51 protein-coding genes and 2 tRNA genes (2 of these 53 only partly in view) are annotated in these 56,099 nt (G+C 60.0%); 31 read left to right on the top strand and 22 right to left on the bottom strand.

From position 1 onward, the window contains the following. Window positions 1-198, bottom strand: the 5' portion of a protein-coding gene (locus ACQRAG_RS01315) for a hypothetical protein (protein WP_204626058.1). Its footprint begins 72 nt before the window's first position; only the first 198 of its 270 coding nucleotides appear in the window; it begins with the start codon at window positions 196-198; the stop codon falls past the left edge of the window. A gap of 163 nt (window positions 199-361) precedes the next feature. On the opposite strand from ACQRAG_RS01315, the gene hslU reads away from it, so the two are divergent. The 3 genes from hslU to ACQRAG_RS01300 all read left to right on the top strand — a co-directional run bounded on the left by hslU (window position 362) and on the right by ACQRAG_RS01300 (window position 2,880). Continuing rightward, a complete protein-coding gene (gene hslU, locus ACQRAG_RS01310) occupies window positions 362-1,672 on the top strand; it encodes an ATP-dependent protease ATPase subunit HslU (protein WP_168935931.1) in 1,311 nt (436 codons plus the stop codon). Between the two features lie 228 nt (window positions 1,673-1,900). Next, window positions 1,901-2,701 (top strand): endonuclease, encoded by an 801-nt coding sequence (locus tag ACQRAG_RS01305; RefSeq protein ID WP_168935930.1) that lies wholly within the window; start codon window positions 1,901-1,903, stop codon window positions 2,699-2,701. A gap of 92 nt (window positions 2,702-2,793) precedes the next feature. After that, window positions 2,794-2,880, top strand: a tRNA-Leu gene (locus ACQRAG_RS01300). Window positions 2,881-3,919: 1,039 nt separating this feature from the next. On the opposite strand, the gene ACQRAG_RS01295 is transcribed toward ACQRAG_RS01300, so the two are convergent. Further along, on the bottom strand, window positions 3,920-4,402 hold the full coding sequence (locus tag ACQRAG_RS01295; RefSeq protein ID WP_427803748.1) for a hypothetical protein: 483 nt from the start codon (window positions 4,400-4,402) through the stop codon (window positions 3,920-3,922). Between the two features lie 599 nt (window positions 4,403-5,001). Here ACQRAG_RS01295 and fdnG point away from each other — a divergent pair. From fdnG to ACQRAG_RS01250, 9 genes are all read left to right on the top strand, one after another. Next, on the top strand, window positions 5,002-8,043 hold the full coding sequence (gene fdnG, locus ACQRAG_RS01290; RefSeq protein ID WP_168936422.1) for a formate dehydrogenase-N subunit alpha: 3,042 nt from the start codon (window positions 5,002-5,004) through the stop codon (window positions 8,041-8,043). Between the two features lie 48 nt (window positions 8,044-8,091). Next, window positions 8,092-8,751: a 4Fe-4S dicluster domain-containing protein gene (locus tag ACQRAG_RS01285; RefSeq protein WP_168936421.1), complete on the top strand. Its 660-nt coding sequence runs from the start codon at window positions 8,092-8,094 to the stop codon at window positions 8,749-8,751. A 68-nt stretch (window positions 8,752-8,819) separates the two neighbouring features. Then, window positions 8,820-9,779 (top strand): formate dehydrogenase accessory protein FdhE, encoded by a 960-nt coding sequence (locus ACQRAG_RS01280; protein ID WP_427803747.1) that lies wholly within the window; start codon window positions 8,820-8,822, stop codon window positions 9,777-9,779. A gap of 77 nt (window positions 9,780-9,856) precedes the next feature. Continuing rightward, entirely contained in the window at window positions 9,857-10,237 is a 381-nt protein-coding gene (locus ACQRAG_RS01275) for a cytochrome c3 family protein (protein ID WP_168936419.1), read from the top strand. Window positions 10,238-10,551: 314 nt separating this feature from the next. After that, window positions 10,552-11,127 carry an FmdE family protein gene (locus tag ACQRAG_RS01270; RefSeq protein ID WP_239465054.1) on the top strand — a complete coding sequence of 192 codons (576 nt, stop codon included), beginning with the start codon at window positions 10,552-10,554 and terminating at the stop codon, window positions 11,125-11,127. Window positions 11,128-11,192: 65 nt separating this feature from the next. Then, entirely contained in the window at window positions 11,193-12,530 is a 1,338-nt protein-coding gene (locus ACQRAG_RS01265; RefSeq protein WP_300645715.1) for a glycerate kinase type-2 family protein, read from the top strand. A 76-nt stretch (window positions 12,531-12,606) separates the two neighbouring features. Then, window positions 12,607-13,008, top strand: coding sequence for a Fur family transcriptional regulator (locus ACQRAG_RS01260; protein WP_040369377.1), 402 nt, complete (start codon window positions 12,607-12,609; stop codon window positions 13,006-13,008). A 54-nt stretch (window positions 13,009-13,062) separates the two neighbouring features. Continuing rightward, window positions 13,063-13,251 (top strand): rubredoxin, encoded by a 189-nt coding sequence (locus tag ACQRAG_RS01255; protein WP_168936417.1) that lies wholly within the window; start codon window positions 13,063-13,065, stop codon window positions 13,249-13,251. A gap of 415 nt (window positions 13,252-13,666) precedes the next feature. Next, window positions 13,667-15,379 carry a potassium channel family protein gene (locus ACQRAG_RS01250; protein WP_289616056.1) on the top strand — a complete coding sequence of 571 codons (1,713 nt, stop codon included), beginning with the start codon at window positions 13,667-13,669 and terminating at the stop codon, window positions 15,377-15,379. A gap of 229 nt (window positions 15,380-15,608) precedes the next feature. On the opposite strand, the gene ACQRAG_RS01245 is transcribed toward ACQRAG_RS01250, so the two are convergent. Continuing rightward, the gene (locus ACQRAG_RS01245) at window positions 15,609-16,049 is read right to left on the bottom strand and encodes an acyl-CoA thioesterase (protein ID WP_168936290.1); all 441 of its coding nucleotides are present in this window, start codon (window positions 16,047-16,049) and stop codon (window positions 15,609-15,611) included. A gap of 185 nt (window positions 16,050-16,234) precedes the next feature. Here ACQRAG_RS01245 and ACQRAG_RS01240 point away from each other — a divergent pair, with 185 nt between their 5' ends. Next, entirely contained in the window at window positions 16,235-17,311 is a 1,077-nt protein-coding gene (locus ACQRAG_RS01240; protein WP_304025678.1) for a CapA family protein, read from the top strand. Between the two features lie 266 nt (window positions 17,312-17,577). Here the strand turns inward: ACQRAG_RS01240 and ACQRAG_RS01235 are convergent, their stop codons facing one another. The 6 genes from ACQRAG_RS01235 to ACQRAG_RS01210 form a co-directional block, all read right to left on the bottom strand. Continuing rightward, window positions 17,578-19,299 (bottom strand): FAD-binding protein, encoded by a 1,722-nt coding sequence (locus ACQRAG_RS01235; RefSeq protein ID WP_427803746.1) that lies wholly within the window; start codon window positions 19,297-19,299, stop codon window positions 17,578-17,580. A gap of 1 nt (window position 19,300) precedes the next feature. Then, window positions 19,301-19,543, bottom strand: coding sequence for a 4Fe-4S dicluster domain-containing protein (locus ACQRAG_RS01230; protein WP_301965009.1), 243 nt, complete (start codon window positions 19,541-19,543; stop codon window positions 19,301-19,303). Between the two features lie 59 nt (window positions 19,544-19,602). Beyond that, a complete protein-coding gene (locus ACQRAG_RS01225) occupies window positions 19,603-21,174 on the bottom strand; it encodes an outer membrane homotrimeric porin (RefSeq protein ID WP_427803745.1) in 1,572 nt (523 codons plus the stop codon). 70 nt (window positions 21,175-21,244) lie between these two features. Next, window positions 21,245-22,858, bottom strand: coding sequence for a carboxylesterase/lipase family protein (locus tag ACQRAG_RS01220; RefSeq protein ID WP_427803744.1), 1,614 nt, complete (start codon window positions 22,856-22,858; stop codon window positions 21,245-21,247). 164 nt (window positions 22,859-23,022) lie between these two features. Then, window positions 23,023-24,723 carry an FAD-dependent oxidoreductase gene (locus tag ACQRAG_RS01215; protein WP_427803743.1) on the bottom strand — a complete coding sequence of 567 codons (1,701 nt, stop codon included), beginning with the start codon at window positions 24,721-24,723 and terminating at the stop codon, window positions 23,023-23,025. A gap of 42 nt (window positions 24,724-24,765) precedes the next feature. Continuing rightward, a complete protein-coding gene (locus tag ACQRAG_RS01210; protein ID WP_204674949.1) occupies window positions 24,766-26,439 on the bottom strand; it encodes an FAD-binding protein in 1,674 nt (557 codons plus the stop codon). Window positions 26,440-26,606: 167 nt separating this feature from the next. On the opposite strand from ACQRAG_RS01210, the gene ACQRAG_RS01205 reads away from it, so the two are divergent. Next, on the top strand, window positions 26,607-27,635 hold the full coding sequence (locus tag ACQRAG_RS01205; RefSeq protein WP_204674947.1) for a LysR family transcriptional regulator: 1,029 nt from the start codon (window positions 26,607-26,609) through the stop codon (window positions 27,633-27,635). Here the strand turns inward: ACQRAG_RS01205 and ACQRAG_RS01200 are convergent. Then, the gene (locus tag ACQRAG_RS01200; RefSeq protein ID WP_304038374.1) at window positions 27,632-29,095 is read right to left on the bottom strand and encodes an SLC13 family permease; all 1,464 of its coding nucleotides are present in this window, start codon (window positions 29,093-29,095) and stop codon (window positions 27,632-27,634) included. The genes ACQRAG_RS01205 and ACQRAG_RS01200 overlap by 4 nt on opposite strands. 551 nt (window positions 29,096-29,646) lie before the next feature. Between ACQRAG_RS01200 and ACQRAG_RS01195 the strand changes: the two genes are divergently transcribed. Beyond that, the gene (locus ACQRAG_RS01195) at window positions 29,647-29,850 is read left to right on the top strand and encodes a dual CXXC motif small (seleno)protein (protein ID WP_168935769.1); all 204 of its coding nucleotides are present in this window, start codon (window positions 29,647-29,649) and stop codon (window positions 29,848-29,850) included. 215 nt (window positions 29,851-30,065) lie between these two features. Here ACQRAG_RS01195 and ACQRAG_RS01190 read toward each other — a convergent pair whose 3' ends face one another. Genes ACQRAG_RS01190 through ACQRAG_RS01180 form a run of 3 tightly spaced genes read right to left on the bottom strand, consistent with a single transcriptional unit; the run spans window position 30,066 to window position 32,625 of the window. Beyond that, window positions 30,066-31,616, bottom strand: a complete 1,551-nt coding sequence (locus tag ACQRAG_RS01190) for a polysaccharide biosynthesis/export family protein (RefSeq protein ID WP_204625553.1) — start codon at window positions 31,614-31,616, stop codon at window positions 30,066-30,068. A 15-nt stretch (window positions 31,617-31,631) separates the two neighbouring features. Further along, window positions 31,632-32,015, bottom strand: a complete 384-nt coding sequence (locus ACQRAG_RS01185; RefSeq protein WP_168935771.1) for a DVU3141 family protein — start codon at window positions 32,013-32,015, stop codon at window positions 31,632-31,634. 43 nt (window positions 32,016-32,058) lie between these two features. After that, entirely contained in the window at window positions 32,059-32,625 is a 567-nt protein-coding gene (locus ACQRAG_RS01180) for a hypothetical protein (protein WP_303877591.1), read from the bottom strand. A 187-nt stretch (window positions 32,626-32,812) separates the two neighbouring features. Between ACQRAG_RS01180 and ACQRAG_RS01175 the strand changes: the two genes are divergently transcribed. Continuing rightward, window positions 32,813-32,899 (top strand) — tRNA-Leu (locus ACQRAG_RS01175). A gap of 294 nt (window positions 32,900-33,193) precedes the next feature. Here the strand turns inward: ACQRAG_RS01175 and ACQRAG_RS01170 are convergent. The 8 genes from ACQRAG_RS01170 to ACQRAG_RS01135 all read right to left on the bottom strand — a co-directional run bounded on the left by ACQRAG_RS01170 (window position 33,194) and on the right by ACQRAG_RS01135 (window position 41,411). Next, a complete protein-coding gene (locus tag ACQRAG_RS01170) occupies window positions 33,194-34,312 on the bottom strand; it encodes a hypothetical protein (RefSeq protein ID WP_289616067.1) in 1,119 nt (372 codons plus the stop codon). 294 nt (window positions 34,313-34,606) lie between these two features. Beyond that, a complete protein-coding gene (locus tag ACQRAG_RS01165; protein WP_168935774.1) occupies window positions 34,607-35,404 on the bottom strand; it encodes a MetQ/NlpA family ABC transporter substrate-binding protein in 798 nt (265 codons plus the stop codon). 38 nt (window positions 35,405-35,442) lie between these two features. After that, window positions 35,443-36,105: a methionine ABC transporter permease gene (locus tag ACQRAG_RS01160; RefSeq protein WP_168935775.1), complete on the bottom strand. Its 663-nt coding sequence runs from the start codon at window positions 36,103-36,105 to the stop codon at window positions 35,443-35,445. Further along, on the bottom strand, window positions 36,098-37,102 hold the full coding sequence (locus ACQRAG_RS01155) for a methionine ABC transporter ATP-binding protein (RefSeq protein WP_168935776.1): 1,005 nt from the start codon (window positions 37,100-37,102) through the stop codon (window positions 36,098-36,100). The genes ACQRAG_RS01160 and ACQRAG_RS01155 overlap by 8 nt, the downstream gene beginning before the upstream one ends. A gap of 247 nt (window positions 37,103-37,349) precedes the next feature. Next, on the bottom strand, window positions 37,350-38,492 hold the full coding sequence (locus ACQRAG_RS01150) for a pyridoxal phosphate-dependent aminotransferase (RefSeq protein WP_302261612.1): 1,143 nt from the start codon (window positions 38,490-38,492) through the stop codon (window positions 37,350-37,352). Window positions 38,493-38,653: 161 nt separating this feature from the next. Continuing rightward, window positions 38,654-39,385, bottom strand: coding sequence for an SDR family NAD(P)-dependent oxidoreductase (locus ACQRAG_RS01145; RefSeq protein WP_427803742.1), 732 nt, complete (start codon window positions 39,383-39,385; stop codon window positions 38,654-38,656). A 146-nt stretch (window positions 39,386-39,531) separates the two neighbouring features. Continuing rightward, window positions 39,532-39,948, bottom strand: a complete 417-nt coding sequence (gene ndk, locus ACQRAG_RS01140; RefSeq protein ID WP_204625559.1) for a nucleoside-diphosphate kinase — start codon at window positions 39,946-39,948, stop codon at window positions 39,532-39,534. A 146-nt stretch (window positions 39,949-40,094) separates the two neighbouring features. Then, window positions 40,095-41,411, bottom strand: coding sequence for a M23 family metallopeptidase (locus tag ACQRAG_RS01135; RefSeq protein ID WP_289616069.1), 1,317 nt, complete (start codon window positions 41,409-41,411; stop codon window positions 40,095-40,097). Window positions 41,412-41,548: 137 nt separating this feature from the next. On the opposite strand from ACQRAG_RS01135, the gene ACQRAG_RS01130 reads away from it, so the two are divergent. The 13 genes from ACQRAG_RS01130 to ACQRAG_RS01070 all read left to right on the top strand — a co-directional run bounded on the left by ACQRAG_RS01130 (window position 41,549) and on the right by ACQRAG_RS01070 (window position 52,660). Further along, window positions 41,549-42,205, top strand: coding sequence for a protein-L-isoaspartate(D-aspartate) O-methyltransferase (locus tag ACQRAG_RS01130; RefSeq protein ID WP_239465002.1), 657 nt, complete (start codon window positions 41,549-41,551; stop codon window positions 42,203-42,205). 35 nt (window positions 42,206-42,240) lie between these two features. Then, window positions 42,241-43,149, top strand: coding sequence for an Mrp/NBP35 family ATP-binding protein (locus ACQRAG_RS01125; protein WP_040369252.1), 909 nt, complete (start codon window positions 42,241-42,243; stop codon window positions 43,147-43,149). 119 nt (window positions 43,150-43,268) lie between these two features. Further along, window positions 43,269-43,823, top strand: a complete 555-nt coding sequence (gene pgsA / locus ACQRAG_RS01120; protein ID WP_168935781.1) for a CDP-diacylglycerol--glycerol-3-phosphate 3-phosphatidyltransferase — start codon at window positions 43,269-43,271, stop codon at window positions 43,821-43,823. A gap of 1 nt (window position 43,824) precedes the next feature. Continuing rightward, window positions 43,825-44,079: a hypothetical protein gene (locus ACQRAG_RS01115; RefSeq protein ID WP_006005367.1), complete on the top strand. Its 255-nt coding sequence runs from the start codon at window positions 43,825-43,827 to the stop codon at window positions 44,077-44,079. Window position 44,080: 1 nt separating this feature from the next. Next, a complete protein-coding gene (locus tag ACQRAG_RS01110; RefSeq protein WP_006005369.1) occupies window positions 44,081-44,410 on the top strand; it encodes an FtsB family cell division protein in 330 nt (109 codons plus the stop codon). After that, on the top strand, window positions 44,394-45,290 hold the full coding sequence (locus ACQRAG_RS01105; protein WP_300645674.1) for a tetratricopeptide repeat protein: 897 nt from the start codon (window positions 44,394-44,396) through the stop codon (window positions 45,288-45,290). Before ACQRAG_RS01110 ends, ACQRAG_RS01105 begins: the two co-directional genes overlap by 17 nt. 16 nt (window positions 45,291-45,306) lie before the next feature. Continuing rightward, window positions 45,307-46,767, top strand: coding sequence for a hypothetical protein (locus ACQRAG_RS01100; RefSeq protein WP_303876579.1), 1,461 nt, complete (start codon window positions 45,307-45,309; stop codon window positions 46,765-46,767). A 76-nt stretch (window positions 46,768-46,843) separates the two neighbouring features. Further along, window positions 46,844-47,848 (top strand): class 1 fructose-bisphosphatase, encoded by a 1,005-nt coding sequence (fbp, locus tag ACQRAG_RS01095; RefSeq protein WP_168935783.1) that lies wholly within the window; start codon window positions 46,844-46,846, stop codon window positions 47,846-47,848. An 18-nt stretch (window positions 47,849-47,866) separates the two neighbouring features. Then, complete coding sequence (gene tsaD, locus ACQRAG_RS01090; RefSeq protein ID WP_304043969.1) at window positions 47,867-48,928, top strand: tRNA (adenosine(37)-N6)-threonylcarbamoyltransferase complex transferase subunit TsaD; 1,062 nt, start codon at window positions 47,867-47,869, stop codon at window positions 48,926-48,928. 142 nt (window positions 48,929-49,070) lie between these two features. Then, entirely contained in the window at window positions 49,071-49,394 is a 324-nt protein-coding gene (gene trxA, locus ACQRAG_RS01085) for a thioredoxin (protein ID WP_006005379.1), read from the top strand. Continuing rightward, window positions 49,391-50,317: a thioredoxin-disulfide reductase gene (gene trxB / locus ACQRAG_RS01080; protein ID WP_168935785.1), complete on the top strand. Its 927-nt coding sequence runs from the start codon at window positions 49,391-49,393 to the stop codon at window positions 50,315-50,317. The genes trxA and trxB overlap by 4 nt, the downstream gene beginning before the upstream one ends. Further along, on the top strand, window positions 50,310-51,041 hold the full coding sequence (locus ACQRAG_RS01075) for an outer membrane protein assembly factor BamD (RefSeq protein ID WP_168935786.1): 732 nt from the start codon (window positions 50,310-50,312) through the stop codon (window positions 51,039-51,041). The genes trxB and ACQRAG_RS01075 overlap by 8 nt, the downstream gene beginning before the upstream one ends. 170 nt (window positions 51,042-51,211) lie before the next feature. Beyond that, window positions 51,212-52,660, top strand: coding sequence for a cation diffusion facilitator family transporter (locus ACQRAG_RS01070; protein WP_427803741.1), 1,449 nt, complete (start codon window positions 51,212-51,214; stop codon window positions 52,658-52,660). A gap of 186 nt (window positions 52,661-52,846) precedes the next feature. Here ACQRAG_RS01070 and yihA read toward each other — a convergent pair whose 3' ends face one another. Beyond that, on the bottom strand, window positions 52,847-53,515 hold the full coding sequence (gene yihA, locus ACQRAG_RS01065; RefSeq protein ID WP_204673726.1) for a ribosome biogenesis GTP-binding protein YihA/YsxC: 669 nt from the start codon (window positions 53,513-53,515) through the stop codon (window positions 52,847-52,849). Between the two features lie 138 nt (window positions 53,516-53,653). Between yihA and efp the strand changes: the two genes are divergently transcribed. Both efp and ACQRAG_RS01055 read left to right on the top strand, forming a co-directional pair. Beyond that, the gene (gene efp, locus ACQRAG_RS01060) at window positions 53,654-54,211 is read left to right on the top strand and encodes an elongation factor P (RefSeq protein WP_072333111.1); all 558 of its coding nucleotides are present in this window, start codon (window positions 53,654-53,656) and stop codon (window positions 54,209-54,211) included. A gap of 94 nt (window positions 54,212-54,305) precedes the next feature. Beyond that, window positions 54,306-56,099, top strand: partial view of a DNA translocase FtsK gene (locus ACQRAG_RS01055; RefSeq protein ID WP_414437667.1) — the 5' portion only. Its footprint extends 681 nt past the window's final position; the window shows 1,794 of its 2,475 coding nt (coding positions 1-1,794); it begins with the start codon at window positions 54,306-54,308; the stop codon falls past the right edge of the window.

The following is a 56,099-nucleotide window of genomic DNA, read 5'->3' as shown; positions in this document are numbered from 1 at the left end:
CAGGGCGAACAAGGTCAGGTCCCGGTGAGGGAAGGCTGCCAGCGCCAGAAGTATCAGGATGCCCAGCAGGCATAACCGGCAGGCGCCGCGCACCGCCATGCGCAGGAGCAGGAGGAGGGCGGCTATGCCCAGCAGGGGCGGCAGCCAGTCCAGCTCCGGAGGTAAGGGAGGAAGATGGAAGATATGGGGAAGGTGCATGGGCCACGATAGGAAAAAAGCAGGTTCTCGACAATGGGGCCATTGTCAGAGGAAAAATCATGCTCATATATAAGGAGGCATGACTGCCGGAAAAAATCGTCGGACCGCCTGCACTGGCTGGCCGGCTGGAAAATAGAGCGTCGAAGGACGCGCAGGAGATGCAATGAGCACACTCACCCCGCGTGAAATCGTGGCAGAACTGGATAAATTTGTGGTGGGACAGGAACAGGCCAAGCGCATGGTCGCTGTTGCTGTCCGTAACCGCTGGCGTCGTCAGCATCTTCCTGAGGAGCTGCGTGATGAGGTCGCTCCCAAGAACATCATCATGATGGGCCCCACCGGTGTGGGCAAAACCGAGATAGCCCGCCGTCTGGCAAAGCTGAGCGGAGCTCCCTTCATCAAGGTCGAGGCCACCAAGTTCACGGAAGTGGGCTATGTGGGCCGCGATGTGGAATCCATGGTGCGCGATCTTATGGAGATCGGCATCAACCTTGTGCGGGAAGAGGAAAATGCCCGGGTCCGGGCCGCTGCCGAAGCTGCCGCGGAGTCCCGTCTGCTGGATCTGCTGCTGCCCAATTCCTTTGGCGGGGACCGCAACGATACCCGCGAAAAACTGCGCCAGCAGTTCCGCCTTGGCTTCATGGACGACCGCGAAGTGGAAGTCGAAGTGACCGAGCAGCCTGCCCAGGGCATGGACATGTTCGCCATCCCCGGCATGGAACAGATGGGCAACCAGGTGCGGGACATGTTCAGCAAGGCCTTCCCGCCGCGCCGCAACCGTCGCAAGATGAAGGTCCGCGAGGCCTATAACGTGCTGATCCAGGAAGAATCCGGCAAACTGGTGGATCAGGAAGCTCTGGTGGACAAGGCTCGCGAGCGCGTGGAGCAGATGGGCATCATCTTCATCGACGAGATCGACAAGATCGCCAGCTCTTCCCAGAACCGCACGTCCGACATTTCGCGCGAAGGCGTGCAGCGTGACCTGCTGCCCATCGTGGAAGGCTCGGCGGTCAACACCAAGTACGGCATGGTGCGTACGGATCATATCCTGTTCATCGCGGCCGGGGCTTTCCATTTCAGCAAGCCTTCCGACATGATCCCCGAACTGCAGGGACGTTTCCCCCTGCGAGTGGAACTCAATGCCCTGGGCAAGGATGAATTCCTGCGCATCCTGACGGAACCCCATAATGCCCTGACGCGGCAGTATGCGGCCCTGCTGGGGACAGAGCAGATTCGCCTGCAGTTCTCGGAAGACGGCATCGAAGAGATCGCCGCTTTTGCGGAAGAGATCAATGCCACCAGCGAGAACATCGGTGCCCGCCGCCTGTACACCATCATGGAAAAGATCCTGGCGGACATCTCTTTTGACGCGCCGGACATGCCCGGTGCGCAGATCGTGGTCAACCGGGCCTATGTGCAGGAACACCTGCGCGATGTCCGGGAAGATCAGGATCTGAGCCAGTATATCTTGTAACTATCTGATCCCGTTGCCCCGCAGGGGCAGGACAGGGAAGGGCCCGTCGCTCGCGATGGGCCCTTTTTTATTGATATTTTGCCGGGGTCTTTTTTTACGAGGAGGGTGTCTTGAAAAATAGATATAGATAATCTTATATAGCCTCAAAAAACTGTCTGCAGATTTCACCTTCTGGAAGGGACGTGCCCCATAGGCAGGCCATATGCGGACATTTTGCGAGGTATCGCCATGAAGAGGATCGTGTGGTTGCTGTGGGCATTGCTGCTGGTACTGCCTGCTCAGGGCTGGGCAGCGGGCAATATGCAAAACGAGAGTTTTGCCAAAGCCAAACGGCTGCTGGAGCAGAAAGTTTACTATGATCACCGTCAGACGCTCTATTGCGGGGCTGCTTTCGATGAACACAAGCAGATCCGGCTGCCGCGGGGATTCACGGCAGACAAGCACCGGAAGCGCTCCTCACGGGTAGAGTGGGAGCACGTTGTCCCTGCCGAAAATTTCGGCAGGGCATTCCCGGAGTGGCGGGAAGGTCATGCCCTTTGCGTGGATCGTAAGGGCAAAGCCTTCAAAGGACGGGCGTGCGCGGAAAAGGTCAATGCCGATTACCGTCGCATGCAGGCCGACATGTATAACCTGTACCCTGCCATAGGTTCGGTCAATGCGGTACGCTCCAACAAAAATTTCCAGATGCTGGGGCCTGACGTCCCTTCGGCCTTTGGTTCCTGCCCCATGAAGATCAGCGGCAACAAGGTGGAGCCGCCGGAGCGGGCACGCGGGCAGATCGCACGCTCCAGCCTGTATATGGCTGACAGTTATGGCGAGCATTATCGTCTGAGCCGTCAGCAACAGCAGCTCATGCAGGCCTGGGCGCGACAATATCCCGTGGACGCCTGGGAGTGCCGTCGGGCAAGCCGCATCGAGCGCCTGCAGGGCAATGAGAACAGGTTCGTCAAGGAGTCCTGCTTGTCTGCGGGCCTTTGGCCGGAGCAGGAGACAGCGTTTTTTCTGGAAGACGCTGAAGGCATTTTTTGAAGAAATGCAGGCAACAGGACGCAAAAAACTTGACGAAGGCACCTATCGCCTGTAATCTCTAAACGCTTTGTGGGCTTCTGGCCTGCGGCTATGCCGGGATGGTGGAATTGGTAAACGCAACGGACTCAAAATCCGTCGGTGGCAACACCTTGCGAGTTCGAGTCTCGCTCCCGGTACCATAAAAAAGATCAAGGGTTTACGGTTCGTCCGTGAACCCTTTTTTTTGTGCCAAAATTCCAGGCCTAAGTCCGTGCGCATACATTTGCGGGAATGGATGGGCCGGGCACCCTGCGGCGCACGGAGTGCAAGATGAAGGAGACGTTCAACTAGACCTCCTTCCGTCTGGGCGGTTTTGACCTCTCGCCAGCCAGTCACCTGCAAGAGCGGCTTCAGGTAGGCCCAAGCTCGTGTCAGACGCAAAAAGCCCCCGTTCCGTAGTGGAGCGGGGGCTTTTGTATGCCGCTTGTAAACTCCAGCTTAGGAGGCGGTCTGCAATTCCGTTTCGGATGACTGGCACCGGCATGACGGACTCAACGTCCCGTCATTGCACACGACGCGCCCCTGATAGCACTGCCCGGATACGCCTCCATGCCACGAGCAGCAGCCACGCTGCGCACTCAGGATCCCTGCCAGCGGGTCGTCATCTCTGTACGAGAGATCGGAGCCACATTGCGCGGGCTGGGTTTGGGGCATGTCCCCTGCTTCTTCCGCCCATGCCGGCAGAGCAAAGAGCATCCCTGACAGGGCTACTGCACCCAGGATCTTCCAATACATCGTTTTCATCTCCCCCTCCTTTTGCCGCCCCGTCTGCTGGCAGGACTGCCTTTGTGAAAGTTGATGAGCAGCTTTTAAATATAGATTATTAGATATATTGTCACGCAAGCTTTGGTGGAACAACGAGGCTGGGGGAGGGAGAAGGGCAATGAGGCAGGAAAAAGAGAAAGAGGGGAGCCCTTTCCATTTTGGGCAGGGCTCGATGGAGAAAAATTGAAAGGACGCAGGATGCCCGCATACCGCAGAAACGATATGCAGATATTCTTATCTATGTGATATAAAACTATTTTTATACGGACTCAAAATCCGCCTGTGGAACACCTTAACCAAGGCGAAAGAAAGCCCGCTTTTTTTGAACATCTGGTATGTGTTCAAACATAAATAACGGCCCTCGTCCTGTCGGGACGAGGGCCGTTGTTTGTGCAAAGCTGGGGAGTGCAGCGGCTAGAAATCAGTGGGGAAGAGCTTGCTGTCGGCAGGCTTGAGATTGTCCTTCAGCATCTTCTTACCGGCATCGAGGGAAGCGCCCATGATGGTGATGACGCTGCCGAGCTTGCCGTTGGCACTGAAATAGCTGACGCCCTTGACCTGCTCTTTGGAGAATTCTCCCACATAGGAATCGCCGGAAGCCACAGGTTCGGAGGTCGTGAAACCGGCAGCCTTCATATTGGCAATGGTCTGGATCGCGAGATCTTTGGCGGAAAGCGGGACAGGCGTGACAGCCACAGTGATGACGGTCTGTTCGGCGGCGTTCTGGAGGATGGCCATGGTCGCGCCCTGGGCAGACTGCACAGGCTGGGGTTGCGTCCAGCCGGAGGGAAGGTTCAGCGTAAAGTGGTCGGTCGTTACTTCATCAGCCAGTGCTGCGGATGCGCAGAGAAGGATACCCAGGAGACAGGTTGCCGTGAGCGTCAGGACTTTCTGCATATGATCCTCCCTAAGAGTTTGAAAAAGGCTAAACGTTTCTTGGTAGATAGGCAACAGGCAGAAGAGAGTCTCCGGGGGCGTTTTTGGGGAGCAGGCTGTCCGGATGAATATGACATCTAAAATAGGCGAGACCTTGCTGGTCGCCCGCTGGGGACGTGCCCTCACGCTCTGGTACGGGTCTTACAGAGAACATGCCTGGACCGCTTACTTGTTTCTGCATGCGGGACGGGCAGCCTATCCGTGGGAGACCACAAGAGGGCTCACCTCATGCTTTTTTAAGGAAAGATGGCAGGTCCGCGCGAAGTCGGCCTTGCCGGTTGTTTCTGTTTGTCGCGCAAATTCGCAACGAAGGAAGGATCTTATCCGGGCAGACTTCCGGGGTGAGCGGATACTCTTGTCCCGTTTTGAACAACGTTGTTTATTTGTCGTATCCCCTTGCTAAGTTTTTGTTTCGGTGCTACGGTTTCATAAAATATTTTTTGTGGGGCGCCTTGTTTCAGGAACGCTTCACAGAAAAAACGTGCCGGAGCTCGCAGCCGTCAGGCAAGCACTCCCTCCGGCATGTTCCCTGTTTCATCCTGACCCAGGAGAGGAAGCCTATGAGCTACACACGAAGGGGATTCCTGAAACTGGCAGGCGTGAGTGCACTCTGTCTCTCGCTCAGCCAGTTCGGTTTCAACCTCGGCGAGGCCCAGGCCTATGCCGGGAGTCTCAAGATAGAAGGCGCGAAGGAAGTCATCACGATTTGTCCGTTCTGCGCCGTCTGCTGTCAGGTCATCGCTTACGTGCGCGACGGCAAGCTCGTCAGTACGGAAGGCGACCCTGACTTCCCTGTCAACGAAGGTGCCTTGTGTGCCAAGGGCGCAGCCCTGTTCTCCATGTACACGAACCCGCACCGCCTCACCAAGCCTTTGTACCGGGCGCCCTACAGTGAAAAGTGGGAAGAGAAGGACTGGGGATGGATGCTGGAAAAGATCGCCCGTCGCGTGAAGGATACGCGTGACAAGGATCTTATCCTCAAAAACAGCAAAGGCCAGACGGTCAACCGTCTGGAAAGCATTTTCATGATGGGCACCTCGCATGCCTCCAACGAGGAATGCGCCGTTATCCATCAAGCCATGCGCGGCCTGGGTGTTGTCCAGATGGACCACCAGGCCCGGGTCTGACACAGCCCCACTGTTGCGGCTCTGGCAGAGTCGTTCGGACGCGGTGCTATGACCAACCACTGGATCGACATCAAGAATGCCGACGTGGTTCTTATTATCGGCAGCAATGCCGCTGAACATCATCCTGTTTCGTTCAAATGGATCATGCGGGCCAAGGACAACGGTGCGGCGCTTATCCACGTCGACCCCAAGTTCTCCCGTACGTCCGCCCGTTGCGATTATCATGTGCCGCTGCGCTCCGGTACGGATATCGCGTTCCTGGGCGGTATGGTCAACTATATCCTGGAATCGAACAGCTATTTCCACGATTACGTCGTCAACTATACCAACGCCTCGTTCATCGTCGGCAAGGGCTATGACTTCAAGGATGGCCTTTTCAGCGGCTATGACGCCAAGGCGCGCAAGTATGACCAGAGCAAGTGGGGCTTTGAAAAGGGCCCGGACGGCGCTCCGCTGCGTGACGCCACGCTGAAGCACGAACGCTGCGTCTTCAACCTGATGAAGAAGCACTATTCGCGTTACACCCTGAAGAACGTCTCCGACATCACGGGTGTTTCCGAAGAGAACCTGCTCAAGGTCTACAAGCAGTTCTGTGCCACCGGCAAGCCCGACAAGGCCGGCACCATCCTGTATGCCCTGGGCTGGACCCAGCATACCGTGGGTGTGCAGAACATCCGCTGCTCCACGCTGGTGCAGCTGCTGCTGGGCAACATCGGTGTGGCCGGCGGCGGCATCAACGCCCTGCGTGGCGAGCCCAACGTGCAGGGCTCCACGGACCATGCCCTGCTGTACCATGTGCTGCCCGGCTATATCGGCCTGCCGCTGGCTCCCTGGCAGACCCTGGCCCAGTTCAACAAGGCCAATACCCCGGTCACCAAGATCCCCAACAGTGCCAACTGGTGGGGCAACCGGCCCAAGTACTTCGCCAGCCTGCTCAAGGGCTGGTACGGTGAAGAGGCGAAACCGGAAAATGACTTCTGCTACGGCCTGCTGCCCAAGGGCGAGCCCGGAGCGGACTACTCGTACATGTATGTCATGGACAAGATGTATCAGGGCAAGATCAAGGGTGGTTTTGTCTTCGGCGTCAACCCCATGAACAGCTTCCCCAACACCAACAAGATGCGCAAGGCTCTGGACAATCTGGACTGGATGGTCTGCGCCGAGCTGCACAATTCCGAAACCACGGACAACTGGCACCGTCCCGGCGTCGACCCCAAGAAGATGAAGACCGAAGTCTTCCTGCTGCCGTCGGCGCATCGTGTGGAAAAGGCCGGTACCATCAGCAACAGCGGCCGCTGGCTGCTGTGGTTCGACAAGGCCGTGGAACCCGCCGGTGAAGCCCGCAACTTCGCCGACATGTTCGTGCCGCTGATCAACAAGCTGCGCGAGCTGTACAAGGCCGAGGGCGGCAAGCTGCCCGAAGCCCTGCTGAAGATGAACTGGCCCGAAAAGTACGACCCCGAAGAATGGACCCGCCGCATCAACGGCTTCTTCTGGGCCGATACCAAGATCGGCAACCGCCTGTACAAGAAGGGCGACCTGGTCCCGGCGTTCGGCAACCTGCAGGCCGACGGCTCCACCTCGTCCCTCAACTGGCTGTACACCGGCAGCTATACGGAGGATGAAGGCAACAAGTCCAAGCGGCGCGACCCGACCCAGACGCCCATGCAGGCCGCCATCGGCCTGTATCCCAACTGGTCGTGGTGCTGGCCGGTCAACCGGCGCATCCTGTACAACCGCGCTTCCGTGGACCTGAACGGCAAGCCCTACAACCCCAAGAAGGCCGTTATCGAATGGGACGGCAAGAAGTGGGTGGGCGACGTGCCGGACGGCCCCTGGGCGCCGCAGGCCGATACCAAGAACGGCAAGCTGGCCTACATCATGACGACGGACGGTTACGCCCAGCTGTACGGCCCCGGCCGTCTGGACGGCCCGTTCCCCGAGCATTACGAACCGGCGGAAACGCCCGTGGCGCAGCATCCCTTCTCCAAGCAGCTGAGCAGCCCGGTCTACAAGTTCCATACCAGTGATATGGACAAACTGGCCAAGGCTGCCGATCCCAAGTATCCCATCGTGCTGACGACCTACAGCATGACGGAACACTGGTGTGGCGGCGGTGAGACCCGCAACGTGCCCAACCTGCTTGAAGCCGAGCCCCAGCTCTACGTGGAGATGAGCCCCGAGCTGGCCAAGGAAAAGGGTATCGCCAACGGTGACGGCGTGATCGTGGAAAGCGCCCGCGGCAGGGTGGAAGCCATTGCCATGGTGACGGTCCGCATCCGTCCGTTCAAGGTCATGGGCAAGACAGTCCATCTGATCGGTATGCCCTTTGCTTATGGCTGGACGACGCCGAAATGCGGCGACTCCACCAACCGTCTGACCATTGTGGCCTGTGACCCCAACACGACCATCCCCGAAGCGAAGGCCTGTTGTGTGAACATCCGCAAGGCGGACAAGTTGACGGAAATTGCTTAACCAGCACCGGGCGTGCCCTTCGGGGCACGCCCCCCAAGGAGCAAAGATATGCCGAAAGCATTTTTAGTCGATACCACACGCTGCACGGCATGCCGCGGCTGTCAGCTTGCCTGCAAGGAATGGCACGATCTGCCCGCCAACGAGACCAAGCAGCGGGGGAGCCATCAGAATCCGCCGGATCTGAACCCCAACAACTACAAGATCGTTCGTTTCCACGAGCATCTGGACAAGCAGGGCAATGTGGTCTGGAACTTCTTCCCGGACCAGTGCCGCCACTGCGTCACGCCCATCTGCGTGGACGTGGCCGACATGGCCGTGCCCGGCGCCATGATCAAGGATCCCAAGACCGGTGCCGTGCTGGTGACCGACAAGATCAAGAAGCTCAGCGAGCAGGACATGGCAGACGTCATCCATGCCTGTCCGTACAATATCCCCAGGTATGACAAGGTCAAAAAGACCCTTGCCAAGTGCGACATGTGCGCCGACCGCGTCGCTGCCGGGATGCTGCCCGCCTGCGTCAAGACCTGCCCCACCGGGGCCATGGCCTTTGGCGAACGGGACGAGATCCTGGCCCTTGCCAAAAAGCGGCTGGAGGTCGTCAAAAAGACTCATCCCAAGGCATTCCTGGCAGATCCTGACGAAGTCAGCGTGATCTACCTGCTTGCGGAGGAAGCCGAGTTTTATCACGAATACGCGACCTTCGGCTAAATGTCGTTGCCTTCTCCCCGTTCCCACCCTCTCTCCGAAGCCCGCAGGCTTCGTTAGCCGGAGTATCCATGGCCGCATCCTGTCAAAGAGTGGAAGAAACCGTCAGCGGTATCCTTGCCCGCCGTCCTGTCCTGTCCCCTGTCCTGCAAGCCTTTGCCCCGCTGCTGGCTGCCCGGGCCGCGCTGCCCGAACAGCTCAAGCCCCTGCTGGAATCTGCCGGCATCCGTCTGCCCGAGATGCAGCGTGAGCGGGCCGCACAGGGCTATCCGCTGCTGGCGGAGATGTCGCTTGCCGGTATCGGGACAGCCCTCAGGGCCGCGGCCGAGACCCTGATCCCGCTGCTTGCGGCCCAGGATGTGGTCAGGCCGCATGAGGCGAAGCTGCGGGCGTTCTTCCTGGATGCTGCACAGGGGCCTGAGGCTCCGGTGGCCCTGGCGGAAGCCGTGCTCAATGAGACGGCCGAGAGTGCCGAAAGCGTGGGAAAGATAGCGGCGCATCTGGATATCCCTGTGCAGGTGCTGCTGTTCGCGTTCAGCTTTATGCTGGGGCCTGTCCTGCGGGCCCTGGTGGAGCTGTCGCCGCACGGGAACGGGAAGGAGGCTCCCTGGAACGTGGAAGGTGCCTGGCGGCAGGGCTATTGCCCTGTCTGCGGATCCGGGCCTTCCATAGCGTATCTGGACCGGCCTGTTTTTGATGAGAAAAACGCGTTCCTGGCGGGCGGTGGCGGCAAAAAGCACCTTCACTGTTCGCTGTGCGGCACGGACTGGACCTTCCGCCGAGGGGCTTGCCCCTTCTGCGGCGAAGAAGGGGCAGGTGTCATGGAGATCCTGAAAGAAGCGGGGAATGCCCTGGGCGAGCGCCTGGACTGGTGCACCCGCTGCAAGACCTACTGCCCGGCGGTGGACTTGCGTGAGCGCGATACGACGCCCGATCTGGACGTCCTGGCGCTGGGGATGCTCCATATGGATATGGTCGCGGCCAAAAAAGGCCTGCAGCCCATCCATCCCGCTTTCTGGAACACGTTTTAGCACGAGCTGCCGTGGCTGCCTTGCGGCCAGCGGTCACTACGAGGTAACGCATGAAACGAGCGCTCATTGCGATATGTATGCTGTCATTGATCGGCGGCGCGGCCACCTGGGCCGTGGCTGGCGACGCCAAGGCTCCGGACAAGCCCATCGAGCTCAAGAGCTCGGAGCATAAAAAGATGTGGGTGAAGTTCAACCACGCTACCCATGAGAGCGTGGAGTGCGACGTCTGTCATCACGCGGCCCCCTCTGATGCCAAGGATGCCTATGTGTCCTGTGGCGCAAGCGAGGAATGCCACTCCCTGAAGGGGACGCGGGAGCGTGATCCCCAGAGCCTGTTCTGGGCGTATCATACCAAGAATTCCGAGCGTTCCTGCTATGGCTGCCATACGGCCATGCTGGGACCGGGCTGCCGTCCGTGCCACATGCCTCCCCAGGGCGGCGGAGCCGAAGGAAAGTAAGTTACAGTCTGTCTGCTGCCCCGCAGGGAGAGATCCTGCGGGGCAGTTTTTTCTGGAGCCCGGACGGTTGCCGGGTGCGGGTATGCGCGCTTGATCGTTCCTTTTCGGAAGGTTTTTCCGGCCCATGCAGTTTACAGGGCTACAACAAGCGGGTATCTTTATACAATAGGTCCTTCGGCACGGCAGGCGGCCTGTCTGGTGTCCTTGCGTGCCTGGACTTTCGGATTTTGGCCTTTCCCGAAAGGCCGGAGAGGAAGCCCGCGGATGGTCGGGCAATATGCGGAAGAGCCGCAGGATTTTCAATGGAGACACGCATGCGGATCGGAAAGTGGGATCACGATGCCTTTGTGGCCGTGGTAAAGGATTTTCATGGCCATGTGGCCCCCGGGGTCATCATCGGCGGATATATGGTGGAAATGGCACGGCGTACCCTGCCGGAAGGCATCCTGTACGACGCCGTTTCGGAAACGGTCCAGTGTCTCCCGGATGCCATCCAGCTGCTGACCCCCTGCACGGTGGGCAACGGCTGGTTGAAGGTCTATCATTTTGGTATTTATGCCCTTTCCCTGTATGACAAATATACGGGGGAAGGGACGCGCGTCCGTCTCAACGTGGAGGCCCTGGATGCCTATCCGCATGTGCGGGCCTGGTTCCTCAAGGAAAAGCCCAAGCGTGAGCAGGAACCGGAACTGCTGCGTGAAGAGATCCGCACGGCCGGCATGGACCTGCTCCAGGCCGCCCCTGTGCGTATCCATCCTGACTTTTTGGTGAAGAAGGGGAAAGGCGTCGTGCGTCGTTGTCCGCGCTGCGGGGAATGGTATCCGGCAGTGCTGGGCGATCTGTGCCGTCGCTGTCAGGGGGATGGCCCCTACCTTGCCGGAAAGGAATAGCCCTGTCGTTCTGGGCCCACGGAAAGCATACCGCCGTGGGCCTTTTCTTTTCAGGAGAGAGCGTGATGGAACTGGAAGCCCGCAAAGCCGTACTGTATTCCATTTTTGATGCCGGGGTGCGGGCTGTGGCTCCCGATGCGGCCCTGATGCGTCATGTCTGTCTGGAAGGCGACAGCCTGCTTGTGGACGGGAAACGTTGGCCGCTGCCGCACCGGGGCCGTTTGCTGGTGCTGGGAGCCGGCAAAGGGGTCGCGCCCATGGGCGCTGCCGTGGAAGAGCTGCTGGGGGATCGCATCCATAGCGGGCTGCTGGTGGTCAAGTACGGTCACGGTCTGCCGTTACGGCAGATCACTCAGGTGGAGGCCGCCCATCCTGTCCCGGACGCGGCAGGCGCAGCAGCCACACAGGCATTGCTGGAGCTGGCCGCCGGGACGACGGCAGACGATCTTGTCCTCTGTCTGCTCACAGGCGGGGCCAGTGCCCTGACGCCGGCCCCGGTGCCCGGCGTCACTCTGGAAGACATGCAGCAGGTGACGGAGCTGCTGCTGCGCAGCGGCGCGACCATCGCGGAACTCAATGCCGTCAGGAAGCATCTGTCCCGTTTCAGCGGTGGCCAGCTGGCCCGGACGGCTGCTCCGGCCGGGGTGGTGAGCGTGATCGTTTCCGACGTGGTGGGGGACGCTCTGGATGTCATCGCCTCAGGTCCCACAGCGCCCGATGCTTCGACGTTTGCGGACTGCATGGACATCCTTGCCCGCTACGAGCTGGCACCGGCCATGCCGCCTGCTGTCCTGGATCATCTTCAAAAAGGCTGTCTGCGTCAGGATGCCGAGACGCCCAAGCCGGGGGATGCCTTGTTCCGGCATGTGCAGAATGCCCTGGTCGCCACCAACCGGCAGGCCCTGGATGCGGCGGCGGAGCAGGCCCGGCAGCAGGGCTTCCGTCCTGTCATCCTGACGGACAAAATGGTGGGGGAAGCCCGGGAGCAGGCGGCCCTGCTGGTGGCGCAGGCCCGGCGGATGGCGGCCGAACTGTCGGCGGATGCACAGCCTCTCTGCCTGCTGGCCGGTGGTGAGACGACGGTGACGCTCCGCGGCGGGGGCAGGGGAGGGCGCAATCAGGAAATGGCGCTGGCAGCCAGCCTGGCCTTGCAGGACTGCCCGCATGTCTGCGCCCTGTTTGCCGGTACGGACGGCACCGATGGCCCTACGGACGCTGCCGGAGGATGCGCCTGGGCCGGGAATCTGGCTGTGACGGGGATGGAGCAGGCACGTCATGCCCTGGAAGAAAATGATAGTTATCCGATACTTCACCATTGCGGTGCCCTGCTGCGGACCGGTCCCACACGGACGAATGTGATGGATCTGGCCGTGCTGCTGGTCTGGCCGGAAAAGGCTCAGTAAAAGTTTTTTCTTTGCGGTCATAGCTTGACAATGACAGATTTAAATAGTAATGTTTATTAAATACTTGGAGTTTGCTATGGCCCAACCACAGACCAGAATGACTAGGCAACGTGCTGTCATCCTTGAAGAACTGAGAAAAGTCAAAACACACCCCACAGCGGATGAACTGTACAGCATCGTTCGTGAGCGCCTGCCCCGCATCAGCCTCGGCACGGTATACCGCAACCTCGATTTCCTGGCGGATACCGGCGAGATACGCAGGCTCGAAGCGGCAGGGACGACAAAACGGTTCGATGGCGATATTTCTTGGCATCAGCATGTGCGCTGCATCCATTGCGGGCGCATAGGTGATGTCATGCAACCCCTGCCTGTACCCTCTGTGGCAGGCATGCAGGTAGAAGGCTTTTATTCCATCGTCGATTCCCGTGTGGAATTTGACGGTATTTGTGAAGCCTGCGCCGCCAAGGGCTTGAAGTAAGCACACGCTTCCGGGACGGACTTTGTCCGTCCCGATCCCTCAAAGGAGATTGTTATGGCTGAAGCTCAGGACATGTGGCGTTGCCAGATGGTGAATTGCGGTTATGTCTACGACCCGGATCGTGGCGACAGACGCCACAAGATCCCTGCCGGTACCAAATTCGAGGACCTTCCCGATGACTGGCGCTGTCCGGTCTGTGGCGCGGCAAAGAAAAGTTTCCGTCGCCTCTCGGAAGAAAATTAGCATTCGCAAGGACGCCCTTCGGGGCGTCTTTTTTATGATGGCTGTGACTGTACCGTGCAGGCACGGAGTAAAAGACACCCGGTATGCGGGTGTCTTTTTTTATGGGCAAGCATCATGCATGCCGGGTTCGCATCATAACAGCCCCGTCCAGTGCCGCTGGCCGCTGCCGCCGGATGTTGGCCTGACAGAAGGATACCGGAGGGCAGGGGAAACAGCTTCTCTGCCTTGCGCAGGGGACAGGAGCATGGTTCTTCTGTCCGCATCTGCCAAACATCTCCTCCCATCCGGCATCCGTTGTCCTGCTCGGGCAGGGCGGTAAAGAGATGCTTGCGTAGCCTGACTGTTTTGGTATCTTCAAAAAATACCTTGTTTCAGCAACAGACTGGTGCGCATGAAATATCTACCATCACAGATCATGACTTTTTTGCACGAGCGCGGCGCAAAGCACAATATGATCGTGCTGCGGCGCTTTTTCATTACCCTGTGCATCATGATCGCCGCTTACAGCGTCATCTTCCACTGGCTCATGGAATATGAAGGGAAGGAACATTCCTGGATCACCGGGGTCTACTGGACGCTGACGGTCATGTCCACGCTCGGTTTTGGGGACATCACTTTTTCCTCGGATCCGGGCCGCATCTTTTCCATCGTCGTGCTCATGTCGGGCGTGATCTTTTTCCTGATCATGATGCCCTTCACCTTCATCCAGCATTTTTACATGCCGTGGCTGGAAAGCCAGAAAAAGGACATGGTGCCGCGCCGTCTGCCCGCCGGGATCAGGGGGCATGTGCTGATCGCCGGAAGCGGCCCCATCACCCTCAACCTGGCCGATGACCTGGCGCGCCATGGTATCCGGCGTGTGCTGCTGTGCAATGATCCCCAGACCGGTCTGGACCTGCTCGACCAGGGCTATGAAGTGGCTGCCGGTGACCATGACGACGTGAAGACCTACCAGAAATTGCACGCCGATACGGCCGCCATGCTGGTGGTCATGGATACGGACATCCGCAGTACCAACATCGTCTTCTCGGCCCGTGAAGCCGCGCCCCAGGTGGTCATCGCCGCGGGGGTGGAAAATCCCGATGCGACGGACATCCTGCGCCTGGCAGGATGCAACAGGGTGTTCCAGTTCCATAATGTGCTGGGTGAGGCCATGGCCCGACGGGTGGTCCGCTCGTCCCAGCGGGCCAGCATCATGGGCCGCTTCGGCCGTCTGGTGGTGGCGGAAGCCCCGGTGATGCACAGCAGTCTGGCCGGCAAGACCCTGCTGGACTGCAGCCTGCGCGAACGGACGGGCATCAACGTGGTCGGCGTCTGGGATCGCGGTGCTTTCCAGCTGCCCGGGCCGCATACCATGTTCACGGAAAGCAGCGTGCTGGTGGTGGCCGGTACGGAAAAACAGGTGCGGACGTTCGACCGCCTGATCAGCGAGCCGGAAAAGGCAGAGATGGAGAACGTGCCCGTGGTCATCCTGGGCGGCGGCAGGGTGGGCCTTGCCGTGGCGCGGAATCTGGCACGCCGCAAGATCCCTGCGGTGATCGTGGACCGGCAGCCGCACATCAATTCCGGCGCCATCCCCCATGTGCACGGGGATGCCGCGGATCTTGCCGTTCTGGAAAAGGCCGGCATCCGCAAGACGCGCACCATCATCATCACCACCCATGACGATGACGCCAATATCTATCTGACCATCTACAGCCGTCGTCTGCGGCCGGATGCCCAGATCCTCTGCCGTGCCTCGCTGGACCGTAACGTCAACGGCCTGCACAGCGCCGGTGCGGACCAGGTGCTTTCCCTGGCTTCGCTGGTGAGCAACAGCATCATCAATCTGCTGGCTCCGGACAAGATGATGATGCTGAATGAGCGCCTGCTCGTCTTCCGCTATACCATCCGCGGACAGCTGCAGGGCAAGAGCCTGATGGAATGCGGCATCCGCAACAAGACCAAGTGCAGTGTGCTGGCCGTGCGCGACAATACCGGCACCATGCACGTCAACCCTGATCCGGGCTATATCTTCGCTCTGGGGGATGCCCTTTATCTCATCGGCGACTCTGAGGCCGAGGAGCGCTTCCGCGAACGTTACGGCATCGACAGCAATCTGGCCTGTGCCGATGCTGATTTGAGCTGAGGCATCGCAGCGGCTCAGGGATTCGCAGCCGCAGTATGCAGCCATCCGCCATCACAACGGGAGGGAGATCCGTCTGCCTCCCTTTTTTGCGACCTGCCCACCGGGAAAGGTCGCAGATGGTCGCCAGGTTTCTTTCGCGGCTCGACATGCAGCGGTCTGTCCCGTTCTGTCATGGACAGGAGAGCGGGGGAAATATACTGAAAACAGGCAGACTTGCCTTTTGTGACGGCTAGCCCTGCAGGAGCTGCAAGACTTCCTTGTCGTCTGCCACGACCTCGAAGGCCGATTGCAGGGAAGCGGGCAGGCGGGAAGGCCGGCCGGTCGCCATGTCGATATAGACCCAGACCGTGGCCGCTTCGGCCAGGACGCTGCGATCGGCGGCGCGCCAGAACAGATAGCGGCGCAGGCTCTGGCGGGAGGCAAGCTCGGCCACCCAGGTGGCGGCGGTGATGACATCTCCGGCAAGGGCAGGGCGTTTGTAGGTGATGGTATGCTGGCGGACGACCCAGCCGTGCCCTTCCGCTTCGTAGCGTTCCACGCCCCAGCCCTGGACAGTGGAGTGGTTGATGGCCAGATCCTGCATCCACTGCACATAGCACAGGTTGCTGACGCGGTTCTGGATGTCGATATGCTGGGGAGCGACGATGATTTCCTGGGTGAAGATGCGCATGGTTCCTCCTTGGCAGGGCCGGGTGCTGCCTGCCGTGCAGAAGGCAGCATATACCTCTCCACGGGGAAAGGCCATGCGCCTTTTGCCTGCCTCTGCTGCCTGTCGGAGAGATTTCGCTTGTCTGTCCTGCTGCCCCGGCGTAGAGGGGAACAGAGATGTATTCGGGACAGGAGGGAAGGAGCATCATGGTGCAGCGCATGACCATGGCATGGGTAAAATGGTTGGGATGTGCGGGCTTGCTCCTGCTGTTGTCGGGGCCGGTCATGGCCGCGGAAGGCGTGCTGGAGATCCTGGCGGCCGGAGATGTGCTGCTGGGCGGCCGGATGCTCGAAGCGCCCCAGGCTGGAGAGCTTTTCGGGCCCCTGACCCGCCGGCGTCTGGAGCAGGCGGACATTTTTCTGTGGAACTGCGAGATCGCCGGTCTTTCTTCCGTCTCCAAGCAGAATACCTTCGTCTTCCATGCCGACGGGCTGCTGTTCCCCCAGATGGCGTTTGCCAATGGCGCTGCCTGCACCGCCAACAACCATGTGTTCGACGGGCTGGAAGAGGGCGCGGCCAATTTGATGGCGGTGCTGGAAGGGGCCCGTATCCGCCACAACGGCCTGCATGAACGCGGTACCTTCGCGCCCCTGTCGCTTTTGCCCCAACGAGAGCCGCCGGTCTATCTGCTGACGGGATCGCCCATGTCGCAGATAGGCAGCGGGCCCCGGATCGTCACACTGTCCTATCCCCAGCTGCTGGAAGCCGTGCGGACATTGCGTGCCCGGGAGCCGGAGGCCTGTATCATCCTGTATTCCCATGACGGGAACGAAGGTTTTTCCGAGGCTTCGGATCGCCAGCGGCTCTGGGCGGACTGGTTTGCCGCCGCAGGGGCGGACATCATCCTTTTCGCCCACAGCCATTGCTACGGCGGGTTCGAGACCCTCGAGGCCTCGCCGCGCAAGACCTTCGTGGCCTGGGGACTGGGGAATTTTTTGTTCGGCGGCAACCGAGGCTGGCGGAGCCGGAGCGATGTGCGCCTGCTGTCCATCCGTCTCGATATGGCTACCGGCGGCAAATCCGCCTGCTGGCTGTATGGGAAGACCAAAAACTGGCAGTTTTCCCTGTACCGCATGGACGAAAGCGTGCTGCGGCAGGTGCAGGATCTGGGGGCCAGGGCTGCCGCCATCGTCGGCCAGCCTCCGGTGGAAGGGAACGAACAGGAAAAGGCCGATGAAGGATTCGGGCTGGGCTCATTGTTCCTGTTCTGGAAAAATCTTTAGGCTCTGCAGGGCCTGTGGGCGACCGGGCAGGACTGCAGCCAGAATGCGGCGATGGGGAAGGCAGAAAGCCTGGTCGACCATATCCTGGTCAGCCGGTTTTAAAAAAAGATACATGCAGGGACACGATGCCTGTCCGGGGAGCCGGACAGGTATCGGGCAAAATAGAAGAGGCGGCAGGTATTCCTGCCGCCTCTTCGTCTGACAGGAAGCGGGGGTGCCTCCTGCCCGGGGGAGGGCATGGCATCGGGCCGTCTAGGAGGTGGGGATTACTTGGCGCTTTCGCTGGTCGGGAAAGCGAAGTTGTCCTGGTAGTACCGGGTCACAGGGTGCTTGTACTTTTCCAGCGGCACGGGGACGCGGAAGAATTCCGGTTTGCTGTCCGCATCCTTGCGCAGGCAGAGCCAGGCCAGCTGGGAATCGTCACGCACGGGGTAATCTTCGCGGTAATGGCCCGCACGGGTCTCCTTGCGTTCCAGAGAGGCCCGGACGTACATTTCGCTGACAAAGGCCACACCACGGGTCTCATGCAGCTTGAGCAGGTAGTGAGGATCCGTCGCAACCATACGCGGCAGGTCTTCTTCCCGGATGCGCTCCAGTTCCTTGAGCGCGGCCTGAAGGCTACGTTCGTTCTTGAGGATGGAGACCCCGTAGGGGAAGACCGTTTTCTGGATGGAGGTCAGCACTTCCTTGGGAGTGAGACCTTCCTTGCCCAGAGGAGCGAACAGGGCCTGCTGGCGGGCAGTGATTTCCGCGTCGGACAGGTCGCTCTTGACTTCCGGCAGCGTCTGGAGCAGGCGGGCCGCATTCTCACCGGCCATATGGCCCAGCACGGACGTGGTCATCAGGGCAAAGCCGCCGGCGTAGACACCGGGCTCGGTGGCACGGGCCGTACCGGCAGCCAGAAGGCCTTCCAGATTGGTGTTGCCCCAGGCATCGGCCCGCAGACCGCCGTAAGAAACGGTCATCTGGGGCACCCATTCCGTGGAATCCCGGAACAGGTCCAGCCCCAGGGCGGAAAGCTTGTCATAGTTCAGCTTCTGCCAGCCGTTCTGGGGACGCAGCAGGATCAGGTTCTCCTGCTGGATGCGGCTCAGGTCGAAGGTGATGGGACCGCGACCGGCCCGGATCTCCATGGCCATGGCCATGGTGGTGTAGTGGGGGTCGGTATTGGAGCCCAGCACGGGAGAGTAGCGCTCCATGAAGGGCTCGCCTGCGGCATTGACGAAGCGCGCGCCCAGAGGCATCAGCACGGTCTGGCCTTCCCAGCCGAAGAGGCGGGGCATGTTCCAGACACGGGCAAATTCCAGGTTCTGCAGGACCGCGCCGGCCTCATAGGTCATCTGCATGGTCTCGCCGGTAGGCGTGTTCTTGCCGTACGAGGTCTTCCAGCCGCCCATGCCGCTGGCGGCAATGACCACCCGGGCGTCGAAGCGGTAAAAATCGCCGTTGATGGTATCGAAGCCCAGGGCGCCGCAGACGCGGCCGTCCTGCTGCAGCAGCTCGGTCAGCAGGATGCGTCCCACCCGCTCCACGGAGCGCTGCTTGAGCTGGCGCACGATGTTCTTGACCATCAGTTCACCGCCACGGCCCTTGAGCTGGGCCGGGTACAGCTTCACATGGTCCAGTCCCCGCTGGGGGACGTATTTCATGCTGCCGTCTTCTTTCTTGAAGAATTCGCAGCCGAAGCGTTCGTAGTCATGCAGACGGTCGGCAGAGCGCTTCAGGATCTCTTCCATGAGGTCCTGGTCGCAGAGGCCGTCGAAATAATAGATGAAGTCCTGAACCCACTCGTCCACGTTGTCCGGGGGGAGGACGGCTTCAAAGTCGCCGCCCGCCATGGTCATCAGACCGCCCCAGTCGCGGGGGCCCTTGTCCACGATGCAGATGCGGGCTTCAGGGGCCAGTTCGGAACAGCGGTAGGCGGCCCACAGGCCGGCGGAACCGCCGCCCATGATCAGGACGTCCGTCGTGATATGATGCATGTTCATCTTACAGTCCTCCGCCCAGAGCCTTGGGGATATCGGGGAAAACAGGCGGCAGTTCTTCGCGGAACGGGTGCACGAAGATGGCGCCTGACGGACACAGCCGTTCACAGATGTAGCAGGTCATACAGTCGTCGGCATAGGCGATGAAGGCCTTGCCGTCCTCACCGAGCCGCAGGGCGTCCAGAGGACACTTTTCCACGCAGGCGCCGCAGCCGGTACAGATGGCTGGAGAGATGGAAAAAATCATTGGGCTGTACCTCCCTGGGGTGCGGCTGGGCCGCACCCCATTTTAATCATGATAATGTGTTAGAATGTATACTGGAAATACACTTGGGCTTTCCAAGCATCTTGCTTTTGGTAGCTTCCAAACCCGGAATAGTCCTTCTTCCAGGTCGCATCGTCCATGAAGTTGGCGATGTAGCCCAGCTCCGCGACACATTCGAGGTTGTCATAGATCTGCCAGTTGGTGAGGAAGTTGAACTCCAGCAAGCCGTCGTTGGTCGTAAGGTAGAGGCTGTCGTAACGGTTAGTAGAACTTTCCCAGGCATTAGCATGCGTCATGTACTTGACCATTGAGGGGCTGTTGGTCCCGCCCCAGTAGGCAACACGCAGCGTATGCTTGAGATTATCAATGAAGCTGACATCTTTCAGCTGTGCACCGATACCCCACGTACCAGCATAACTCAGCGTCTTGGCGCGCAGGAACCATGAAGATTCCCAGCTCAATCCTTGCCCGTATCCCATGAAAGAGGTAAAGTTGCCATAGGCACAGAGGGAGGGCAAACGCTCAGAGCCATTTTTGACGTTGCCATCGTCACCCGAAGCGTACCAGCCAAAGATACCAGGAGTGCCCCAGTCCATCTTGTATTCGATCAGGGCCTTGGCTAGCCAGCCTTGCCGCTGCATGCTGCCGCGCCGTACGTCATCCCAGTTGTTGCGGGCAGCAACATCAAACCGGCCCATGGATTCAACAAAGCCGTAGTTGAAGTCGAACTCTATGTTCAGGGGATCCCATTCGGAGATGGTCACAGGCAGACCGAGCCAGAACATATTGCCATAAGGCTTTGAGGTAGGATTAAGGTTGCGGATATTCAGACCATCGCCGCCTTCCAGGCGAGCCAGGAAGGGCGTGGTCGCGACAGCTGGAGCACCATCAGCGAACCAGTTGTCATAGTAGGTGTCGAAATAGGCGGCATTGCGCCCCTGGATGCCGTACATGGCCCAAGGCTCAAATTTGATGCCATCAAAATTCATGGGGACGCTCAGGAAAAAGAGGTCCATGTTATCCAGGAAGTTTTGACCATCCTTGGATCTGATGCCGGTATTCTGGTCTGAGCGGAAATCTCCTCCTCCATAGTTGTCATTGAGCAGGCGCATCCAGAGCGCTGTTACGCCGATCTGATCGGATATTTTATAGTTGGCGACGGTAGCTGCCACGCGGTTATCATGGATGGCCGTTCCGCCTGCTGCATTGGGGAGAGTGACGAACTGCAGGCCCATTTTGAGCTTCAGGTCAGAATCGGGTACGGCCCACTGCACATAGGACTGGGCGATTTTGACGACATTGCCATCAGCCCCGAGTGCACCGCCGGTTGCCGAACTTCCCCATACCTGAGGGGACATCTTGAAGGCTACGAGGCCTTCGAGGTTTTCAGAAGCAATGGCCCTCAGGATGAGCGTGAGGCGCTGGCGGGCTGTGAATTCGTCACCGTTGTTCACATGTTGTCCATCTCGTTTCGAGGTCAGCCCTGTATCACCGACACCAAAGGCCATTGTCCAAAAACCGCCAATTTTGAAATCGATGGAGAACGCAGGGCTTGCATATAGAACAGTCGCAATAAGGAGGCAGAGAAAATTCCTTACAAGGTGATACTTCATCACTAAATCCTTTTGATAAAGAGCATTAACAGGGGCTAGCTGTTAATGCTCTTTTGTTTTTGGGATGCTTTTACGGAAGGGTGAGGAGTTCACGTTCCTTACGCCACGGGTCATTAGCCAGCGCGTATTCAAGGTTGAGCTTCATCGTAGGCCGGTTTTTCAGATCATACTGTGACCAGCCGGGATTCCCTGATGTAATGAAGTTTACCCAGGTCTTATGCATCTTGTCGGCAAGGGACTGGGGAGGATTGTCGCCTACATATCCGCCGCAAGCCTTTTTGTCAGCCAGCATATCGAAGACAAAAGGAATGTCGCACCAGTGAGCAGCGCCCATCTTTCCATTATAGGCGTCACTTTTCCATTCAAAGGAATAGGCCCATGTCTTTCCACCGCCCTTAGCGCGTGCTTCCAGAAGGCGGTTGGTAGGAATGCGGAAGATGATGTCACTTTGCAGAGCCGTATAGATCTCACCATCCGTCTTGCCACGCCCATTTTTCCGGTAGGCTTCAGCAAGCGACTTGTTGGCCTTGATGCCATCAAGGATGAACTGAACATCCTTCTGGGTAAGACGGTCAATTTCTCCAGTAGGCGCAGTGACATAGCGCCATTCATCGGCAGTACATCCGATCATGACGGAGACATTTTTCCCCATACCATCGGCGACGCTGTCAACGACACGCTTCTTCAGGACGGTGCCGTCAACATAGGGCTTGAAGAGCGTCGTATTCCCGTTGGTATACCGTGCCCATTCGAGGTCTGAGCCTTTTTCTGCCAGCAGCCTGCGGAAGTTCAAAAGCTTGTCGTAAGGCAAGGCGAGGATGGCCTTTTTGGTATAGGGGATGCCCCAGTAGTCACAGAGGATTCTGGACGCCGTATCGGCCTGCTCAGGAGTCCACTGAGCAAGGTGGGAGCCACTCATCAGGATGGCCTGTTCGAACAGACCTGCCCCCAACGGAGAGGCCAGCATGGAACCAATGTGGGTAGCCCCGGCAGACTGGCCCATGACGGTGATGCGGTTGGGGTCGCCGCCAAAAGCCGCGATATTTTCCTTGACCCACTGCGTGGCAAACAGCATGTCACGGATGGCAAGGTTGGCGGGCACCCCGGGAATCTTCATGAAGCCGTCAACATTGACACGATAGTTGATAGTGACGACGATGACCCCGCTGCGGGCAAAAGATGTACCGTCGATCTCACTGTTGTCGCAGCTCATGCTTCCGCCACCAGGGATATAGACCAGCACGGGGCAGCGGACATTCTTGCCAGGATCGGGCGTCCAGATGTTCAGACGCAGGCAGTCGCCACCGCCTTCGACGAGGATGCGGGAGTTCTTTCCAGGCAGCGGCTTGCCGTCAGGAGCCATCTGTCCTTCTTCACCGTCAGTGATGACACCGCCTCCCTGCAAGGGAAGAGAGGCTTTTTGAGTGCAGGGGACGACCCCTGACCAGGGATCGACAAACTCAGGCAGCCCCAGGCGGCGAACAGGCTCATAGGGAGGCTTGCCACAGGGCACGCCCAAAAAGACATGAATCCCATCTACGACCATCCCCTGAACTTTCCCCTTTTGTGTCTGGATAATCGGCCCCGCTTTGGGGGCGGCAAAAGACAGGCTTGTCCCTGTAAGTAAGGGCAGTGCTACGGATGCCGCCATCCCCTTGATGAAACTCCTTCTTGAGTAATGCATGAGTACCTCCTCTGTGATAGATTGTTTTTTGAATATATTGTATTTCTATCACTATGAACAAAATTTCCTGTAGTAAGGAATTAAGCTATTCCAATTAAGAGTAGGTAATGTCATATAAATATATTTCTACGTTGAGAAAAATTTTCTCAACGTAGAAATATATTTTATACTTGCATAAACAGGGGGAATGTGAAGCCGATGGCGCTGCAGGGGCAGCTGGTGCGGCAGTTGGCGCAGTGCCAGCACTCTTCGCCATGCACCATTTCGGGCCGTTCCGCATCCTGGTAGGGGCGCATCTCCAGCACATAGCCGGGGCAGTCCTCGACGCAGGTACCGCAGGCCTTGCAGTGGCCGCAGTGGAAGCAGCGGGCGGCTTCCTTTTGGGCCTGTTCGATGGTCAGACCCAGGTTGAGTTCGGCAAAGGCCTTGGTACAGGCATTTTCGGCTTCCTTTTCGGAAGGAACGCTCTCATACTGGGCGATGCCGTAGATGTCGGCGTACTGCACCACGTAGGGAGCGGTGTCGCTGCCCATGGCGTCGCAGTCTTCGATCATATTCTCTTCGTTCAGGGCGTAGACGCGGCTGCTGGTACCGGTCAGCATCTGGTGCACGGCAAAGGCGGCGCGGCGGCCGTCGCCCACGGCGCGGGCGATGGAGGCGGGACCGGCGGACACGTCACCGGCGGCGAACACACTGGCCTTGGAGGTGCGCTGGCTTTCGTCCACCTTGATCCAGTTGCGGGGGGTCAGTTCCAGACCACCGGCGTTTTCACCAAGGAAAGCCAGGTCGGTCTTCATGCCCACGGCAAAGATCACGGTGTCGCATTCCAGGACATGCTCGCCACCGGGCACGGCTTCCAGGGTCAGCTTGCCCTTTTCGTCGAAGTGGCAGTCCTTGACTTCGAAGTAGTCCACGCCGGTGACCTTGTCGCCTTCGGTGCGGATGGCGGACATGGTGCAGGAATTGTGCACATGCACGCCTTCCTTGGCGGCCAGTTCCAGGTCTTCGGCAGGGGCGCGCATCTCACCGGCCTTTTCCAGGCAGATCACATGGACGTTCTCGGCGCCGAGACGGCGGGCAGTGAAGGCGCAGTCGAAGGCCACGCCGCCGCCGCCCATGATGACGACGTTCTTGCCGATCTTGCCGGTGTTCTGGCCCAGAGCGGCGGCACGCAGGAATTCCACGGCCTTGACGGCCTTTTCGGCGCCGGGGATGGGCAGGCTGTTTTCAGCGGGCACACCGGTGGCCACGATGATGGCATCGTAGCGGGCGGAGATCTCTTCCATGGTGATGTCCACACCCACGCGGGTGTTGACGCGGGCACGCACGCCGGCTTCCAGCACCAGGCCCACTTCGCGGTCCACCACATCACGGGGCAGACGGAAGTTCGGCACGCCGTAGCGCGGCACGCCGCCCAGCAGGGGCTCGGCTTCGTAGATGGTGACCTCGTGGCCCAGCAGGGCCAGGAAGTAGGCGGCCGTCAGGCCGGCAGGGCCGCCGCCGATGACGGCAGCTTTCTTGCCGGTGGCGGGACGACGCTTGAAGAAGACATTGCCGCGTTCGGCAAAGGTCTCGGCAGCGCGTTCCAGGGCGCGGATGTTCAGGCAGCCGTCCATTTCCTTACGGTTGCAGGCATCCATGCAGAAGTGGGGGCAGACGCGGCCGGTGATGCCCGGGAAGGGGTTCTTGGCACGCAGGTAGCGCAGGGCTTCGGTGAACTGGCCTTTTTCGATGAGCGAGTTCATCTTCTGGATGGAATTGCCGATGGGGCAGGAAGTTTCGCAGGGCGAGGTGCGGAACTGCTCTTTCAGCTGGGCGCCCAGCACGACGGGGCGCGTTATTTCACGGCTATATCTCGGGGGCATGATTACAAACTCCTTGGAAAGTGCATGAGGATGCCGCGGGCATTACAGCAGCGGCGCCTTGCCCCACTGGAAACGGGGGCCGTCTTCGCCGCGGACCAGCAGCAGCGGCTTGGCCATGTCGGGGTTCAGCTCGGGGTAATCCCGCAGCTTGTAGACACAGCGGCCGGTCTCCTTGCGTTCCATGGTGGCCTGGATGGCCAGTTCACAGACCGTCAGGATGTCGCGGGACTCGTGGCAGCGCATGAGGTCGCGCAGGGTGTCGGCATGCAGGCGGTCGGCCTGGCCGGACAGGAAGCGGATCTTTTCCAGGGCGCGGGCCATGCCGGCCATGGAGCGGCGGAAGCCCATGTAGTAGTTCATGACGTTCCGGGTAGCCTGTTCGATCTCCTTGTAGCTGACGCCTTCGTCGGCGGGCACCTGCATGGGGGCGAACACGTCCTTCTTGACGCTGGCGGCCAGGTCTTCGTTGATCTTGCCGGCTTCGGTGATACCGGCGGCGCGCATACCGGCCTGGCGACCGGCTTCGTAGCCACCGCACATGGCGCCGGAGCAGTACAGGAAGATACTGCCGCAGAAGAGGTTGGGCACAGTGGTCTCGAAGGTGTCGTTGACGGCGATGGTGCCGCCGAAGATCAGCTCGCCGATCTCCACTTCCAGCAGCTTGTGCTGGAAGTCGGTGCCGGTGCAGTCGGCCCAGTCACCGAAGGTGGCCTTGTCGCCGGGCATGAGCACATACTGCAGTTCATGCACGACATCCTTGTCCACATGGCGCATGTCCATGTAGAATGGCGGGCCGGAACCCTCCATCTGTTCCTGGAAGGTGCCCTGGATCTGGTTGTTGCGCACGCCGTTTTCCATCATGGGGTCGTACTTGCCCATGAAGCGTTCGCCAAGGGCGTTGATCTCGTGCGCACCGGAGCTGTTGATGCCGTTCATGCCGGGGCAGCCGTAGCCCTTGGGCAGCATGGTGGCACGCTGATAAGTGTCCAGTTCGGTCACGGCGGCGCCCACATCATAGCCCAGCACCACACCGGCGCTGGTATTATAGGGGTACATCCAGACGTTGAAGGGATTGTGGGTGGAGTTATCCGTGCCGCGCGTGGCCGAACGACCCTGGGCCGAAACAACGGTCTTGGCGCGAACCAGCACGAATTCGCCGGTGCGGACATTCCAACCCAGCGCACCGCAAGCCTTGCCGTTGTCGGTGAGGATCTTGACCGCCATGACGTTGTCGAGCGTATTGATGCCGGCATCACGCACGATGCGGGCCATGGCGCGTTTGATGGTCATGCCGTTGGCGATATGGACCCACCAGCGGCCCGGCTGACCAAAACCCTGGGTGCGCAGGTAGGTGCCGTCAGCCTTCTTGCTGAACTGCACGCCCGCCTTGCCCAGCACATCCAGAAAATATTTCATGTGGGCGTACCAGCCGTTCTGCAGCATGGCAGGCGACCAGCCGTTGAGGGGCTTGGCGTAGAACTTGATGAGGTCTTCCACGGTGTCGTGGGCTTCACCGGGCTCATCCAGGACGGCCATATAATGGTCATTGCCGCCGCCGATACAGCCGGAGCTTTCCAGCTTGCCCTTGTCCATCAGCACTACGTCGAGGCCCTGGTCATGCGCGCCGAGCGCCGCACCACAGCCCGAAGCACCGGAGCCGATCACGAGCACGTCGGTTTCCACTAACGTGCCGAGGGGGTGTTTGGTCATCTTCATAGCAATATCCTGATTGTGATTTTTTAGCGGACAGTCATCGCCGGACAGGTCGATCATTCCTGGAAACTTGCCCCGCGGTTGTGAATAAAAAATCATGCGAAACAGCTGTATTGTCAAATAAATAAAAATAACATATTGTTTTAAAAAATCAAACATTGGAGGGCGTGATGATTCCTGAGTTGAATGGTGATTTTCTTCAATGGTTACGCGGGTTTTATTATGTCGCTAAAACGGGGAGCGTGCGTAGGGCCGCAGAACTGATGAACAGAAATCCCTCAACGATCAGCTATCAGCTACGTTCGCTGGAGACCGAGCTCAACACTGTTTTGTTCGACAGATACAAAAAAAGCCTTCAGATCACCCCTGAAGGCAAAAAATTGCTGGGCTGGACCATCACGACCTTCGAGACGCTGCAGAGCATGCGCTCTGCCGTAGGGACTACGGACGGCCATCTGCAGGGCGACATCTTCCTGGGGGCGACCCTGCCGGTGGCCATCATGGCCGTGGACGCCATCGCCGCGTTCCGTGCGGAGAATCCCCAGGTCAACATCCGCATCCAGCGCGCCCTTTCTTCCGAGATCGTCCAGGCGGTCAAGGAATCCCGCCTCGACTTCGGCCTGACGGGCATGACGGCCCTGCCCAAGCTGGATACCATGGAGATCCTGATGAAGGCCCGTCCCCTGCTCGTCATGCGCAAGGACAGCATCTGGGACATCCCCCCCATCCCTACCGAAGCGGACCTGGAGCGTCTGCCCTTTGTCGTTTTCCAGACATCACTGGAAGAGAGCGAACAGCCGACGCCGACCCTGCAGTATGCGGCACGCCGCCTGCAGAAGAACACCGTCATCAGCGTCAACAACTACCACCTCATCATGCAGTTCGTCCGCTGCGACGTCGGGGTGGCCATCATGGACGAGCTGTGCTACCGGGCGACCATGTTCGGTTCGGACTGGAGCTCCATCGTCAGCTGTCCTCTGGACCACCTGCTGCCCAACGTGCTGTACGGCATACTTGTCCGCAGGCACAAGCATATCAGCCCCCAGGCGCAGGCCCTGATGGATACCCTGCGGCGACATTTCATCGAGCTTGCCGCCCAGCCCTTTGGCCCCACCTTTCTTGCCGGACAGACGCAAAAAGGCGGGCAGCCCAAGGCCGCCCGCCCGCGTAGGAAGGCTTCGCTCCGCAAGGGGGATTAGAAGATAGCCTTGCCCACGATGATCGTGATGGCCGCGGTGACCAGATAGGACATGAGAATGACGGCAGGAGCCGTCTTCCAGATGGCCTTGGAATCCGACCACTCGTTGCCGTGCAGCAGGGCCGCACTGGCGCTGGCGGCAGGCGTGAGGAAGGCAAGATGCACGCCCATGACCACCATGATCAGCGGAAGTTCGGGGCTGACGTTGGCCGCCTGGCAGTAGCTGTAGATAATGGGCATCAGGGACACACCCACGGCGCCGTTGTTCATGACCTGGGTCAGCAGGGTGGCGGCCAGACCCAGGAACAGGGCAAAGGTCAGCGGGGTGCCGCCGGAGATGATGGGATCAAGCGCCATCATCAGGAAGGGAGTGATGCCGCTTTCAGGCTTGGCCATGGCACCGGACAGGGGCTGCACGAAGGCCAGCAGCAGCACGATGCCCCAGGTGACGCCGGAGTCCACCATGACCTTGAAGTTCAGCAGGGCCTTGCCTTCCACCTTGATGGCCGCCATGACCGTCACCAGCAGGATGACGATACCGGTATTGCCGATACCCTTGAGGAAGCGGGTCAGGAAGAAGTCCTTGGGCATGAAGTTGGGGGCCAGCAGCAGGATGACCAGCAGGAACAGGAAGGCCAGGATGACCTTCTGCACGCGGGAAAGGACCAGGCTGCCGTCCTTGTCCAGCTTGCTCACATCCAGATGGACGAGCTTGCTCATGTCGGGACGGAAGATGTACTTGCCCATGACGATGAAGAGCAGCGAGCACACGGCGCAGATGAGCAGGGCGATGAGCATGTACTTGGCATAGTCGATGCCCACACCGGACATGGTCTCATAGGCGCTGAACACGGTCAGGGCGGCCTGCTTGAAGGGGATGAGGGACATGCCCACCTGGGCGGCGAACACGATACCGAACACCATCATGGTGGGGTAACCGTCGCCTTTCTTGAAGCCGCAGACTTCGCACACGCCGTACAGGATGCTCCAGCCGATGATGGCGGCCGGAGAGGCACTGGTCAGACCGCCGAGGATGAAGATGGAGCCCAGAAAGGTGTAGGTGAATACCCAGGGCCGCCCGGCAACGAACTTGCGGGTGATGAACCACAGGGAAATGAACTTGGACAGGCCATAATGGCTGATGGTGGCGCAGAAGACGAAGATGAAGAACATCATCTGGACCACGGGGTCACCGAAGCTCTTGTTGAGCAGCATCATGGGCTTCATGCCGCCGATGAGCATCAGGGCCAGCAGACCGGCCAGGCTGGGCCAGACGATCTCGATACAGACCCAGCCGTAGAGCACGCCCAGGAAGATACCGATAAGATTCATCCCCAGGGGCGTCAGCGGTTCCACGGGCGGTAGCTGGCCAAAGCCGAACATGATGAGCAGACAGACGACAGTGTGCAGGTAATAGGCAGGCGCCGAGAAGCGCTTGGGGGTGGATTCTTTTCCAGCCATGATGAGTTCCTTCTTGAGAGATCGCTACATACCGCCCAAAGGCGGCTGTTCCTTCGGTCATCCAATACAGAAGGGGACATGTCTGTCCGCATTCCATGCGCCCTGCTGTTTTCTCCCTGTATGGCCGTTGCCCGCGGCCATTATGTGAAAAAGTTATCATGTCAGGCGGTCTGTTTTGTCAATTCAATAAAAAAATATTTTTGTTTGATAATTTTAAACAATAAAACCACACTTTGATAATAAAATTTAATTATTTCAATATATTATATATTTTATAAAACAAATCCCCCGCTATTCCGGAAAATTGGATACCATTCCGGACACAGGCTGATGGTAAAAGACAATCCCCGGATCTGGTGTTTGTTTTTAGCATATTGAATTTATTAAATATATTTTAAGCATGTAAATCATGGCCAGCCGCACCGCCTGTGCTTTGATCTTCACAGAAAAGCGGGTAAGCGGCTGTGTAAAAAAGAACAATTGACAGCCGCTGTCAGTCCCGGCATAAGGGGCGGCATCGTGTGCGTTCCTCAGCACACAAGGGAGGAAACATGTCTTATTTTGCAGCCCGGCAGGCCCAGACGACATTGTCCTGTCCTGAATGCGATCACAAGCTGGAGATCGCGCGTACCTGCCACGAGGCCTTCATGCGCTGTCCTTTTTGTGGCAAGCGTTTCCCGCTGGAACAGTTCATCAGTCAGGCAGATGAAGCCATGGAACGCTTCCTCGAAGGCCTGTACTTCGACCGTATCTAGGCGTGAACCGGCATCAGAGAGCAGCTCTCCTGCTTGTGCTGGCGCTGTCCGGCGCCATGCATGCCGTCATCTTGCTGTGCGCCGGTATGGGGATGCTCCTGGCAGGATAACGACGGCTGCCCGGCAAGACTATCCGCTGCTTTTCCTGGTTACGAAAACAGCCCACATGGAGCGAACCATGCGGGCTGTTTTTGTGTCGGCAGAGGAGAGAAGGCTTAATAGAGGGTGGGCAGGCCCAGGATAGCACGGGCAGACACGGCCACCTGCATCATGACCTGCGAGATGTCCTTGACGGCCTGCATGTTCTTGGAGGCCACCCGCGGCATCACAAGGATCTGGTCCCCGGGCCGGATATTGTCGCCATCATGGCTCACCGAGCCGTTGGGATGCATGACAAGCACGGTATCCTGGTCCGCGCGGCTGTTATAGCCGCCGGCTCCCTTGATGTAATCGTCCAGATCATTGTTTTTGCTCCAGAGCATGGCCTGGGGCATCATGACTTCACCACTGACGAGGACCACATCGCTCTTGGCCGGGATGACGATGACATCCCCATCTTCCAGCGTGATGTCGCCGATCTTCTGGCCGTCGCTCAGGACGACGACACCTTCCGGTTCCACGGCTTTGGCCCGCTCCACGAATTTGGCGATCATCTCCGCTTCCTTGGCGCGGATCTGGGACTCTTCCGTGCTGGCCGACGAAGCGGTAAGGGCGGATTCTTCCAGGCGGCGCAGGCTGTCGGCGATGGCTTTCTTCTGGCGTTCGGCCACGCTCTTGCGCTTGATGTACATGCCGTTCAGATCAGCACGTCCCTGTTCGACAGCGATAAAGTTGCGCACTTCATCCAGGCGTGCTCCGCGGCGCACGGGAAAGCGGCTGGCACCGCGTACGGCTCCCTGCACCGTGACCGTTATGGTATTGCCTGCGGCATCCGCCAGCAGCTCGATGCTGTCACCGTCCGCCAGCTGCAGGCTGGCCAGTTCGCCAAGGGGCAGATAGGTATTGTAGGGCTTGCCGTTGCGGACCCCCTTGATGGCGATATGCGAGGCACTGCTGTCCGGATCCACCAGCTTCAGCAGGCTGGCCCCGGAGGTCTTGCCTTCCGGCAGCTCAAAGCGGGCGCTGGTGCGTACCTTGCCCGTGACAGTGACCGTGGGCCCCTTGTCGGGGACAACGATGATGTCGCCATTCTGGAAACGGATGGGCGGCATGCTGCCTTCACGGATGAAGGGATACAGGTCCACCGTCGTCACGACCTGATTGTTGCGGCGGACCTGGATGTTCCTGTAGCTGCCCCGTCCGGCGTCGATCCCGCCCGCCTTGTCCAGATAGCTCAGCAGGGGATCGGCCGCAGAACCGCTGTAGCGGCCGGGCTTGGGGACATTGCCGGTGACGAACAGGGTGATGGGCTGCGCATCCATGGGGGCCAGATAGATCTGGCTGTCGGCATGGCCGGAGGCCGCCAGCTTGCTGCGCAGGGCATCCTGCAATTTGTCCTGGGCCAGACCGGTCACGTTGAGCTGGCCGACTTCGGGGATGTCCAGCTGGCCGGCAGGGCTGACTTCGAGGATGGTATCCACATTGAGGCTCCCGCCCCACAGGCGCAGGACGACCCTGTCACCCGGTGCGATGGCGCCGGCGGCTCCTCCCTGACCGAAATTGCCCTGGAAAAGATTGGCTCCGTAGGGTGCCGGAGCGTCAGCGGCATAGCTGCCCTGCGGCAGGAGCAGCAGGCACAGCAGCAAAAGAAAAACAGACTTTTTCATGGTACGGCCCCGGGCTTAGTCCTTGGCCTCTTCCGTCTGGGAAGCCGGCATGACAGCGGGACGCATGCCCTGGCCCCAGACGCGGGGCGCCAGCCGCCACTGGCCCTGGGCATTGCGGCAGGCAACGATGATCTCGGCTTCATTGAAATTGTTGCGGACAGTGGCGCGCTTGCATTCCTCACCAGCCGCGGAGAAGAAGCTGTCCTCCATGCTCACGCGCACGTCCGTCCCGAAGGCGGGATCGGAAAGGGTGGTGATGTCACCGGGCACGGCATTGGCCATAAAATTTTCCACAGGGCTGGGCTTGTATTCGGGCGTTTCAGGGGAGTCTCCCAGCAGGCCGCAGCCATTGAGGGCCAGACAGGTCGTCAGCATGAGAAGGGTAGAGAGACGTTTCATGAGTTCTCCTGGAAAGGAAAGGCCGGAATCGGACCGTTGCTGGTCAGCCCTGGACAGGCTGAGACGCGGGATCCGGCATCCGGGGTGAAAAGGGCAGGGGAAGCTCCAGATCGATGAAGCGTTCCCGCACGATAGCTTCCGGGATATGGATGGCGAGCTGCTTCAGGTCCTCCGGAGCGAGCGTTACAAGCCAGTTTACGGCCTCCCGGGCCATGACGAGCCAGCGGTCCAGCGGCAGGAAAAAGACCGCCGGGCAGATCTTGTACAGATAAAGGCCCGTATCGAGCAGGACCAGCGGGAACAGACTGCAGGCCACAGGACGGCGTTGCCGTGGCAGAAGACAGCCTTCCGGGCCGCAGGATTTGCACCCCCTGTCGTCCAGGCAGGCCGTATCAGGGGCAAGCAGAAAAAAGTCCCTCTCCAGATGGTCATGCTGCTGCGAAGGCAGCAGCTTCATGGGAAAAGGGGTGGCGCAGTCCTGAGGGCCGCAACAGTAACGACAGTCCCGGCAGTAATCATTGCTCAGGATCCCCTGATCGAAGTGTACATCCCGTTGCAGGGGAAAACGCTGACGCCATTGCTGCCAGTAATGCCAAGAGCTTTTTTGCATGGAGATCCTCCGGCAGTTTCAGCTGTGCCGGACAAAAATGTCGATTATCCCGATGCGGAACATCTGTCAAATATCGCTATATCATGCTGATAATAAAAAAGAAAAAAATCAGTTTCCGCAAAACGGAAAAGGGAGGCAAAAAATGCTTGCCAGATGGGCGCTGATGGCGTAAATACACTTTTGTTGTGCCGAAGTGGTGGAATTGGTAGACACGCTAGGTTCAGGGTCTAGTTCTGGCAACGGAGTGGGAGTTCGACTCTCCCCTTCGGCACCAAGTGAAAGCAAAGGCTGGTAGTGATACCAGCCTTTTTTTGTTGCAGGCTTTGACCTGCTGCGTGCCGCAGGCGCAGAATAGAAGGCCCTGCCATCCGGGCGGCGGTGATCCGGGCGCGGAGGCCAGCGCAGACTTTTGTGCGGCTCCTTGCCAGCCTCACCATGCTGCGATGAGCGGGGCAGGCGGCATGATGTGCCCTGCCGGTACGTGAAGCAGACGAACGGTGACAGGCTCTGTCATAAAAAAGCTCTCCTCGAATGAGGAGAGCTTTTGCCGTTTCTGGAGCGTCCGGCCTTATTCCGCTGCCCGCAGTCTGCTTGTGATGTCGTCGAACTCCTGCCGCAGCCGGGCATCATACAGCAGGGAGAGGTCTGGCGGCTGGAAGGCGAAGATGCGGGAGAAATCCGCTTCCGATGTGTGCATCATCCCCAGCAGATCGCTGCTGGTCTTGACGGTCCGATAGGTATTGACGGCCACCTTGAAGGATTTTTCCGCCCGCTGCAGCAACTGCTGCAAATGTTTTTTCTGGCGTGACAGATACTGGTTGTAGAGGTCCACGGCATCCAGTGTCCTCTGGTTGGCGGCGATGTTCACTTCCAGGATCTTCCGGTCCGTCTCCTCGGCCCCGGAAAGCAGGCTGCGGGCATGTTCCTGCAGCTGGGCAGCCTCCTTCCTTATCTTTCCCAGACGGTCGAGGTAGCGGCTGTCGATCTGCTGCAGGGCCTGTTGCAGGGCGTAGACATAGACCTTGTTGCACATCATGTAGATGCCCGTATAGGTCTGGAGCAGCTCCACAGAAGCGTCCGGGGCCGCCAGCTGGCTTTCTATGCTGCGCTGGATGGCGCTGATGTTCTCGGCCACGGCCATGATGCTGGCGGTATCCTTGCCGTCGGCCGCGCTCAGCATGGTCTCCAGCTGTTCACGGCTGACAGGCAGGCCGCGTGCGGAGATCTCGGCAAAGATGCGTTCCTTGTCCGCCTCCAGACCGTGTTCCAGATCTGCTATCTCCTTGCGCAGTCCGGCGATATCTTCCTGCAGGCTGCTGCGCGTGGCCTTGAGCGGGTTCCAGTGTGAAGAGGGGGCGGAAACGAGCTCCTGCTGCAGGGCCGCTATCTTCTGGCGCTTTGCGGCTATCTCGTCCCGGGCGGCATCCCGGCTGGCGATGAGGTCCAGAGCCTGGGAATCCGCGAGGATGGCGAAGCATTCGGAGACGATGCGCTGGAATTTGGGATCGCGGAACGTCAGGACCTCGGCCCAGCTGCGTTCGGAGGGGTCCTCTCCCGAGGCGATGATATCCACCCCTTCGTGCAACAACGGGACGGCATCGTCCCAGATGTCGACGAAAGACCGGGCGGCAGAGACAGGCTGGACATGGAGCAGGATAGCCAGCAGCAGGAGCAGGGCCGGGCGCATGCGCTCTCCTTTGGAAAAAGTGAAGGTAGAGAGGAAAGGGTAGCAGGCAGAGGGGATGGCTTCAAGAGGAAGGGGGCGCGCTTCGGCCGGAGGTGCCGGAGCCCGGGAACTGTCTGTATATGCTGAAGACCGGCCAGGAAGAGCATCCGCGGATGAGATCTGGCTGTTGGTCTGATGGGGGCGGCAGGTACGTCTTGCCTGTCCGCAATATCCCCGGGCAGCAGTACGGAAACGTGGAGCCATGAAAAAGGCCCCCAGGGAGGGGGCCTTTACAGATGACGTTGCGGTCCTGGCCTAGTGGGTGGCCAGCACGGCGCCTTCGTACTTGGTCTTCATGAATTCCTTGATCTTGTCGCTGCACAGGGCCTTGTACAGGGCCTGCAGTTCGGGACGCTTTTCATCGCCGGTGCGGATGGCCAGGATGTTGGCGTAGGTGGTGGCAGCGGCGGAGTCGGCAGCTTCCACGGCCAGGGCATCGGCCACCTTCAGGCCGCCGAGGATGGCGTAGTTGCCGTTGATGATGGCGATGTCCACGTCAGGCAGGGCGCGCACCAGCTGGGCGGCTTCGATCTCTTCGATGCGGAGCTTCTTGGGGTTGTCCTTGATGTCGCGCACGGTGGCGGTCAGGCCCACACCGTCCTTGAGGGTGATGAGGCCCTGGTCCTGCATGAGCAGGAGGGCGCGGCCTTCGTTGGTGGCATCATTGGGCACGGCCACGATGGCACCCTTCTTGAGGTCCTTCAGGCTCTTGCACTTGCCGGCGTAGATGCCGAAGGGCTCATAGTGCACGCCGCCCATGGAGGACAGCTTGGTGCCTTTCTGGGCATTGAAGTCGTCCAGATAGGGCTTGTGCTGGAAGTAGTTGGCGTCCAGATCCTTGCTGTCCAGAGCCACGTTGGGCTGCACATAGTCGGAATATTCGATGATCTCCAGATTGATGCCTTCAGCCTTGAGCATGTCTTTGGCGGCATTCAGGATCTCGGCGTGCGGCGTGGGAGAGGCGCCCACCTTCACGGTGGTGGCGGCCTGGGCATGGCAAACCAGAGTACCGGCGGCCAGCATGGCGGCCAGCGTCAGCAGAAGTTTTTTCATGGGAAAAACCTCGGGGAAAGGGTGATAGAAAAAGCGGATCAAGACCCGCGTTTGTCGCTGCGTCGGGTGGCCCAGTTGCCGAAGCTCTGGAAGATCTGCACGATGATGATGAGCAGGATCACCGTGGCGATCATGATGTCGGTCTGGTAGCGGTTGTACCCGTACATGATGGCCAGCTTGCCCAGACCGCCGCCGCCGACGGCGCCGGACATGGCGGAGTAGCCCAGGATGGTGATGGCCGCCACGGCACTGCCGTTGATGAGCGAGGGCATGGCCTCGGGCAGCAGCACCTTGGTGATGATCTGCCAGGTGGAGGCCCCCATGCTCTGGGCGGCTTCCACCACACCGTTATCCACTTCCAGCAGGGAGGACTCGATGAGACGGGCCACGAAGGGCGCCGCGGCGATGACCAGAGGTACTACCGTGGCGTTGTTGCCGATGGTGGTCCCCACGATGTAGCGGGTGAAGGGGATGACGGCGATCATCAGGATCAGGAAGGGGAAGGAACGGGTCAGGTTCACCACCACATCCAGCACGCTGTAGACCACGGGATTGGGACGGATGCCGTCTTTGCGGCAGATGACCAGGACGACGGCCATCACGATGCCGAAGACATAGGAAAAAAACGTGGAGACGATGGTCATGTACAGGGTATCCACCACCCCTTCCATGAGCATTTCCACAGTGGCCTGATCAAACATGCTTCATCTCCTCCAGCAGGATGTTCCTGGATTTGGCGAATTCCAGGATGCTCCGGCGCGATTCCGGGCATTCGGGCAGCTGCAACACCATCTGGCCAAAGGCGATACCGCCGATGTCGCGGGTATCGGCATACATGATGTTCACGGGGCAGTGGCATTCCAGCACCATATTGGCGATGACGGGCTCGAAGGAGGAACGGCCGTTGAAGATCAGGCGGTAGAGGTTCTCCTGGGGCAGGTTCTGCAGGGCCTCGGGCATGACCAGACGGCGTGCTGCCTCGGTGCGCGGATGGAAGAAGACCTCTTCCACTTCGCCGTGCTCCACGATCTTGCCGCGGTGGATGATGGCCACATGGCTGCAGATCTTTTCGATGACGCTCATCTCGTGGGTGATGATGACCGCCGTGATGCCGAGATCCCTGTTGATGTCCTTGATGAGGGACAGGATGGAGTCCGTGGTGGCCGGGTCAAGGGCGGACGTGGCTTCGTCGCAGAGCAGCACCTGCGGATTGGTGGCCAGGGCACGGGCGATGGCCACGCGCTGCTTCTGGCCGCCGGAGAGCTGCGAAGGATAGGAATCCATGCGGTTGGCAAGGCCCACCAGATCCAGCAGTTCTTCAGCACGCTTGCGGGCCTGGACCTTGTCCATGCCGATAAGTTCCAGAGGAAAGCAGACGTTCTGGCGCGCCGTGCGCTGCATGAGCAGGTTGAACTGCTGGAAGATCATGCCCATGGAACGCCGGGCAGCGCGCAGCTCGCTCTCCGACAGACGGCACATGTCCTTGCCTTCAAAAAAGATGGAACCGCCCGTGGGACGTTCCAGCATGTTGATGCAGCGGACGAGCGTGCTCTTGCCGGCACCGCTCTTGCCGATGACACCGAAGATGTCTCCTTTGTTGATGGCAAGATTGATGCCCTGCAGGGCAAAAACATCCGTATTTTTGCTGCGGTAACGTTTTTCCAGATTGACGATATCGATGATCGGCGCTTCGGCCATAGTGCCTCCCCTTTGATTCCCCTGTCGGGGGTATTCGAGGTTAGCATATCTTCCCCCGCTCGCAAAGAAAAAAGATGCCGAAAAATGTGCTGCGCAAGGCTTCGGGCCATAGTCGGGGAAGGGCGGGGCGCAGAAAAAAAGCCGTATCCTGTCAGGACCGGCACGGTGACGACATGGGAGGAAGGAGCGGGACGTGCAGGAAGGAAGCAGGGGAAAGGACATTCCTTCCCCTGCTTCCTCCAAAGTGCTAGCGCTGGCGGATGTAGGCTTCCAGCCGACGCATGGCTTCGGCCAGGTTGTCGATGGAATTGGCGTAGGAAAGGCGCAGGAACCCTTCGGTCTGGCTGCCGAAGTCGATACCGGGGGTGATGCCGATATGGGCTTTTTCCAGCAGGTCGAAGGCCAGTTCCATGGAGCTGCTGCCCAGATGGCGGGCATTGATCAGCATGTAGAACGCTCCCATGGGTTCCACGGGGATGTTGAAGCCCAGGCGCTTCAGCTCGCCCAGCAGGAAGCGGCGGCGTTCGTCGTAGGTGGCATGCATGCGGGCCACGTCTTCATCGGCACAGGTCAGGGCCGCGATACCGGCTTTTTGCACCGCAGAATTGGTGGACAGGAAGAAGTTCTGCATCAGGGCCTGCATGGGGCGCACGAGATCACGGGGCACGATGAGGTAGCCCAGGCGCCAGCCGGTCATGGCATAGGCCTTGGAAAAGCCGCCTATGACCACGGCATTGTCCGTGTACTCCAGGATGGAGTGCTCTTCCGCATCCCCGTAGGTCAGGCCGTGATAGATCTCGTCGGAAACGATCATGGGGCCCAGTTCGGCCAGGGCGCGCATGCGCTCCGGCTCCAGCACGATGCCCGTGGGGTTGCAGGGGGAGTTGATGAGCACGGCCCGGGTACGCGGCGAGATCTGTTTGGCCACGTCTTCGGGACGGAACTGGAAGCCTTCTTCCTCATGGGTCAGCGTCCAGACGGGCACCCCGCCCGCATAGCGCACGAAGTTGGGGTAGCAGGCATAGCCGGGATTGGAGAGGATGACTTCGTCGCCCGGATCGAGCAGGGCGGAGAAAAGGACCATCATGGCCGGGGAAGAACCGGGGAAGATCAGCACCTGGTCGGGATGCAGGCCGACACCATAGCGCCGTTTGTAATAGGCGCACAGATGTTCGCGCAGCTCCACATCGCCCAGGGAGTGGGTGTAGTGGGTCTGCCCTTCGTCCAGGGCCTTGAAGGCAGCCTGACGGATGCACTCGGGCGTATCGAAATCGGGTTCGCCCAGTTCCAGGTGGATGATGGAAGCACCCTCCCGTTCGAGCTTCTGGGCGCGTTCCAGCACTTCCATGGCCAGAAACGGCGTGATGCCGCGTACTCTCTCGGCTATCATCGTATATCCTTTGTTCTTCCTGCCGTCGGGCAGGCTGGTTCCGCGCCTTGCGCGGCCGATACTCGTGCCGCGGTGGCGCCGCAGGGCAGACGGCGTGCCCTTTCGTATGTCATCCGGGCCTCATATCAGGAGGGGCGTCAAAAAGAAAGAGGCCCTTCCGCCTATTCCGTCCAAAGGGGATCGGTCTCGGGATAGATCATGCGCCTGGTCATGCCGCCGTCCACCGGCAGATTGACGCCGTTGATGAAGCCGTTCTCCTCCCCGGCCAGGAACAGGCAGGCATTGCAGACGTCTTCCGGTTTTCCCACACGTCCCGACGGATGCTGGCTGTGGTCGCAGGGGCTCAGGCTGTCGTAGTCGTCCACCTGTATCCATCCCGGGCTGACCGCATTGACGGTGATGCCCGTACCGTGCAGCGACACGCACAGGCTGGCGGTCAGGGAGACAAGCCCGCCCTTGGAGGCGCCGTAGGCTTCCCAGCCGCATTCGTTCTGCTGGTAACGGGTGGAGGCGATGTTGATGATGCGTCCATAGCCCGTTCCCCGGCAAAGACGGACGAATTCCCGGCAGCAGAGGAACGCGCCGCGCAGGTTGGTCCCCAGGACGTCATCGAATTCCCTGGCTTCCAGGAGGGGGAAGGGCTTCCGGAAACGGCTGACGCCCCCGTTGTTGATGAGGACGCGGGGAGTGCCGAGCGTCTGGGCGATGGTATGAAAAACAGAGGTGATGGCGGCTTCATCGCGCAGGTCACAGGGAAAACAGTGGATGTCCGGGTGGGGGCTGCTCATGGGCTGGATGTCCAGAGCGGCGACCACATACCCCTCGCGGGCAAATCCTGCGCACAGGTGACGTCCTATACCGGCGGCACCGCCGGTGATGATGGCAACGGGCATAGTCCCTCCAAAAAAATTTTGCAGCCAAGATGCGCCTGTTTTCAATAGCCGAGGCACCGGCGGCCCGCAAGGCCGGGGGCAGGGGAGAAAAACAAAAAAGCCCCCGATCCGCCGAGGACCGGGGGCCGGGCGGCAAATGAAGATGCCTAGCCGGTGATCTCCAGGGCATTGAAGAAGTAGGCCATTTCGTAAGCGGCAGTTTCCGGCGCGTCAGAGCCGTGCACGGAGTTGGCTTCGATGCTTTCGGCGTACTTTTTGCGGATGGTGCCTTCTGCGGCATTGGCAGGATTGGTGGCGCCCATCAGTTCCCGATAGCGGGAGATGGCCTTGTCGCCTTCAAGGATGGCGCAAACCACAGGGCCGGAGCTCATGTATTCCGTCAGGCTGGCAAAGAAAGGCCGTTCCTTGTGCACGGCATAAAAGCCTTCGGCCTGCTGGCGGGTCATGCGGATCTGCTTCATGGCCACCACGCGCAGACCGGCGCCCTGGATCATGGCAAGGATCTCACCCTGCAGGTTACGGGCAACGGCATCGGGTTTGATGATGCAAAAAGTACGTTCCATGGAATCTCCTGTGGATAAATGAAAAAAAGCGGCAATTTTTATTGCATAAAATATTTCATAAGACAAGAGGTTTCTGGTGTGCCCAGACAGGTCGAATCCATGCAGGCATAAAAAAAGCCATCCCTTGCGGGATGGCTTTGCGAGCCTTACTGGGCGTTCAGGCGTCCGGTGATGTTGTCCTTGATCCACTTGGGATCCAGCCACTCCAGCGGGGTGACTTCCACGCCACCGACCAGTATGCCGAAGTGCAGGTGATCGCCGAAGGCCAGACCGGTGCTCCCCGTCTTGGCGATGATGGCGCCTTTCTGGACCACATCGCCCACCTTGACGTGGATCTCGCTCAGATGGGAGTAGAGGGACATGAGTCCCAGGCCGTGGTCGATGACGACGAGGTTGCCGTAAATGCCGAGCTCACCGGTGAAGACCACGCGGCCGTTATTGGCTGCGGGGACTTCGGCATTGCGGACCGAGGCCAGGTCAAAACCCAGATGGTAGGATTCGCCCACCTGCTTGCCCTGGTAGGTGAAGTAGCGGTGATCACCAAAACCGGCACGGGCCGCGGAGCGGGGCAGGCGCTGGAACATCCCGTCCCAGAGCATGGCCGCTGCGGTGTCCTTGCGTAGGGCACGCAGGGTCTCGACGTTGGCCGCGCGGACCTGGTTGTTGATATAAAGGTATCCTTCCAGCTGATTGGCGGCGTTGGGGGCCAGATAGCCCAGCTTGCTGTTGACGCTGGCCAGGAAGTTGTCCGAGATGCTGATGGTATCGCTTTTGAAGTTGCGTTCGTAGGCCAGCAGGCCCAGACGGCTGCGGGTCACGTTGCCGGCCATGTCCGTGGCGGTCAGCTCCACGGCGTTTTTATATTCCACGGCGGTCATGGTGTAGGGGAAGGGGAAGAAGCAGATGTAGCTGCCGTCCTTCTGCAGGAAGCCGGGGACGAAATACCCCGCCACCAGCACACCGCTCTGGGTGACTTCTTCGTCGATGGTATAGCGGATGGCGGCGGCACCGCCGCGGCGCACGCTGGGCGGCAGGGTCTTCACGGAGATGCGCGGCGGCTGGGTATCCAGACGCATGGCCAGCACTTCCGTGCGGGTATTGCCCTGACCAAAGCCGGCCAGGGAGGCGTCCGTCGCCTTGATCTCCAGCTCGAAGGCCCCTTCACGCAGGCCGGCATTCTTCAGCGAGACCTCGACAGTACGCTGGGGCAGGTATTCTTCGAAATGCCGCTGGAAAATGGGGGTGACCACATTGTTGCGGCGCACTCCCACGGAGATGGAGCGGATGTTCGAAGGGTCCGCCAGCGTTATCTGCAGGGGCGTGTGGGGAGAGACCCGTCCGGTATCGGGCACGATGGCGATGGACGGACCGTCCATATCCTTGAAAAAGATGTACCCACAGGCAATCAGCGCGATCAGGATGAGCAGGCTCAGGATAGTGGAAAAGAAATTTTTTTTGCGCATGGAGACTCCTTTCTCATACAAGCGGGAGTGTTGCACGTTTCAGGGGAGTTTTCAAGGAATAGCCCCCGCTTTGACGGCATTTGACTTGGGGGGGAAAATTTGTTCTTTCTTCGCCATACGCAAAGGACAAAACGAGCATGATGGCAAGAGGTACCGCGATAGATCCCAGACGCCTGCGTCTGCGCATGGTTCGGGAGCTGGCCGCCAGGGGCATAACGGACGGACGCGTCCTTGATGCCATGTCGCGGGTCCCCCGGCATCTTTTCGTGCCCGAGGGACTGCGTTCGCGGGCCTATGAGGATTGTCCGCTGCCCATCGGCTACGGACAGACCATCTCCCAGCCGTCCACGGTGGCCCTCATGTCCCAGATGCTGGAGACCTCGCCCGGCATGCGCGTGCTGGAGGTCGGCACCGGTTCCGGTTACCAGGCGGCGGTGCTGGCCGCCATGGGCTGCACGGTCTATACCGTGGAGCGCCTCAAAGAGCTGTACCAATCGGCCCGGGCCCTCTTGCAGCAGCTCGATCTTCGCGCTATTCACATGCAACGAAGCGATGGAACGCTGGGCATGCCTGCCGCCGCCCCGTTCGACCGCATCATCGTCACTGCCGGAGGTCCCCAGATCCCCCGCCCCCTGCTGGAGCAGCTTGCCGTGGACGGCATCATGCTGATCCCGGTGGGGGCACGGCCCCGCACGCAACGCCTGATGCGCATCATGCGCCGTCAGGGACGGCTTTGCAGCGAGGACCTGGGCCCTGCCGTCTTCGTGGATCTGGTGGGCGACCATGGTTGGTAAGCCCGCCTGTTGTCATACCCTGTAAAGGAGATATCATGTCTTCCTGTTCTTCCTGTTCCTCTGCGTCGGGCTGCTCTTCCAAGGGCAACCCCGGCGGCGCCGGTTGCATGGAATCGGCCATGGCCCGGCAAGACCAGATCATTGCCGACCGCCTGGCCCACATCCGGCACAAGATCTTTGTCATGAGCGGCAAGGGTGGCGTGGGTAAAAGCTCCGTCACCGTCAATACCGCCGCGGCCCTGGCCCATCGCGGCTTCAAGGTCGGCATCCTGGACGTGGACATGCACGGCCCCAGCGTGCCCAACCTGCTGGGTCTGAAGGCTACCATCGAAATGAATGAGAAAAACGAACTCATCCCTGCCATGTACAATGAGAACCTGGCAGTCATTTCCATGGATTCCTTCCTGCAGGATCGTGACCAGGCCATCCTGTGGCGCGGCCCCAAAAAGACGGCTGCCATCCGCCAGTTCCTCTCCGACGTGGCCTGGGGCCCGCTGGATTTCCTGCTCATCGACTCCCCTCCAGGAACCGGTGACGAACACATGACCATCCTCAAGACCATCACCGACGCCCAGAGCGTCACGGTGACCACCCCGCAGGAGATCTCCCTGGCCGACGTGCGCAAGGCCGTCAACTTCCTGCAGGTCGCCGAAGGCAAGGTCCTGGGCGTGGTGGAAAACATGAGCGGCCTTGTCTGCCCCCACTGCCACCAGGAGATCGACCTGTTCAAGAAGGGCGGCGGTGAAGAGCTTGCCAAGCATTACGGCATCCCCTTCCTGGGTGCCATCCCGCTGGATCCGGCCACCGTGGTGGCCGCCGACCGGGGCGTGCCCGTGGTCTATCTTGAACAGGATTGCCCTGCCAAGCAGGCGTTCCTGCATCTGGCTGACGCCATCGCCCAGGCTGCCGACAGCGGCGCCGCGAAGCTGGTCAGCAAGAGCTAGGCGCTCTTTGGGGGGTGGCTCGTCCACCCCCTCAAGATACCTGCGCGTTTTTCCCTTTTCTCGGGGACGCGTTTGTGATACCCGTTTCCATGTAGTCCTGTTTCCCGGTCGGTGAGAATATGTTCAATCTTGCGAATAAACTGACGCTGTTGCGCATGCTGCTGGTTCCGCTCGTCATCGTGCTGCTGTATTTCCAGGGCCCGGTGACCTGTGTGCTGGCCGCGCTGGCATTCATTGCCGCTTCCATCACGGACTGGGCCGACGGTTACGTGGCCCGGCGCAACAACATGGTCACCAGCATGGGCAAGTTCCTTGATCCCCTGGCGGACAAGGTCCTCATTTGTTCCGTGCTCATCATGTTCTGCACCCTCGGCTGGGCTGAAGCGTGGGTCGTCATCCTGATCGTCTGCCGTGAGCTGGTGGTCACGGGGCTGCGCGCCATCGCCATCGATGAAGGGATCGTCCTCGCCGCCGACAGGTATGGGAAGCTCAAGACCGTCCTGCAGATCGCGGCCATCATCCCCATGCTGCTGCACTATCCTTACTGGGGCGTGCGTCTGTGGCCCATCGGGGAAATCATCCTCTATCTGGCGCTCATCATGTCCGTAGTGTCCTGTGTGAACTACTGTTACGGTTTCTACCGCAAGATCGCCGCAAAAAACGCTGCCGAATAAGATGAGTACCCTGCAGTTACGGCTGAAAAACTGCATCCAGACCATCCTCGAGCTGGAGCCACAGATCGGAGCTGATCTCTCCGATCGCTATTTTGTTGAAGAATTCATGGCATTACGGCGCTTTTTGGATAGCGTCGAGCAGATGCGCCTTGGAGAGGATGACGTAGAGCGTCTGGAATCCGCCACAGCGACTTTTCTGGAAGAGCTGGGGCTCTCCCGGCGTACCTGGCAGAAACAACGACGGGTCTTGCAATAAGATGGTAGCTTGGCGGGTCATAGTTCTGGTAGCTGTATGGGGGATCAACCTCATCATTTTCTGTCACATGATCTGGGGATCTGAAGGGCTCATCGCCTATCGTGAACTCAAACAGAAGCATGCGGCCATCGAGGCCGAGATCGCCAGCATCGATGCAGAGAACCGCTCATTGAGCCGGGACATCCGTCTGCTCCAGACGGATGAACGCTATGTCGAAAAAATGATACGCCAGCGGCTGCACTACGTCCACGAGAACGAAGTGCTGTACCTTTTTGGTGATTCCTCCGAAAACCGGGAGAGCGGGGCTGCCACGCATGATGGACAAAATTGAATGGTACAGGGAAGTGCTGGAGCTGGAACCCAGCTCCAAGCTGTTTTTCCCTCTGGCTCGCCTGCTGGTGGAGGACGGACAGCCTGAAGCGGCGCTTGAGACCCTGCGCCGGGGGCTGGAGCGTCATCCCGAATTTCTTGAAGCACGGCTTTTTTATATCGAGCAGCTCTATCATCACGGGCAGCCCGAAGCCTGCGTGGCGGAGGTGACGGAACTGGGGCAGCTTTTTGCTTCCTATCCCGGCTTCTGGCAGGCCTGGGCGGCCAGCATGCTCGGCAGCGGCTGCGGGGATGTGGCGACGGCCCTGCGCTTTCTGGCTGCCAGCTTCGCGAGCCGCCCGCTGAATCTCAACGAAGTTTTTGAACGGGGCCTGCGTTCCTTCATGCAGGAGGCCCAGAGCAGCGACCTGCCGCGCGGCAAGGCCCTGGCCGACCTGGCCGTCATGGGGCCCGAGGACATGGACGCGCAGGCGCATGATGCTTTTTCCTCTCCGGCGGCCAAGCCTGCCGGTGCCGGGATGGCGGAGGGAGACGACGCTGCTTCCTTTGCTGCGGCACAGGGCAGGCGGGAGCATCCGCTGCCGCAACCGACCCCGGACAGGCCCCTTTCCCTGCGTACCCGGTCCATGGCGGAAGTCCTGGCCGAGCAGGGGGATCTTCAGGGCGCTTTGGATATTTATACCGAGCTGGCTGCTGCCGCCGCCGGCTCTTCCGAACAGGAAGTCCTGCAGCAGCGTATCGCCATGCTGCGCACTCAGCTTGAGGGCGCTGCTGTGGAAGATCTCGTTCCGCCTTCGCCGGACATGGCCGCAGGCAAGGACAAACTCATCAGTATGCTGGAAGCCCTGGCCGAACGCGTGGAAGCCAGGGCCCAGAGTTAAGAAGCAGGAGTGCGTGGTGTCCCATTTGTTTAGGCGTTGTTGTGTACTGCTTGCCTCCGCCGCCATGGTGGCGGGCTGCAGTTCCTACCAGCCCACCAAGAATGTCTGGAAGGGTACAAAGGATGTCTGGTATACCTATGTCAGCCCTCCTGCATCTGTGGATTATGGTGAAAAAGGAGATCTTTCCCCGCGTGCACTGGCGCTCACCAATTGCATGATGGGGCTGGATGTGGAGCTGGGCCGCTTTGAGCGGACCATGATCAATGCGGACAAACCGCCGACGCGGCAGTGGATGGACAGCCTTTTTGCCGCCCATCCCTGGCTGGACGGCTTTGCCGGCGTCAAATATGACGGGACCCTGCTGGGGCAGGAGCCTGCCAATCCTCTGAAACAGCTGGATTTCATCCCGCTGCTGTATGAAGACAAGAAGCAGGGCAGCCGTGCTCTGCGTGCCGGTGTGCAGCAGACCCCCATGGGGCCGGAAGTCATGCTGGCTGCCCCCCTGTACGATGGCGTGGATTTCCTCGGCATCGTCGTGGCCTATTTCGACATGCGCAACCTGGTGCAGTATTCCGGCAATCCCCAGGACATGGTCATCCTCAGCCCTCAGGCGCTGCTCTGGCCCGGCAAGTATGACTATGCGGCGACCCCGCTCGCTTCGGTGAACTGGGAAGAAGCCGTCACCAAGAGCTCTTCCGGCACCTGCACCAACGCGACGGGGAGCTTCTATTACATGGTGCGCTATCTGGGCAACCTGCCGCTGGTCTTTGCCGTGGCGGAATCCGGCACCTTCCCGCAGGGGAACGGCAGCGTGGATCAGGGCCTGCCCTTCTTCCCCAAGGAAAAGGAAAAGCTTCCTCCGCCGCCCATGCCCGAACGCAAGAAGGACAGCAGCAAGACGACGCCCGCCTTCGGTGCTTCCGAAGATGCCGTTGACGGTTACGGCGATGCCGGCGGCATGCCGCCGCAGGATGTAGCTCCGGGCGCCAGCATCGTCCAGCCGCCGCAGGAAAGCGCTCCGGCTCCTTCCCGCGTGCGTGAACGGCCGCTGGCCGGCGAGAACGTGAAGCCGCGTCCGCGCAGACGGCTCGTCATCCCCGATGAGGCGCTCACGGTGCCCGAACTGCCTGAAGAGACCGCACCCGCGCCGCAGGTGCGCATGCCCAGTCCCTTTGGTCCTCGTGGCGCTGCCAAGCCGGCAGCCGAGCAGGGCGGAGCGGATACCGCTGCCCCGGCAGCTCCGGCTGAGTCCGCTGCCGATACGGCTCCCGCAGCAGAAACGGCTGCCCCCGAGGCTCCGGCTGCCGCCAAGCCCGCAGCTTCCGAAACGCCTGCTGCTGCCCCGGCAGAGACGGCAGCGCCTGCTGCAGAACCCGCTGCCGAGCCTGCGGAAGCGCCGGCAGCCGAAGAGCCTTCAGAGCCCAGACGTCCGGCCCTGCTGCCGGGCGGGCGCCCCAGTCCCTTCGGTCCCAGGTAGTCTTTGACAGCAATCACGCAGTGTGCGCCGCTTCGGCGGCGCACACGCTTTCATATCCAGTGTAAGGAGGCTTTTCATGGCCGACATTACCGTTACCGAACATCTTCTGCTGCATCAAAAGCGCTCTCCCCAGGCTACCGGCCAGTTCACCGGTCTTTTGTATGACCTGATCCTGTCGGGGAAGACCATCTCCCGCCGGATCAACAAGGCCGGTCTGCTGGATATCCTCGGCGGCACGGGCGAGGTGAACGTCCAGGGCGAGAACGTGCAGAAGATGGACAGCATCGCCAATCGCATCCTGCTCTACCGCATGGAACGCTGCGGCGCCCTGTGCGCCATGGGCTCCGAGGAAGAGCCGGAGCTGGTGCGCGTGGGACCGGAATTTCCCCGCGGCGATTATATCCTGATCTTCGACCCTCTCGATGGTTCGTCCAATATCGACGTCAACATCAATGTGGGCACCATCTTCTCCATCCTGCGCCGTCCTGCGGGCAGCACCGGTGAAGTCTCCCTGGAAGAAGTCCTGCAGCCCGGCATCCAGCAGGTGGCCGCGGGCTATATCCTGTACGGCCCGTCCACCATGCTGGTGTTCAGTACCGGTCAGGGGGTGCATGGCTTCACACTGGACCCCGGCGTCGGGGAATTCCTGCTTTCCCATCCTGATATGCGCATCCCGGAGCAGGGGCACATCTATTCCGTCAATGAAGGCAACCGGAACAACTGGGACGAGCCCGCGCGTGAGGCCGTCGAATGGTTCCATACCTGCAAGAGCCCGGAAGGCAAGGATTATTCCGCCCGTTATGTGGGCTCGCTGGTGGCCGACTTCCACCGCACGCTGCTGTACGGCGGCATCTATCTGTATCCGCCGGACAAGAACAAGCCCAACGGCAAACTGCGCATGATGTGCGAAGCCGCCCCGCTGGCGTTCCTGGCCGAGCAGGCCGGCGGCAAGGCCAGCGACGGTCGTCGCCGTATCCTTGAGCGTCGCCCCGAGACCCTGCACGCCCGTACGCCCCTGTACATCGGTTCGGCCCGTGACGTGGAGGCTGTGGAGGCCATCTACGCCAAGTATCCGGACTAGTCCGAGTGGGAGAAGACCTTGCTGTGCCTCGGCATTGAAAGTTCCTGTGATGAGACCGCGCTGGCGGTGGTCCGGGACGGTGTCCTGCTGGATGCCGTCCTGGCCAGCCAGGCGGATATCCATGCCCTGTTCGGGGGCGTCGTCCCTGAACTGGCTTCCCGCGAGCATTACCGCTATCTGGGGACGCTGTTCGACCAGCTCATGCAGCGCCTTGACCTGCGTCCGTCCGATCTGGATGTGGTGGCTGTATCCCGGGGGCCCGGCCTGCTGGGCAGCCTGCTGGTAGGCGTTGCCTTTGCCAAGGCGCTGGCGCTGGGGTGCGGGGCCCGCTTTTTGGGGGTCAATCACCTGCATGCGCATCTGCTGGCCGCAGGGCTGGAGAACGAACTGCGCTTCCCCGCGCTGGGATTGCTGGTCTCCGGCGGGCATACGCATATCTATCGCATGGAATCGCCTTCCCGCTGCATCGTCCTGGGCAAGACGCTGGATGACGCGGCAGGTGAGGCCTTTGATAAGGTCGGAAAGATCCTGGGGCTGGCCTATCCCGGCGGCAAACTGATGGATGCCCTGGCCCGGCAGGGCAGGGCGGATGCCCGTCTGTTCCCGCGCCCGTATCTGGACAACGACAATCTGGATTTCAGCTTCAGCGGTCTGAAGACCGCCGTGACCAGCTATGTGCACCAGGTGCTGCCTGACCAGCCCTGGCCGCATCCCTTGCAGGATACGGCAGATGCCCCCCAGGCTTTGAAGGATTGCTGCGCCTCTTTCAATCTGGCCGTGGTGGAGACCATCGTCACCAAGGTGGAGCGGGCGCTTGCCGCCAACCCCGATCTGGATCTGCTGATCATGGCCGGAGGCGTTGCCGCCAACAGTCTGCTGCGTGAGCGTATGGCACAGCTGATGGAAAAACGGGGCGGCCATACCATCATGCCCGGCCGTGCCCTGTGCACGGACAACGCCGCCATGGTGGCCTATGCCTCCTGGCTCATCGCCAGGGAAGGCTGGCAGCATGATCTGCGCATGGAGACCATCCCGCGGGGCAAGGCGATCCCGGACGATATGTTTTTTCGGGAACTCTAGATATTTGTCACCGTTTTTGTGTCACCGTCTTGACAGTGGCGGTTGAGGCAACTAATCTTTTGGCAGCCGTGGCAGCTCATCTGCGATGGCGGGATCCGTCCGCCTGTGACGGGAATTTGCTTATTTTCTAAGGAGAGACACTATGGCCGAACAGATTTCTGATGCCACTTTCGATAGCGTTGTCCTGAATTCCGATATCCCTGTCCTGCTGGACTTCTGGGCCCCCTGGTGCGGTCCCTGCCGCGCTGTGGGCCCCATCATCGATGAACTGGCTGCCGAGTACGAAGGCAAGGTCCGCATCGTCAAGATGAACGTTGACGAAAACCCGGCGACGCCCACCAAATTCGGTATCCGCGCCATCCCGACCCTGATGCTGTTCAAGAATGGCCAGGCCATCGACCAGGTGACCGGTGCCGTCAACAAGGACGCCATCGTCAACATCCTGCAGACCAAGGCCCTGGCATGAGCTCCTTCGATGCTGCAGTCATAGGCAGTGGCCCTGCCGGGGTGACGGCGGCGCTGTATCTCGTCCGTTCCGGCTGCTCCGTCATCCTTTTTGAGAAGATGGCAGCCGGAGGACAGATCCTGCAGACCGAGGCCCTGGAGAACTACCCCGGGTATCCCAAGGGTATCAAGGGCTACGAGCTGGCCGACCTGTTTGCCGCCCATCTGGAAGGCTTGCCGGTGACGCACAGCCGGGATGCTGTGGAAAGCGTCAGCGGTGAGGCCGGCAATTTTGTCGTGCAGGCCGGTGGTAAGGAGCACAGCTGCCGGACGGTCATCGTGTGTTCCGGCGCCCATCATCGCGAGCTGGGGCTTGCTGATGAAAAGCGTCTGCAGGGTCGTGGGGTCTCGTATTGCGCCCTGTGCGACGGCAACTTCTTCCGCAATGCGCCGGTCGCCGTCGTCGGCGGCGGCAATGCTGCGCTGGAAGAATCCCTTTATCTGGCCAAGCTGGCTTCCAAAGTCTATCTGATCCATCGCCGTGACGAGTTCCGCGGGGCGAAGATCTATCAGGACAAGCTGGAATCCATGCCGGACAAGGTGGAGCTGGTGCGCAGCAGCGTCGTGACCGCCCTCCATGGAGAAAACGCCCTGACATCCCTGAGCGTCAGGGATCTGAAGACGGACGAGATTCGTCAGATCTCCGTCGAAGGGCTGTTCATCTATGTCGGTTTCGAGCCGGCAACGGCGTACCTGCCCGCCGCGCTGGAACGTGATGCCCAGGGCTTCATTGTGACGGATACGGAAATGCGGACCAGCATCCCCGGCATTTTTGCCGCCGGTGACGTGCGTTCGAAACTGTGCCGTCAGGTCATAACTGCCGCCGGTGACGGTGCAACGGCTGCGCAGGCAGCTTTCGTCTTCCTGGAACAGCTCCATGTTTAAAAACTATCTTCGCTCTCTGACTCTGGCTTTGGCCATCTTTTCGCTGTCTGGCTGCGGCATCATCGATATGATCTACCTGCCTCCGGCCGAGGATACAGCGCAGGAGATATTCGAAGCCGGCAATGACGCCATGAGCGAAAAGAACTATGTGCGCGCGGTTGAACTGTACAACAAGCTGCGGGATACCTATCCCTTCAGCCCCTATACGGTCGACGCGGAGCTGGCCCTGGCCGATGCCTATTACCTCGATGAGGAATATGTGCTGGCTGCGGAAACATACAAGGATTTCGAGTCGCTGCACCCGCGGCATGATGCGACCCCCTACGTCATCTATCAGACGGGCATGTCGCTCATGAAGCAGTTCCGGTCCATCGACCGGGCAACGACGATCCTGCAGGAAGCCCACGAATACTTCGCACGGCTGCAGCAGGTCTATCCTGACTCTCCCTATGCCAAGGATGCCGGGGAAAAGATGCACACCTGCCGTCGCCTGATGGCCGAGCATGAACTCTATATCGCCGACGTGTTCTGGCATATGGAAAAGTATGGTCCTGCCTGGCGGCGCTATGAATATGTGAGCGAGAACTTCCCGGATGTTCCTGAAGTAGCCTCGCATGCCAAGGAAAAGTCCCTGGCGGCGTACCACTACTACAAGGAAGAGCAAGGCCGCCTGACCCGCGAAAAGCGGCAGGGCAGCTGGCGAAACTGGTTCACCTGGCTGTAAGAACAAAAAAGCCCCGTTCGGGGCTTTTTTGTTCTGCAGGGAAAATGACTTCCACTCCCGCTTTCCGGGATGTGCACCGGTACTAAGGGAACCGGCGCATGACTGTGCTGCAGAGGCTTCCGGTCTGGCTTGGGGACGCTCTGCCGCATGAAGACAAGGATGGAATGACGATGAACGAGGAACACAGTCAGGCCAAGAACAGGGCTGCTTTGGTATCCCTGCTGGCGGCCTGCCTGCTTACGGCCATCAAGCTGGTTGTGGGTATCTATACAAACAGCCTGGGGATCCTTTCCGAGGCATTGCACAGCGGGCTTGACCTGCTGGCGGCGGCCATGACCCTGTATGCCGTCCGGCTCTCTTCCCGTCCTGCGGATGCCCGGCATCCTTATGGGCATGGCAAAGTCGAGAACCTGTCGGCACTGGGCGAGACAGTGCTGCTGTTCGTTATCTGCGTCTGGGTCGTCTATGAAGGCGCAGGCCGTCTGCTTTCGGGCGATACGCCGGTGGCTCCTTCCATCTGGGGCATCATCGTGATGGGTATTTCCATCGTGATCGACGTGAACCGGGTGCGGGTGCTGAAAAAAGTCGCCAAGGAGACACGGAGCCAGGCGCTGGAAGCCGACGCCCTGCATTTTTCGACAGACATCCTGTCTTCTGCTGTCGTCCTCGTGGGGGTGGGGGCCGTCTGGCTGGCCGCCAAGCTGCAGCTGCCTGAACCGGTACACAAGGTCCTGGTGCAGGCGGATACCGTTGCCGCCCTCCTGGTGGCCCTGATCATTTTCCGGGCCAGCCTCCATATGGCCCGGGAAGCCATCAATATGCTCATGGACAGCGGTTCTACGGAAGAACAGCAGGCCATCTGTGAGGCAGTGAAGCATCTGCCGGGCGTCCAGGACGTGCAGCGTGTGCGTTTGCGTTCCAGCGGTCCGCATTATTTTGTGGATCTGACCGTGGGGGTCGACCCGGCCATACGCGTCAGTGAAGGGCACAAGATCGCCCATGATGCCGAACTTTCTGTGGATGCCATCTTGCCCGGCGCGGATGTCACGGTCCACGTGGAACCTGTGCGTTCCGGCCAGAAGGAAGATCCCTTTACTGTGGTGCAGCGGGTGGCCTCCATCCAGGGGCTGGCCGTCCATGATGTCCAGATCCTGCGCAGCGGGGCGGGGACGCTTGTGGAGGTCCATGTGGAAGTGCCGGGACAGGAAGCCTTCTGCGAGGCCCACAAGCGGGTCCGTGCCTTTGAAGAGGCGTTGCATTCTGCCCTGCCGCAGGCCGGGATCGTCACCCACATCGACCCTGAAGAGCGGGGAGACGTCCAGGAAGAAGCTGCTCCTGCCCAGACAGCCGTGGCAGAGCTGGCCTGGAAGGAAGTAGAGCAGGCCGTTGGTCGCGAGCCCCTGCTGTGCTGTGCCCACGGCTACCATGCCTACACCTTGCCGGTGTACGGCTTGTGCATCTCCTTCCACTGCTGTGTCCGGCATGAACTGAGTGTGGAAGAAGCCCATCAGCTGACGGTCCGCCTGGAAAAAGAGCTGCGCGAACGCCTGCCGCTGCTGGGGCGCATACTCATCCATCTGGAGCCGCCCAGGACGGAATCCGCTCCGCTGGGCAAGTAACGAGCAAAAAGAAAAGAGGCAGGAAGATGCATGAACATTCTCCTGCCTCTTTTTAGTAAGGCTCTATGTGTCGTCCCGTCCAGGAAAAGTGCCTCTGCTTGGGACGGAGGCCTTTCACGAGAGGATGGGACCTGAGGGAAAAGCGTCCTTTTCGCGCCAGCGGACGGCTTTGGACCTCAAAGGCCTCTAGGCCTTTTCTTCCGTTCCGGCGGTCGTCCGGGCAAGAGCTTCGGCCAGCGATGCCGTCACGGGCTGGGCGGGCTCTTCCTCAAGGATGACCGGCGCGCAGCCCGAAGCTTCGATAAGGCGCTGCCACAGGGCATCCATGCCCATGCGCTTGCTGGAAGAGGTGATGACCGGTTTGACGCCGACGATCTCGCCCCATTCCGCCTGGCGTGCCGCACGTTCCCGCTGGTTGCACTTGTCGGCCTTGGTCAGGATGGGCAGCAGGGGAAGCCCGCAGGAACGGGCGAAGCCGGCAAGCTCCAGATCCAGTTTCTGGGGGGGCAGGCGGCTGTCCAGCAGCAAGGCCAGGGCGCGCAGGTTCTTGCAGGTAGAAAGATATTTTTCCAGCAGGGTCGCCCAGCTGCGGCGTTCGCTGTGGCTGGCCCGGGCATAGCCGTAGCCCGGCAGGTCTACCAGAAAAAAGTTGTGGGGCTGCACCCGGTAAAAATTGATGGAGCGCGTCTTGCCCGGTGTGGCACTGACCTTGGCGAGCTTTTTGCGCACGGCCAGAGCGTTGATGAGCGAAGACTTGCCCACGTTGGAACGGCCGGCCAGGGCCACCTGGGCTTCCGGGACATCCAGGAGTTGCTGGAGGGTGTAGACGGTGCTTTCTAGGGTAAGCGTCGGCATGGTGTGGACCTCAGGCACAGCTTGACAGTAAGGGGTATTTTCACAATAATCCGCAATTCACTAAGCGTATACTAGCCGTAGCGCGTTTTTTTTGCAAATGGCCGGAAAAAGGCCACGTGCACGGCAGCAGGAGGAAGAATGTATTCGACGACTGATTTTCGCAAGGGCCTCAAGATCGAGGTGGAAGGCATCCCCTACGAAATTGTTGACTTCCAGCACTTCAAGCCCGGCAAGGGCGGTGCCATGGTCCGCACCAAGCTGCGCAACATCCTGACGGGACGCATCCAGGACATCACCTTCCGTTCCGGCGAAAAGGTGGGCAAGCCCGACATGGAGACCCGCGACATGCAGTTCCTGTATCGCCAGGACGACGAGCTGATCTTCATGGATATGACCACCTACGAACAGCTCCAGGTCTCCACCTCCACCACCAGCGGCAAGGAAGGCTTCCTCAAGGACGGTCAGGAATGCCGCGTGCTGCTGTACAAGGGCAATCCCCTGGATATCGACATCCCGCTGAGCCTGGTGCTCGAAGTGGTGGAGACCGAACCCGGCGCCAAGGGCGACACCGTGAGCAACGTGACCAAGCCCGCCAAGCTGGAGACCGGTATCGTGGTGCAGGTGCCCATCTTCGTGAACGAAGGTGACCGCATCAAGGTCGATACCCGTACCAAGGAATACCTGGGCCGCGAATAGGCCTTTTTGCAAGATACGCGAGGGTAGACATACGGACGCACGCAAGTTCAGCCGCGAACTTTTTGGGCTTTTCCTGCTTTTCTGGGCACTGCTGATGCTGCTCAGTGTGGTGACTTTCAGCGCCAATGACCCCAGCCTCAACCATGTGGTCAGCAGGCAGGCTGAAGTCAGCAACCAGGCGGGACTTTTTGGTGCCTATACTGCCGGCTTCCTCAATGATGTTTTTGGCATAGGCGCCTATATCTGGCCTCTGGTCTTCGGGGCCCTGGGCGCGTCCTGTGTCTCCCCCGCGTACACCATCAGCTGGTGGCGCTGGTGCGGCCTTTTTTTGCTCACCATCTGCCTGCTGGTCGTGGGGGCCGCATGGGATCTGTCCCTTGGCGATATCGCCGGTGGCGGGATGATCGGCGGCACCCTGCACTCCAATTCCAGCTATTATCTGAGCCCCGGGGGCTCGGGGCTGGTCTGGTTCTTCATTTTTCTGGTCGGCGTCCAGCTGACCTTCAACTTCTCCTGGGTCTCCGTAGGGGCGCTGTGCGTGGCCCGCATCCGCGAGCGCATCCTGCAGAAAAAACAGGAAGAAGAGCACAAGCCCGAGATCGTCACTCACGGTCAGGAGCTTGCCTCCCTGCCTTTCCATAAGCGTATCCTCGCCGGTCTGAAACAGAAGACGCCGGGCAAGGGATCCGATTTCTGGCGGGCCCTGCGCGACAAGCTGGGCAATATCCGTCCGGCCAAGGACCCCATGCCGGAAATCTATCCTGTGGAGCCCGAGGAGGTCGCCCAGCCTGCTGCGTCTGCCGCTCCCGTCAGGGAGCAGGCGCCGGTTGCCGTGCCCGTCTCCGGGCCTGATGACGATGATGACTTTTTTGCGCCGGCGGCTCCCCGTCCGGTCATCGTAGAGACGCCTTCCTTCGTCCCGGCTGCTGAGGATGACTCCGCCGCCGGTGACATTGCCGTGGAAGAGGCTTTGGCGCAGGAAAGCCGCGGGCAGGATGCTGCCGCGTCCGCCTCTGCCGAACCGGCTCCTGCAAAGCAGGACGCCGCCGCAGCCCCCAAGGCCGCTCCTGCCGCTCCTGCAGCATCTGCTCCCCGGCCGACGACGCCTGCCCCGCAGGAAAAGCGCCCTCGCGCGCCCATTCCTTTGCCCAGTCTTGATCTGCTGAGCCTGCCCTCCAAGGATGCCCCCCGTGTGCGCCGGGAGGATCTGGAAGCCCGCGGCAAGGCGCTGATGGAATGCCTGAAGGATTTCGACATCCAGAGCGAGCTCGTCCGCATCACGCCCGGGCCTGTGGTCACCATGTACGAGGTGCGCCCGGCTCCCGGTATCCGCGTCAACCGCATCGCCAATCTCAGCGACGATCTGGCCCTGGCCCTCAAGGCCATCGCCGTGCGCATCCAGGCCCCGATTCCCGGATCGGATACCGTGGGTATCGAGATCCCCAATGATGACAGGGAGATAGTCAATTTCAGAGAGCTGGCCTCGTCGGAAGATTTCCGCAAGGGTTGCGGGCCCCTGACCATGATCCTGGGCAAGGACATCGCCGGTCGTCCCTTCATGGCGGACCTGACCAGGATGCCGCACCTGCTGGTGGCCGGTGCCACCGGTGCGGGCAAGAGCGTCTGCCTCAATGGTATCCTGCTCAGCCTGCTGTACCGTACGCAGCCTGAAGAGATGCGTCTGCTCCTGGTGGACCCCAAGCGCATCGAAATGGCCATGTACGCCGATGAGCCGCACCTGATCCATCCGGTGGTGACGGAGATGAGCGAGGCCAAGAACGCTCTTGACTGGGCCGTGCATGAGATGGACCAGCGCTATGAGGCCATGGCCCGCATGGGCGTACGCAACGTGGCTTCCTACAATCAGCGCCTGGCCAGCTACAACGGT

It is taken from the genome of Desulfovibrio sp. SGI.230 (genome assembly GCF_050313065.1).
Classification (GTDB): Bacteria; Desulfobacterota; Desulfovibrionia; order Desulfovibrionales; family Desulfovibrionaceae; genus Desulfovibrio.
Note: the sequence above shows the minus strand (reverse complement) of the source record. Positions and strands in the feature narration are given on the sequence as shown.

What these genes read in the sequence shown, in the direction of transcription:
- hslU (WP_168935931.1), top strand. Translation starts at nt 362, where the DNA reads ATGAGCACACTCACCCCGCGTGAAATCGTGGCAGAACTGGATAAATTT.
- ACQRAG_RS01305 (WP_168935930.1), top strand. Translation starts at nt 1,901, where the DNA reads ATGAAGAGGATCGTGTGGTTGCTGTGGGCATTGCTGCTGGTACTGCCT.
- ACQRAG_RS01295 (WP_427803748.1), bottom strand. Translation starts at nt 4,402, where the DNA reads ATGCAGAAAGTCCTGACGCTCACGGCAACCTGTCTCCTGGGTATCCTT.
- ACQRAG_RS01285 (WP_168936421.1), top strand. Translation starts at nt 8,092, where the DNA reads ATGCCGAAAGCATTTTTAGTCGATACCACACGCTGCACGGCATGCCGC.
- ACQRAG_RS01280 (WP_427803747.1), top strand. Translation starts at nt 8,820, where the DNA reads ATGGCCGCATCCTGTCAAAGAGTGGAAGAAACCGTCAGCGGTATCCTT.
- ACQRAG_RS01275 (WP_168936419.1), top strand. Translation starts at nt 9,857, where the DNA reads ATGCTGTCATTGATCGGCGGCGCGGCCACCTGGGCCGTGGCTGGCGAC.
- ACQRAG_RS01270 (WP_239465054.1), top strand. Translation starts at nt 10,552, where the DNA reads ATGCGGATCGGAAAGTGGGATCACGATGCCTTTGTGGCCGTGGTAAAG.
- ACQRAG_RS01265 (WP_300645715.1), top strand. Translation starts at nt 11,193, where the DNA reads ATGGAACTGGAAGCCCGCAAAGCCGTACTGTATTCCATTTTTGATGCC.
- ACQRAG_RS01260 (WP_040369377.1), top strand. Translation starts at nt 12,607, where the DNA reads ATGGCCCAACCACAGACCAGAATGACTAGGCAACGTGCTGTCATCCTT.
- ACQRAG_RS01255 (WP_168936417.1), top strand. Translation starts at nt 13,063, where the DNA reads ATGGCTGAAGCTCAGGACATGTGGCGTTGCCAGATGGTGAATTGCGGT.
- ACQRAG_RS01250 (WP_289616056.1), top strand. Translation starts at nt 13,667, where the DNA reads ATGACTTTTTTGCACGAGCGCGGCGCAAAGCACAATATGATCGTGCTG.
- ACQRAG_RS01245 (WP_168936290.1), bottom strand. Translation starts at nt 16,049, where the DNA reads ATGCGCATCTTCACCCAGGAAATCATCGTCGCTCCCCAGCATATCGAC.
- ACQRAG_RS01240 (WP_304025678.1), top strand. Translation starts at nt 16,235, where the DNA reads ATGGTGCAGCGCATGACCATGGCATGGGTAAAATGGTTGGGATGTGCG.
- ACQRAG_RS01235 (WP_427803746.1), bottom strand. Translation starts at nt 19,299, where the DNA reads ATGAACATGCATCATATCACGACGGACGTCCTGATCATGGGCGGCGGT.
- ACQRAG_RS01230 (WP_301965009.1), bottom strand. Translation starts at nt 19,543, where the DNA reads ATGATTTTTTCCATCTCTCCAGCCATCTGTACCGGCTGCGGCGCCTGC.
- ACQRAG_RS01225 (WP_427803745.1), bottom strand. Translation starts at nt 21,174, where the DNA reads ATGAAGTATCACCTTGTAAGGAATTTTCTCTGCCTCCTTATTGCGACT.
- ACQRAG_RS01220 (WP_427803744.1), bottom strand. Translation starts at nt 22,858, where the DNA reads ATGCATTACTCAAGAAGGAGTTTCATCAAGGGGATGGCGGCATCCGTA.
- ACQRAG_RS01215 (WP_427803743.1), bottom strand. Translation starts at nt 24,723, where the DNA reads ATGCCCCCGAGATATAGCCGTGAAATAACGCGCCCCGTCGTGCTGGGC.
- ACQRAG_RS01210 (WP_204674949.1), bottom strand. Translation starts at nt 26,439, where the DNA reads ATGAAGATGACCAAACACCCCCTCGGCACGTTAGTGGAAACCGACGTG.
- ACQRAG_RS01205 (WP_204674947.1), top strand. Translation starts at nt 26,607, where the DNA reads ATGATTCCTGAGTTGAATGGTGATTTTCTTCAATGGTTACGCGGGTTT.
- ACQRAG_RS01200 (WP_304038374.1), bottom strand. Translation starts at nt 29,095, where the DNA reads ATGGCTGGAAAAGAATCCACCCCCAAGCGCTTCTCGGCGCCTGCCTAT.
- ACQRAG_RS01195 (WP_168935769.1), top strand. Translation starts at nt 29,647, where the DNA reads ATGTCTTATTTTGCAGCCCGGCAGGCCCAGACGACATTGTCCTGTCCT.
- ACQRAG_RS01190 (WP_204625553.1), bottom strand. Translation starts at nt 31,616, where the DNA reads ATGAAAAAGTCTGTTTTTCTTTTGCTGCTGTGCCTGCTGCTCCTGCCG.
- ACQRAG_RS01185 (WP_168935771.1), bottom strand. Translation starts at nt 32,015, where the DNA reads ATGAAACGTCTCTCTACCCTTCTCATGCTGACGACCTGTCTGGCCCTC.
- ACQRAG_RS01180 (WP_303877591.1), bottom strand. Translation starts at nt 32,625, where the DNA reads ATGCAAAAAAGCTCTTGGCATTACTGGCAGCAATGGCGTCAGCGTTTT.
- ACQRAG_RS01170 (WP_289616067.1), bottom strand. Translation starts at nt 34,312, where the DNA reads ATGCGCCCGGCCCTGCTCCTGCTGCTGGCTATCCTGCTCCATGTCCAG.
- ACQRAG_RS01165 (WP_168935774.1), bottom strand. Translation starts at nt 35,404, where the DNA reads ATGAAAAAACTTCTGCTGACGCTGGCCGCCATGCTGGCCGCCGGTACT.
- ACQRAG_RS01160 (WP_168935775.1), bottom strand. Translation starts at nt 36,105, where the DNA reads ATGTTTGATCAGGCCACTGTGGAAATGCTCATGGAAGGGGTGGTGGAT.
- ACQRAG_RS01155 (WP_168935776.1), bottom strand. Translation starts at nt 37,102, where the DNA reads ATGGCCGAAGCGCCGATCATCGATATCGTCAATCTGGAAAAACGTTAC.
- ACQRAG_RS01150 (WP_302261612.1), bottom strand. Translation starts at nt 38,492, where the DNA reads ATGATAGCCGAGAGAGTACGCGGCATCACGCCGTTTCTGGCCATGGAA.
- ACQRAG_RS01145 (WP_427803742.1), bottom strand. Translation starts at nt 39,385, where the DNA reads ATGCCCGTTGCCATCATCACCGGCGGTGCCGCCGGTATAGGACGTCAC.
- ndk (WP_204625559.1), bottom strand. Translation starts at nt 39,948, where the DNA reads ATGGAACGTACTTTTTGCATCATCAAACCCGATGCCGTTGCCCGTAAC.
- ACQRAG_RS01135 (WP_289616069.1), bottom strand. Translation starts at nt 41,411, where the DNA reads ATGCGCAAAAAAAATTTCTTTTCCACTATCCTGAGCCTGCTCATCCTG.
- ACQRAG_RS01130 (WP_239465002.1), top strand. Translation starts at nt 41,549, where the DNA reads ATGATGGCAAGAGGTACCGCGATAGATCCCAGACGCCTGCGTCTGCGC.
- ACQRAG_RS01125 (WP_040369252.1), top strand. Translation starts at nt 42,241, where the DNA reads ATGTCTTCCTGTTCTTCCTGTTCCTCTGCGTCGGGCTGCTCTTCCAAG.
- pgsA (WP_168935781.1), top strand. Translation starts at nt 43,269, where the DNA reads ATGTTCAATCTTGCGAATAAACTGACGCTGTTGCGCATGCTGCTGGTT.
- ACQRAG_RS01115 (WP_006005367.1), top strand. Translation starts at nt 43,825, where the DNA reads ATGAGTACCCTGCAGTTACGGCTGAAAAACTGCATCCAGACCATCCTC.
- ACQRAG_RS01110 (WP_006005369.1), top strand. Translation starts at nt 44,081, where the DNA reads ATGGTAGCTTGGCGGGTCATAGTTCTGGTAGCTGTATGGGGGATCAAC.
- ACQRAG_RS01105 (WP_300645674.1), top strand. Translation starts at nt 44,394, where the DNA reads ATGATGGACAAAATTGAATGGTACAGGGAAGTGCTGGAGCTGGAACCC.
- fbp (WP_168935783.1), top strand. Translation starts at nt 46,844, where the DNA reads ATGGCCGACATTACCGTTACCGAACATCTTCTGCTGCATCAAAAGCGC.
- trxA (WP_006005379.1), top strand. Translation starts at nt 49,071, where the DNA reads ATGGCCGAACAGATTTCTGATGCCACTTTCGATAGCGTTGTCCTGAAT.
- trxB (WP_168935785.1), top strand. Translation starts at nt 49,391, where the DNA reads ATGAGCTCCTTCGATGCTGCAGTCATAGGCAGTGGCCCTGCCGGGGTG.
- ACQRAG_RS01075 (WP_168935786.1), top strand. Translation starts at nt 50,310, where the DNA reads ATGTTTAAAAACTATCTTCGCTCTCTGACTCTGGCTTTGGCCATCTTT.
- ACQRAG_RS01070 (WP_427803741.1), top strand. Translation starts at nt 51,212, where the DNA reads ATGAACGAGGAACACAGTCAGGCCAAGAACAGGGCTGCTTTGGTATCC.
- yihA (WP_204673726.1), bottom strand. Translation starts at nt 53,515, where the DNA reads ATGCCGACGCTTACCCTAGAAAGCACCGTCTACACCCTCCAGCAACTC.
- efp (WP_072333111.1), top strand. Translation starts at nt 53,654, where the DNA reads ATGTATTCGACGACTGATTTTCGCAAGGGCCTCAAGATCGAGGTGGAA.